Source organism: Nocardioides sp. YIM B13467 (genome assembly GCF_042788075.1).
Lineage (GTDB): Bacteria > Actinomycetota > Actinomycetes > Propionibacteriales > Nocardioidaceae > Nocardioides.
In genome coordinates, this window is sequence record NZ_JBHZPJ010000046.1 from 3,954,221 (window position 1) to 4,010,551 (window position 56,331).

Here is a 56,331-nt window from a genome sequence, read left to right on the forward strand (position 1 = left end):
TTCACGAACGGCACCAGCGCGTCTCGCCGGTCCGGGGTACGGATCGTCAGCAGGTCCTGGGCTCCCCCGTGGACCAGCGCCTTCACCGTGCCCAGCTCGCGGCCCTCCTCGTCGAAGGCGGTCAGGCCGACGAGCTGATGGTCGTAGTACTCGTCGGGGTCCTCGGGAGTCTCCTCGGCCGGGACGTCGGCGAACAGCAGCGTCCCGCGAGCGGCCTCGGCCTCGTTGCGGTCGGTGATCTCCTCGAAGGCGACCTGGAGCACCTGCCCGTGCCAACGGGCGCCCTCCACGGTCAACTGCTTGGCGGCGTACGCCGATCCCTTCGGCGGCTGCGCCCGCAGCACCGTGCCCTCGGCGAACCGCCGGTCCGGCTCATCGGTGCGCACCTCGACGGTCACGAACCCCCGGATGCCATGCGGCTTGCCGATCCGTCCGACCAGCACCTCGATCAACTCCACAGGAGTGAGATTAGGGGCTGCGGGGCGCGGGGCAGGAATCACCGGTTAACCGGTGATTCCTGCACTTCTCAGGCATTGCATTGCCAGAGAAGTGCAGGTTTACCCGGTTAACCGGGTAAACCAACGGGCGCCACCCCCGAAGGAGTGGCGCCCGTTGTGCGTTTGATGCAGCCGTGCTCAGCGACCGCCGTCGACATCGACGAAGTCGATCCGCGCGCCGCCCTTGCCGGCCAGCGCTGAGATGACCGTACGGAACGCGGTGGCGGTGCGGCCGCCGCGACCGATCACCTTGCCGAGGTCGTCGGGGTGGACCCGGACCTCGAGGACGGAGCCGCGACGAAGCTGCTTGTCGCGCACGCTCACCTCGTCCGGGTTGTCGACGACTCCTCGGACGAGGTGCTCGAGAGCTTCGGCGAGCATGCTGCTCAGGCCTCGGCCTCGGCGGCCGGGGTCTCCTCGGCCTTGGGCTCCTCGGCCTTCGGCTCCTCAGCCTTCGGCTCCTCGGCCTTGGGCTCCTCGGCCTTCTTGGCGGACTTCTTCGTCACGGCCTCGGCGCCGGCGGAGGCGTGAGCCTCGGCGAGGGCCTTGTTGAAGAGCTCGAGCTTGTCGGGCTTCGGCGGGGCGACCCGGAGGGTGCCCTCGGTGCCCGGGAGGCCCTTGAACTTCTGCCAGTCGCCGGTCACCTTGAGGATCGCCTCGAGAGCCGGGGTCGGCTGGGCGCCGACGCCGAGCCAGTACTGGGCGCGCTCGGAGTCGACCTGGATGAAGCTCGGCTCCTCCTTGGGACGGTAGAGACCGATCTCCTCGATGACAGCGCCGTCGCGCTTTTTGCGCGAGTCGACGATGACGATGCGGTACTGCGGAACCCGGATCTTGCCCAGGCGCTTCAAGCGGATCTTGACAGCCACTGTTGGTGGTATTCCTTTGGAATCGAATATGGGTGAAGAGGCCCGTGTCGGTGTGGGGACACCCGTCAGGCAACTTCGGCGGGCACTGTCGCGCTGGGTGAGAGGGTCCCTGCGCACAGGACACACAACTCAGTTTGCCAGAGGTGTCCGGAACCGGCGAAATCTCAGGCGTAGACCTTCCCCCGGAGTACGACGGCAGCCGGCCGGGCGAGGACGGTGAGGTCGTCGAGGGGGTTGGTGTCGTAGACGACGAAGTCGGCGGGGTCGCCCTCGGCGAGGCCGGGGTTGTGGCCGAGCCACTCCCGGGCACGCCAGGAGGCGGCGCCGAGGACGACGTCGGCCGGCAGACCGAGCCGGTGCATGGCGAGCACCTCGGTCGGGAGTACGCCGTGCAGCTGGTCCCCCGCGCCGTCGGAGCCCGCGTAGAGGGCGACGCCCGCCTCGTACGCGCTCATGATCGTCTCGCGGCGGCGCGCGTAGAGATCCTCCATGGTGGCGGCGTACGTCGGGAACTTGGGCGCCGCGGCGGCGGCCAGGTCGGGGAAGATCTCCAGCTGGGCGACGGTGGGGACCAGCGCGGTGCCCTGCTCGGCCATGGCCTCGACGAGGTCCGGGGTCAGTCCCGTGCCGTGCTCGATGCAGTCGATCCCGGCCTCGATCAGGCCGGGCAGGACCTCGTGGCCGAAGCAGTGCGCGGTGACCCGCGCGTCGTTGTCGTGGGCAACCTTGATCGCCTCGGCGAACGACTCGGCCGGGAAGGAGGGCTTCAGGTCTCCCTCGGCCCGGTCGATCCAGTCGCCGACGAGCTTGACCCAGCCGTCACCGGAGCGGGCCTGCCGCTCGACGGCCTCGGCCAGGCCGTCGGGCTCGACCTCGTCGGCGTAGTTGCGCATGTAGCGCTTCGTACGTCCGATGTGGCGCCCGGCGCGGATCAGCCGGGGCAGGTCCTCGCGGGACTGCACCCAGCGGGTGTCGGCGGCGGAGCCGGCGTCGCGAAGCAGCAGCGCGCCGGCGTCACGGTCGGCGATCGCCTGCGCCTCGGCGGTCTCCTGGTCGACAGCGCCGTCGGGGCCGAGCCCGATGTGGCAGTGGGCGTCGACGAGGCCGGGGACGATCCAGCCCGATGCGCCGGTCTCCGCCCCCGACGGCCGCTCATAGGTGATGCGGCCGTCGAGGACGTAGAGGTCCCGCACCTCTCCATCGGGAAGGACCGGGCCGGAGAAGCGCAGAGCAGTCATGTGACGCAGGTTACCTAGTTGCCCGGCACCTTCACGCCGGCGGCCTCGAGGATCGGGAAGTGCTGGGCGAGCGGGATGACCTGGCCGGTGACGACGTTGCTCTCGTCCCACCCGATGGAGGTCGGTACGCCGACGAGCTCACCGTCGTCGTTGACCGCGGCGCCACCGGAGTTGCCGCTTGAGATCCGGGCGGTGACGTCGAAGACGGCCCGCTCCTCGCCCTCGAAGGAGAGGATCGTCGCCACGTTGCCCTCGGCGACGGTCGGCGGCTGGAAGAGCACCCCCTCCTTGTCCGCGAAGCTCTCCTTCGGCAGCATCGGGAAGCCGATCGTGGCGATGAAGTCGCCGCGGTCGACGGCGTTGGAGTCGCCGAGCGAGATCGTCGGCAGGTCCAGCGAGGACGGGTTCACCGGGTTGCCCTCGCCGTCGGCGATGATCTGCACGACCGCGCTGTCGACCTCGCCGTCGGACTCGATGACCTTGGCGATGTAGTCGGGCTCGCCGACCTTGTAGCCCTCGGCCGGGTCGGTCAGGTGGATGTTGACGACCTCGGGCGAGACCTCGCCCTTGGCGGCGTACTCCGGGATCTTCGCCGGGTCGGCGACGTGGGCGTTGGTGAGGATCTTGCCGTCCTCGGTGACGATCGACCCGGATCCCATCGCGATGGTGTCCTCGGTCGGCGCGTAGGTGATCCAGACAACGGCCCGCTGCGCGCTGTTGAGCTCGTCCTTGGTCAGGCCGGTGTCCTGAGCGGCCGACTCGCCGCCGGGCACGACGAACATCGCGACCACCAGGCCGATGACCACGACCGCGGCCGCGGCGCCGATCCCGCCCCACAGCAGCAGCTTGTTGCGGCGCTTCGCGGCGGCACGGGCGACCTCGACCTCGGCGGCGTAGATCGGGATGACCTTGAGGATCTCGCCCGCGACCGGGTGGCCGAGGCGGATCTCGGTCTCCTCGTCGATCTCCTCCCTGACCAGCGGCTTCCCCTTGAGGAACGACCCGGTCTGGGAGCCGTTCTCGAAGGTCCAGCCGCCGGGGGTGGCGACCAGCCGGGCGTGCTGGCGCGAGACGCCCTGGTCCTCCAGCACGACCGAGTTGTCGGCCGCGCGGCCGATGGTCACCGTGACCGGATGGCGGAAGCGGTGCTCCTTGCCCTCGGCGACCAGCAGCAGGTCGGGTCCGGTCGGAGCGGTCGGCGGCTGGCCGGGAGCTGACGGTCGTGCCATCCCGGGGGCGATCGTCATCTCCGAGATGTCATCGGGCCCCGAGGGAGCCGGGGGCGCGGGCGGCTGATGGCTGAATGCCGCGGGAGCCGCTGCCGGCACTCCCGAGGGTGGGGCCGCCGTGGCACCCGGCATCGCCGGCGGAGGCGGCGGAGCCGGCGCCTGGGCACGCGGAGCACCCGCCGCGACCGGCGCGTCGTCGAGGGTAACCGTGATCGTCGAGCCCGGTCCCGCCGGGCCGAGCTGGATCTCGGTCGCCCCGGTCAACGGCACCTCGGTGACACGGCTGCCGGAGACGTACGTCCCTCCGGCGGAGCCGACGTCGACCAGCTTCCACCCGGACGGGTCCGGGCGCAGCTCCGCATGAGCGCGGGAGACCGAGGAGGACGAGAGCACCACGTCGGCGTCAATCGAACGCCCAATTCGGACGATCTTGTCGGGCGGGAAGCTGAGCGCACGTCCCGATACGTCTACGCGTAGCGTCTGCATGCACGAATCATGCACCGAAATGGCCCGATCCAAGCGTCGCGAATCGAAGATTCGCACAACTCGGACCGGGCCTTTTCCCTATCGGTGAGTCTTATCGGTGAGTCTTCAGGCCGTGTCCGTAGGCAAACAGCGGGTCATAGTCGGAATCGCCGATGTTGATCGGCTCCTGGTCGACCGAGCGGGGCCAGGTCACCGGGAGCTTCCCGGTGAACGGACGCTTGCCGAAGAGCACGTCGGCGACGCCCTTGCCCTCGCTGCCCGGGAGCCAGGAGGCGACCAGGGCGTCGATCTGCCCGAGCAGCTCGGGCGGGATGATCATCGGACGCCCGGAGACGACGAGCACCGTGCAGGTCGCCGCGGCCGCACAGACCGTCTCGATCGCCGCGGTGTCGGCGTCGCTGAGGTGCATCGTCAGCGCCGGCCGCTGCACGCCGCCCTCGCCGGGGTCGTAGCCCCAGCGGGGGCCGCCGACGTCACCGAAGCCCTCGGCGTACGGGTGCTCGCCGACGACCACGACACCATGCGAGCCGGCCGGGACCGGCGCGGAGGCGTCTGCGGAGTGGGTCACCTCGCCGCGGGCCGCGGACTCGATGCCGTCGAGGATCGTGTCGCCGGGGATCTGGTGGGTCGAGTTGCCCTGCCAGGTGATCGTCCAGCCACCGGCCTGGTCGCCGATGCTGTCGGCCTTGCTGCCCGCGACGTACACGTCGTCGCGGCCGGAGAGCGGGAGCGCGTGCCTGTTCCGGAGCAGGACCTGCGACTTCGCCACCGCCTCGCGCGCGACGCGACGGTGGGCGGCGCTGCCGATCTCGTCGATGTTGCGCCGGTCGGTGAACGGCTTCTCGAAGAGGCCGAGGTCGAACTTCGCGGTCAGGATCCGGGAGACCGCGTCGTCGACGCGGGCCATCGGGACGGAGCCGTCCTCGACCGCGGCGGTCAGTGTCTCGATGAACTGCGGGTAGCCGACGGTGTCACCGGAGAACGGCTCCATGAACATGTCGACGCCGGCGTTGACCGAGATGGCGACCTGCTCGGCGTACGTCCCCGGGATCTGGTGGATCGCCCGCCAGTCGGAGATCACCAGGCCGTCGAAGCCCTGCTTCTCCTTGAGCCAGCCCGTGACGAGCTCCTCGTGGGCGTGCATCTTGAGCGGGTTGCCGAGACCGTCCTTGGTCCAGTCGACGCTGGAGAAGGACGGCATCACCGAGCCGACGTCGTGCTTCTTGATGGCGGTGACGTACGGCGAGAGCGCCAGCTTCTCGAACTCGGCGCGCGAGGCCTGGGTGATGCCCTGGTCGATGGTGTAGTCGCCCTCGCCGGTGCCGAAGGTCGTGAAGCCGTCGCCGGCGAAGTGCTTCGCGGTGGCCAGGACGCGGTCGGGATCGTCGAGCTCACCCTTGTCGCCCTGGAAGCCCTCGATCATCTGCGACATCTTGGCGGCGAGCTTCGGGTCCTCCCCGAAGGACTCGTACGTCCTCCCCCATCGGTCGTCGCGGGCGACGCAGATGCATGGAGCGAAGTTCCACTGCGGCCCGGAGGCGCGGGTCTCCTCCGCGGTGATGTGGCCGATCCGCTCGGCGAGCTTCGGGTCACGGGTCGCGCCGAGGCCGATGTTGTGCGGGAACACGGTCGCGCCGTTGAGGTTGCCGTGACCGTGGACCGCGTCGACTCCGTAGAGCAGCGGGATCCCCAGCCGCGTCGAGAGCGCCTGCTCCTGGAAGGCGTCGACCGTGTCGGCCCAGGCCTCGGGGGTGTTCTCGGCGGGGGTCGAGCCGCCGCCGGAGAGTACGCTGCCGAGCCCGAGCTCGGCGATCTGGCCGGGGTTCGCGGCGACGTCCGCGCGCTCGGCCTGGGCCATCTGACCGACCTTCTCGGCCAGCGTCATCCGGGCCAACAGGTCGGCGACGCGGGTCTTGGTGGAGAGACGTGGGTTCTTGTAGGGCAGCGCGTGGCCCGAGCGTGTGAGCGCATCGGTGGCGTACGCACTGGTGGACGCGCTGGTGGGCGCCGCGTTGGACGCTGGGGCTACGAGGAGCGTGGCGCAGAGCAGGCCGGCGAGAGCCGAGGCTCCGCCGATCGCGCCGCGCTGTCTGTGTGATCGCACGGGACAGGCCTCCTGAGAGTGATCTGTCGGCACCTCGGCGTTGGGGTGCCGCGGCTCGTGAGAGCGCTCCCAGCGTGACCGTGATCACAATAGGGGTCAATGGCTACGCGTGCGTAACCCTTCGATTTCCTCAGATCTGGTCAAGTAACCAGGACGGTCCCAGGGCTGTGGCGCCGCCACAGCGAGCCTGGAGCAGCCGGTCGGCAGTCACCAGGGTCACCCGGTCACCCTTCTCCAGCGCCTCACGGACGACACCGACGATCGCGGCGTCACCGTCCTTGGGCGCGTGGACCGTGTGCACGTGGGCGTCCCTGCCTGGACGTACGCCGCCCTTGGCCTGTCCCTCCAGGACCAGGACGATCCGGTCCTGCGGGAGATCGGCGACCAGCAGCGCCTCGTGCAGCCGGCGTGCCGCGCCGGCACGGTCCTTCCACCAACCGTCGGGGCGGGCGCCGACGACGTTGGCGCCGTCGACGACAAGGACCGTCGACACCTACTTGAGGAACTTGGAGAAGTCGGAGGGGAGGTTGAGCTCGGCGGCGGCCTTCTCGTAGTCGATCTCCTCGCCACCCGGCATCCCGAACGGGTTGGCTGCGGCCGGCTTCTTCTCGGCGTCCGCCTTCGCCTGCTGGGCGGCCTTGGCCGGGTTGCCGGACTTGCGCGCTCCCTTGCCCTTCTTCTTCTGGGCCACCTGCTTGGCGCCGGCGCGCTTGCCGAAGCTCGCACCGGGCGCACCGGGCATCCCGGGCATGCCGCCACCGGAGGCGAGCTGCTTCATCATCTTCGACGCCTCGGTGAAGCGCTGGATGAGCTGGTTGACGTCGGAGACCTGGCGGCCCGAGCCCTTCGCGATGCGGGCGCGGCGGGAGCCGTCGAGGATCTTCGGGTTGGCACGCTCGGCCGGGGTCATCGACTGGATGATCGCCTGGATCCGGTCGATCTCGCGCTCGTCGAAGTTGTCGAGCTGCTCGCGGAACTGGCCCATGCCCGGCAGCATGCCCATCAGCTTCGACATCGAGCCGAGCTTGCGCAGCTGCTGCATCTGCTTGAGGAAGTCCTCGAGCGTGAACTCGCCGGTCGCGATCTTGGCCGCGTCCTTCTCGGCCTGCCCCTGGTCGAAGGTCTTCTCGGCCTGCTCGATCAGGGTGAGCATGTCGCCCATGTCGAGGATGCGGCCGGCCATCCGGTCGGGGTGGAACAGGTCGAAGTCGGTCATCTTCTCGCCGTTGGAGGCGAACATGACCGGCTTGCCGGTGATCTGGACGATGGAGAGCGCCGCACCACCGCGGGCGTCACCGTCGAGCTTGGTGAGGACCACGCCGTCGTAGCCGACGCCGTCGAGGAAGGCCTGCGCGGTGTTGACCGCGTCCTGACCGATCATCGCGTCGACGACGAAGAGGACCTCGTCGGGGTTGACCGCCGCCTTGATGTCGGCGGCCTGCTTCATCAGCTCCTCGTCGATGCCGAGGCGGCCGGCGGTGTCGACGATGACCACGTCGTGGAGCTTGCGCTTGGCCTCCTCGACGGCGTCACGAGCCACATCGACGGGGTTCCCGACACCGTTGCCGGGCTGAGGCGCGTAGACCGGGACGCCGACGCGCTCACCGTTGACCTGGAGCTGGTTGACCGCGTTGGGGCGCTGCAGGTCGGCGGCCACCAGCAGCGGCGCCTTGCCCTGCTCCTTCAGCCACAGCGCGAGCTTCGCGGCCAGGGTGGTCTTACCGGCACCCTGCAGACCCGCGAGCATGATGACGGTCGGGCCGGTCTTGGCGTAGCGGAGCCGGCGGGTCTCGCCACCCAGGATCGTGACCAGCTCGTCGTTGACGATCTTGACGATCTGCTGCGCGGGGTTCAGCGCCTGGCTGACTTCCTCGCCGCGTGCCCGCTCCTTGACCCGGGCGACGAACTCGCGCACCACCGGCAGCGCGACGTCGGCCTCGAGCAGCGCGATGCGGATCTCGCGAGCGGTGGCGTCGATGTCGGCATCGGTGAGGCGGCCCTTGCCCCGAATGTTCTTGAACGTCGTGGCGAGCCGGTCGGAGAGCGTGGCGAACAAAGCGGTCCTTCAGCAGAGTGGTTGTCCTGCCAAGACTAACGAACTGTTGTGTGTGGGGTGCTATTCGGCAGGCGCCATCGGGGGTCCGACGCGCACCGAGCTACCTCGGTCAGCACTCGAGGGCTGCACGGACCGCATGGGCCGCCTCGGCCGCCCGATGCTCGGCGAGGGCTCCGGCCGAGGCCTCCTGGAGGTAGAAGACGTCGACGGCCTGCGGGCCGAGGGTGGAGATGTGGGCGGAACGGACAGCGATCTCCATCCGCGCAAGGGCGACGGCGACGGTGTAGACGACCCCGGGACGGTCGATGGTGCGCACCTCGAGGACGGTGGCCTTGCTGGATGCCTCGGGACGTACGACGACCGAGGGCTCGCTCCCCCGCGCAGCCGCGCTCGGGGCCAGCCGGGTCGCCGGGTCGAGGCGGCCCTCGGTGATGGCGGAGAAGCGCGTGCGCAGCACCGCGGCGTCGACATAGGAGTCGTCGAGGTCCCACACGCTGACCCCGAAACCGCCCTGCTGCCAGGCACGACACGCCCTGACCGGCAGCCGCGCGACCGCGAAGGTCGCGGCCAGGTCGGCGAGCAGGCCGAGCCGGTCTGGCGCGATCACCCACACCCGGGCACCGTCGGCGAGCGGCTCGGCGCGGAAGGAGGTCGAGCCCGAACGTACGCTCTCGGGGATCTCCACCGCAGCCTGCGGCCGCTCCCCCGCGGCGACGCCGGTGTCGAGGACCTGGGCGGCCCGGCGGGCGAGGTCGAGGATGAGCCGGGCCCGCCAGGTGCTCCAGGCCTGGGCGCTGGTCGCCCGGGCGTCGGCCTCGGTGAGCGCGGTGAGCAGGGCGAGCGCCTCGGCGTCTCCCATCGTGTCCACCACCAGGTCGACGGTCGCCGGGTCGTCGGGGTCACGCGTGGTCGCGGTCGTGGAGAGCAGCAGGTGCCAGCGCACCAGCTGGGAGATCAGGTCGACCTCCTCCTCCGAGAACCCCATCCGGGAGGCGATCCGGCGGGCGATCGGCTCCCCCGCGACGCTGTGCTCGGTCAGCGACCCCTTGCCGATGTCGTGGAGCAGCGCCGCGACCAGCAGCACATCGGGTCTGGCAACGCGCGGCAGCAGCGCGACCGCCTCGATGCACGTCTCGATGGTGTGCCGGTCGACGGTGAAGCGGTGGATGATCGAGGCGTGCGGGAGGAGCCGGATCCGCTCCCACTCGGGCAGGATCCGGGAGACCGCGCCGGTCTCCTCCAGCGTCTCCCAGACCGCGAGCAGCCCGCGCCCGGCACCCAGGAGCCGTACGAAGAGATGACGCGCCTCCTCCGGCCACGGCTCGGCCAGCGCCGGGGTGTCCCGGGCCAGTCGCGCGGCGGTCGGCGGCGCCAGCGCGACCCCGTGCTCGGCGGCGAGCGCCGAGGCGCGCAGCAGCATCAGCGGATCCCGCGACGGTCGGGCGCCCGGCACCAGCACCACCTCGCCCGAGGCGAGCGCCAGACCGTTGCCCAGCGGCGCGAGCCGCGGGCGGCGCGGCGCTCCGGGGCGCGAGCGTTCCAGCACCCCGTCCACGCGTCGCCACGCCAGGCGGGAGAGATGGGTGAGACGGCGGCCGATGGTGCGTACGTGTGCCTGTGCCGTGCGGGCGTCGGCCAGCTCGAGCCGCTCGGCGAGCTGGTCCCACATCTCCGGCACGACCCGGTCGGTGGCCCGGCCGCCGATCTCCTGGACGAGATCACGGACGTCGAGCAGGGCGCGGCGGGACTTCTCCAGGTCGACCGCAGGCACGTCGACCAGCCAGGTCGCCACGATCGCCTTGATCACGACCGCATCCCGCAGCCCGCCGTACATGTCCTTCAGATCCGGCACCGAGGCGTGCGCGAGCTCACCGGCACGCCGGTGTCGCTCCACGCTCATCGTCCTCAGCTCGGGCAGCAGGGCCCGGGCGTGCTTGCGCCAGTGCGCCAGCATCGTCGTACGCAGCCGCAGCACCAGCCCGCGGTCGCCGGCCAGGTGCCGGATGTCGAGCAGCCCGAGGGCGACCCGGAGGTCTCCGGTCGAGGACGAGAGCATCTCGGAGAACGACCGCACCGAGTGGTCGAGCTTGGGCGCGGTGTCCCAGAGCGGATACCAGACCTGCTCGGCCACCGAACCCGGCGAGACGGCGTCGTCGTGCACCAGGACCACGTCCCAGTCGGAGAAGGGTGCGAGCTCCCCGCGCCCGTATCCCCCGACCGCGACCAGGGCGACCCCGACCTCGGGGCCGCCCGCCGCGGCGTACGCCTTGGCGCACTGCTCGTCTGCCTCGGCTGTGCGCGCCGCCCGGCCCTCAGCGGTCACGCGCCAGCCTCATTCACGATGTCAGATCGCGGCGTCGTCGCGGTCGCCGGTGCGGACCCGCACGATGGTCTCCAGCGGGGAGACCCAGACCTTGCCGTCACCGATGCGCTCGGTCTTCGCCGACGTCTCGATGGCGCTGACCACCGACTCGACCTCCTCGTCGGGCACGGCGATCTCGATGCGGATCTTCGGCACCAGAGCGACGTCGTACTCAGCGCCGCGGTAGACCTCGGTGTGGCCCTTCTGCCGGCCGTAGCCGGAGACCTCGGAGACGGTCATGCCGGTGACACCGACAGCTTCGAGGGCGACGCGGACGTCTTCCCACTTGTGGGGTTTGATCACTGCGGTGACGAGCTTCATTTCTCTCCTCCGGTGGGATTCGATGGACCGGCACTCGAACGAAGCCTAGTCAGAGCGCCTCGGCGTCGCGCGCACCGGTCCGTACGCGGACGACGGACTCGATCGGGCTGAGCCAGACCTTCCCGTCGCCGATCCGCCCGGTCTGTGCGGTCTTCACGACGATCCCGACGACGTCCGCGGCATCCTCGTCCTCCACCACGATCTCGATGCGGATCTTCGGCACCAGGGCGATGTCGTACTCGGCACCGCGGTAGACCTCGGTGTGGCCCTTCTGCCGGCCGTAGCCGGAGACCTCGGAGACGGTCATGCCGGTGACGCCGAAGGCCTCCAGGGCCTCGCGCACGTCCTCCCACTTATGGGGCTTGATCACTGCGGTCACGAGCTTCACGAGAGGGCGCCTCCAGAGGTCCTTGATCCTGTCATCTTCGCCGCCACCTTCACCCGGGGACGTTTCGACACCCCGAAGCGTCTGTTTCCACTGTGTAACAGACCATTTCCCTGTACGTCGCCGAAGCATCGAAACAGCCGGTAAATCGCCCGTGCCGCACCCGCGCGGCGCCACCAAAGGTCGCTACCCTCGTCGCATGTCGCACTACGCCGTCGAGATCGACCTCGATCACCGCAACACCAGCCATGTGCAGGTCATCGACCTGGCTGAGTCCGCCGTCTCGGCGGGCAGTGGGAAGCGGGTCCTCGACGTCGGCTGCTGGACCGGTGAGATCGGCCGGATCCTCACCGAGCGCGGCTGCACCGTCACCGGCATCGAGATCGACGGCGAGGCGGCGACCCTGGCCGACAAGGTCCTGGACAAGGTGGTCGTCGCCGACCTGGATGTGACCCCGCTGACCGAGGTCGTCGAGACCGGCTCCTTCGACGTGGTGATCTTCGCCGACGTCCTCGAGCACCTCGTCGACCCGCGGGCGGCGCTCGAGCAGGCCCGTGACCTGCTCGCCCCCGGCGGCCGGGTGGTCATCTCGATCCCCAACGTCACCCACGGCTCGGTCCGCCTCGCCCTGCTCCAGGGCCGCTGGCAGACCACCGACACCGGTCTCCTGGACCGCACCCACATCAAGTTCTACTCACGCGAGGGGCTGCTGCAGCTCTTCACCGAGGCGGGCTACGCGGTCGAGGACCTGCGCGGCACCACGGCCGACCCGCTCAACGTCGAGGTCTCGGTCGACCCCGGCCTGCTGCCCGAAGTGGCCGTGGAGTGGGTGCGCCAGCAGCCCGACGCGCTGGTCTACCAGTTCCAGCTGGCCGCCCGGCCGCTCGCCGACGGCGAGGTCCCGCCGGCCGCGCCCGAGCTCGTCCAGGCCGCTCCGGCAGACGAGGTCCGGCTCCGCGACGTACACACCCAGAAGTTCGAGGAGGTCACCCGCTCGCGGCTGGCCACCCGCGATCACATCCTCGGCGTCCAGGCCTCCGCCAACTCCGCCCAGGCACGGGTCGGCACCCTGTCCAAGCAGCTGCGCGAGGCCCGCGAGGTCAACCGGCGCCGCCGCGAGCGCATCGAGCGGCTGCGCGGCAAGGTCGCCGGCCTCGAGGCCGACCTGACCTACGCCACCCGCCACCCGGTGCGGAACTTCGGCCGACGAGTCGTACGCCGCCTCCGCCGCGCAGCCCAAGGCTGACCGCAGGGTCAGCGGACGCCGTTGGAGTACGCCTCGCGTACGTGCTCGTAGTTGCCCCAGCGGTTGTTGATGAAGTCCTTCTCCCAGTCGTGGACCGCGTTGTCGCGGCTGACGGACTCGAAGTGGAAGAGGGTGACGTCGTGGAGCCAGACCAGGCGCAGGCCGAGTGAGCGACGCACCTTGAGGCACAGGTCGACGTCGTTGTAGTTGACCGGCAACCGCTCGCTGAAGCCGCCGGCGTCGAAGAAGACCTCGCGCCGCATCGCGACGCAGGCGCCGGTCAACGCGGAGGTCTCCCGGTTGATGTGCAGCTCGCCGTGGTTGCCCCGCTCCTCGGGGCGCGCGCGGTAGTAGGCGTGGGTGATGGTGCCGCTGCCGTAGACCAGGCCGGCGTGCTGGATGCGGTAGTCCTCGAAGAGGAGCTTGGGACCGGTCATGCCGACGTCCGGCTCGCGCAGCGGCGCGATCAGGTTCTCGATGACGCCCTCGGAGTATGCCTCCATGTCGTCATTGAGGAAGATCAGGACGTCACCGGTGGCGTGGGCGGCGCCGACGTTGCACTTGGCGCTGAAGCTGAACTTCTCCTTGAACTCGACGAGCTTGATGTCGGCACCCTCGATCGCCCGCAGCGCCTCCAGCACCGGGGCCGGGGTCGGGGTGTCGTAGACGATCACGAACTCGACGTTGCGGTGCTTGGTGGAGGCGACCACCGAGCGTACGGTCTCGACGACCATCGCGCGCTTCTCGCCCCACACGATCGCGCTGGTGCCGATGGTCGGGATGATCACGCTGACCGGGGTGTCCAGGTCGGGCTCCCGCTCGACGCGGTAGAGCCCGGGCGAGACGCCGCGCGCGGCCGTGGCCCGGATCCCGAGCCGGTCGAGATGGGCCTGAACGGCGCGTACGCCGGCGTCCCAGGCGTACGGCTTGGCCTGGTTGTCCGCGGCGGCGGAGCCCGGCACCTGGCGCCAGTGGTAGAGCGCGCCGGGGACGTGGACGATGCGCCGGGCGCGCTCGCTGACCCGCAGCACGAGGTCGTGGTCCTGGGAGCCGTCGAAGCCCTCCTGGAAGCCGCCGACCTCCTCCACGACCGAGCGGCGGAACACCGAGAAGTGGGTGCAGTAGTTGTGGTGCCGCAGCCGTTCCGGGGACCAGTCGGGCTTGTAGTAGGCGTCGCGGAGCTCGCCCGCATCCGACATCAGGTCCTGGTCGCTGTAGGCGTAGTCGAGGTCCTCGAACCGGTCGTAGGCGCGGACCATCTTCTCCAGCGCGTTCGGCTCGAGCACGTCGTCGTGGTCGAGCAGGGCGATCAGCTCGCCGGTCGCCTCGGCCAGCGACGAGTTCGAGGCGGCCACGATCCCACCGTTCTCCGCACGCTCCACGATGCGCACCCGCGGCTCCGTCGCGGCCAGTTGCCGCAGCCGCGGCAGCACCCAGGGCGCGGGCGAGCAGTCGTCGCTGAGGACCCACTCCCAGTCCTCGTGGGTCTGACCGAGAACCGACGCGATCGTGTCCTCGAAGGCATCGGCGGGCGGGTTGTAGACAGCGGTGATCAGCGATACCCGGGGCGATGGCATGCTCTTCAGCCTATGACCCCCGCCGATGGTTGGCGGAACCCGACACGGGGCGCTCGACCGTTTGGGGGATGACCGTCATCTCAACTTCTCGGAGCGTTCACCGAGTGACGGCAGCCGCCCCGGAGGGAGGGACGGGGGCGGCTGCCGAGTCAGGTGTGGCGTACGTCAGTAGCGCAGGCCACGCAGGTAGGAGTAGCCCACCTCCGCGGTCTGGATCGGGGTGACGTCAGGGCTGTCGTTCTCCACGATGTAGTCCTCGACCTGGTGGGCGCGGAAGATCTTGGCGAAGTCGATGAACCCCGTGCCGAGGTCGACGTGGTCGCCGGTGGCCTCGTTGCGGTCCTTGACGTGGTACTGGCGGACCTGGAGCGGAGCCCGGTCGACCACATCGATCGCGAAGTCGATCGCCTCATCGCTGGACATGCCGAGGTTCACCCCGCCTGTGACGGCCCAGTAGAGGTCCACCTCGAGGTGGACATAGGCCGGGTCGAGCTCCCGCATGAACACGTCCCAGGGCGTGACCCCGCCGCCGAGATCAGTGGTGAACTCATGGGCGTGGTTGTGGTAGCCGTAGCGGAAGCCGCGCCGCTTCGCGGCCGCCGCCTCGTTGTTCATCTGGTCGGCCCAGGCCTGCCAGTCGGAGAGCGAGCTGGAGGCCAGGTAGGGCACGTTGAGGTAGCGGACCCCGAGCGTCTCGGAGTTGTCGAACTTGGTCTCGAGCGCCGCGAAGCTGCTGCTCAGGCCGTCGTGGCTGGAATTGGAGCGGATCCCGAGCCCGTCGAGGACGCCTCGGATGTCCTCTGCGGTGCGCCCGTAGAGACCGGCCAGCTCGACGCGGTCGTAGCCGATCTGCGCCAGCTTGGCCAGCGTCGCGTCGACACCTGCTCCGGTCATGACCGACCGCAGCGTGTAGAGCTGGATGCTGATCTTGTCGGCCGGGACCCGGCGACCGCCGTGCCCACGTCCGGAGCTGGCGGCGGCCGATGCCGGTGCGGCCAGAGCACCGCTGACCCCGAGCGCGGCAGCACCCGCGGCGGCGCCGCGGATGAGGGAGCGCCGGCTGAGCCCGCGCTGTTCGAGTGAGCGCTGCAGCGCACCGTCACCGTCGAATCCAAAACACATCTCGTAACTCCTTCTTCTTGGGTGTTGCGGGTCAGTCGGCGGTCGAGAACGCCGCGTCGAAGGCTGCCTCGGGGGCGTCGAAGGCGAGCCGACGGACGAACTCGAGCGCCTCGGGAGCCCCGACGAGGCGGTCCATGCCGGCGTCCTCCCACTCGACCGAGATGGGGCCGTCGTAGCCGATGGAGTTGAGCATCCGGAAGCACTGCTCCCACGGCACGTCGCCGTGGCCGGTGGAGACGAAGTCCCAGCCGCGGCGCGGGTCGGCCCAGGCGAGGTGGGAGCCGAGCCGGGCGTTGCGGCCGTTGCCCGTCTGCATCTTCGTGTCCTTGCAGTCCACGTGGTAGATCCGGTCGCGGAAGTCCCACAGGAACCCGACCGGGTCGACCTGCTGCCACACCATGTGGCTGGGGTCCCAGTTGAGCCCGAAAGCCTCGCGGTGGCCGATCGCCTCCAGCGTCGCGACGGTCGACCAGTAGTCGTAGGCGATCTCGGAGGGGTGGACCTCGTGGGCGAACCGCACCCCGCACTCGTCGAAGACGTCGAGGATCGGGTTCCACCGGTCGGCGAAGTCCTGGTAGCCGGCCTCGATCGCCTCCTGGGAGACGGGCGGGAACATCGCGACGTACTTCCAGATGGAGGAGCCGGTGAAGCCGACGACCGTCTTGACCCCGAGGTTCTTCGCCGCCCGGGCGGTCATCTTCATCTCCTCGGCCGCCCGCTGACGTACGCCCTCGGGGTCGCCGTCGCCCCAGATCTTCGCGGGCAGGATGTCCTTGTGGCGCTGGTCGATGGGATCGTCGCAGACCGCCTGGCCCTTGAGGTGGTTGGAGATCGTGAAGACCTTGAGGTTGTGCTTGGCCAGCAGGTCCAGCTTCGCCTGGACGTACGTCTCGTCCTCGGCGGCCTGCCAGACGTCGAGGTGGTCGCCCCAGCAGGCGATCTCGAGGCCGTCGTAGCCCCACTCGGAGGCGAGGCGGCAGACCTCCTCGAACGGCAGGTCGGCCCACTGGCCGGTGAAGAGCGTGATCGGTCGGGTCATGGTGTTGGTCCTTCCTCAGGGGAGCAGTTCAGGGGAGCAGGGATGCAAGCAGGTCGCGGACCTCGGTGGCCTCGAACCGGTCGCGCTTGACGGAGGCGTCGGAGCAGACGAGCACCGGGCCGTGCTCGGGGTCGTCCGGCAGCCGGCCGTGGCTGCCGGAGACCGGGGCGGGGTCGAGCGGCACCACGCTCATGGCGTAGCGCAGCCCGGCCATCTTGCGGGCCAGCGTGGTGGCGGCACGCAGCTTGACCCAGCGGTCCTCGGGGTCGAGGAACAGCTCGGCGGGGTCGTAGCCGGGCTTCTTGTGGATCTCGACGCCGCGGGCGAAGTCGGGCGCGTTCGCGTCGTCGAGCCAGTAGTAGTAGGTGAACCAGGCATCCGGCTCGGCCACCACGACGAGCTCGCCGGCGCGCTCGTGGTCGAGTCCGTACGCCGCCTGGCCGGCGCGATCGAGGACCTCGGCCACACCGTCGAGACCCTGCAGCAGGTCGCGGACCCGGTCCAGGTCGGCGGGGTCCTTGATGTAGACGTGGGCGATCTGGTGGTCGGCGACCGCGAAGGCCCGCGACGTCCACGGGTCGAGCAGCTCGCCGGTGGCGTTGTGGTGGACGTGCAGGAGGCCCTCGCGGCGCAGCAGCCGGTTGACGTCGACCGGGCGGGTGGCGCGGGTGATGCCGTACTCGCTCAGCAGCACGACGCGTACGCCCGCCGCCTCGGCGTCGTCGAGCAGCGGCGCCAGGGTGGCGTCGACGTCGCGGGCGGCCTGGACCGCCTGCGGGCTGTCGGGGCCGAACCTCTGCAGGTCGTAGTCGAGATGCGGGACGTAGACGAGGGTGAGGTCGTGGTCGGGCATGACCTTGCGGGCGGCCGCGACGATCCATGCCGAGCTCTTGATCGAGGCCGTGGGACCCCAGTAGGTGAACAGCGGAAATGGGCCCAGCTCCGAGGTGAGGGTGTCGTGGAGCTCGGGCGGCCACGTCCAGCAGTCCGGCGACTTCTTGCCGTCGGCGTGGTAGGCCGGGCGTGGGGTGATGGTGGTGTCGACGTCGGCGCCCATGGCGTACCACCAGCAGATGTTGGCGACCTTCGCGCCGGGTCGCCGGCGGCGGACGACGTCCCACAGCTTCTCGCCCTGCACCAGCGCGTTGTGCTGGCGCCACAGGAGCACCTCGCCGAGGTCGCGGAAGTACCAGCCGTTGCCGACGATGCCGTGGTCGCGCGGCAGCGCGCCGGTCAGGAAGGTCGACTGGACCGAGCAGGTGACCGCGGGCAGCACCGTGCCCAGCTCGGCGGTGAACCCCGACTCCCCCACCTGCCGCACCCGCGGCATGTGCTGAAGCAGCTCGGGGGTCATCCCGACCACGTCGATGACCAGCAGCTTCTCACCCAGGTTCTCGCTCATGCCGCCGCCCCCGTAGCGCAAGCGCCATGGTACGGACGCGGCGGCCTGAGGCCCATGGTCGCTCGCTGACGCTCGCTCATGCCGATGCCTCCTGCAGCTGTTCGAGACCGGCCTCGAGGAGCCGGTCGCGGGTCCAGGCCAGCTCGGCCGCGATGCCCGCGACCAGGCCGGCGTCCCCATCGGGGCGGACCTCCTCGGGCAGTACGCCCCAGGTGTAGGTCTCGACCTCGAGGTGGTCGGTGTGCGCCACCGGGCCGCCGAGGAGCGCGTCGAGCGTGCCCGCGAGGTGGTCGCGGGTGCTGCGCAGCGGCGGGGCCGGGTCGGCGTGAAGGGGTACGTGGAAGTGCACCCGCCAGGGATGCTCGGCCGGCAGCGGACGATGGCCGGCGAGCGCCTCGGGCAGGTCGTCGCGGCTGTCCACCCGTGCCCCGCGCGGCTCGCGGGTCTGGTGGAGGAAGCGGTCCTCGGCGTAGGAGGCCAGGGCCTCGCGGGTCGCCGGGTCGCTCGGGTCGTCGGCGTGCAGGGCCGCGGAGACCTGGACCTTGACCACCGGCAGCCCGGCCACGCGCAGCCGGTCGAGCGCCTCGGTGGCATCCTCGAACTGGGTGGCGAGGTGGCAGGTGTCGACACAGATCCCGAGGTGGTCGGGGGCCAGTCCGGCGAGCCGGGTGACCGCGTCCCGGGTCGTCTCCACGACGCAGCCGGGCTCGGGCTCGAACCCGACCCGCACCGGCCGGCCGTGCTCGGCCTCGATGCCGGCCAAGCCGTCGGCGAGCTCGCCGATCAGCTCGCGCGCCGCCCGGTCGCGGTCGGTGAACCAAGGGGTGCGCCAGCCCAGCGGGAGCGTCGAGATGCTGCCGCGTACGGCATCGTCGGGCAGCAGCGCCGACAGCACCCGGGCGCAGTCGAGGGTGTAGTCGAGGCGGCGCCGCGTCGACCAGTCCGGGGAGTAGACGTCGCGCTTCACGACCGGGGCATGGAACCCGGCGTACGGGAAGGCGTTGAGGGTGACGACCTCCAGGCCGTGACGGTCCAGGCCGGCACGCAACCGGTCGAGGGTGGCCGGGTCACCGGCCAGCTCGTGCGCGGTCGCGGCGGGCAGCCACAGACCGAGACCGAGCCGCTGGACGCCGAGCCGGGCGCGCACCTCGCCGGCGTAGCGGCGGAGCTGGTCGAGGATGCCGTCGACGTCCTCGGCGGGATGCACGTTGCTGCAGTAGCCGAGGTGGACGACCGTGCCGTCGCGGTGCCGGAACCTCATGCCCGCTCACCTCGCAGCAGCGAGTTGCCGGCGAAGGTCGCGCCCTGGTGGGCCGCAGGTACGTCGAGCAGCAGCCGTCCGCTCTGGCCGAAGAACTCCACCGGGTTGCGCCACAGCACCCGGTCGACGTCGTCCTCGGTGAAGCCGGCCGCCAGCATCGCCTCGCCGGTGGCCCGGGTGCGCAGCGGGTCGCTCTTGCCCCAGTCGGCGGCCGAGTTGACGAGCACCCGGTCCAGGCCGCGGCGCTGCAAGATCGCGACCATCCGGTCCGGGTCCATCTTCGTGTCTGGGTAGATGGAGAAGCCCATCCAGGCACCCGCCTCGTCGACGACGTCGACGGTCATCTCGTTGAGGTGGTCGACGACGACCATCCCTGGCTCCATCCCGGCCGCCTCGACGAGGTCGAGGGTGCGGCGGGTCCCGGCCAGCTTGTCGCGGTGGGGCGTGTGCACCATCGCGGGCAGCGCGAACTCGCGGGCCAGCTCCAGCTGGCGGCTGAACGCCTTCTCCTCGTCCTCCGTCATCGAGTCGAAGCCGATCTCGCCGACCGCGACGACCCCGTCCTTGGCGAGGTAGCGCGGCAGCAGGTCGAGCACCGGCGTGCAGCGCGGGTCGTTGGCCTCCTTCGGGTTGAGCGCGATCGTGCAGTGGTGGGCGATTCCGAACTGCGAGGCCCGGAACCGCTCCCAGCCGACCAGCGCGTCGAAGTAGTCGACGAACGAGTCGACGCTGGTCCGCGGCTGGCCGAGCCAGAAGGCCGGCTCCACCAGGGCACGGACGCCGGCGGCGTACATCGCCTCGTAGTCGTCGGTCGTACGCGAGGTCATGTGGATGTGCGGGTCGAAGATGCGCATCAGGACTCCCGAGCGGTCTGGGTGGGGGCGGGAAGGAAGGGCAGGGCGTCGGCGGGCACCTCGCGGCCGGCCGCGCGCCGCTCCGCGGCGTAGTCGGCGACCATCCGGCGCAGCTCGTCGTCGGATCCGTCGGGTCTGTCGAGGCCGGCCACCAGACGAAGAGGTACGCCGACGAAGAGGCACTTGAGGACGGCCTGGCGCCACGCGGCGGGATCGAGACGAGCGGCGTACGTCCCCAGCGCGGCCGCCACCAGGCGCGGGTCGTTGGTGCGCAGGGCGTCGTGGAGCAGGTCGACGGCGCGGTCGCCGATGGCATCCTCGAGGTGCCCGAGGCCGAGCAGGACCGCCCGCCGCTCGTCGGCGTCGCCGAAGCGGTAGAGGTCGTGCACCTCGGCGCTCAACGCGTCGGCGTCACCAGCCAGGCCACGGCCGAGCGCCAGCAGCAGCCGCATGCGTACGTCGTCCTCGACCCGCTCCGCGCCCGGTTCTGGCGAGGTGCCGGCCGTGCGGCCGATCTCCCTGGCCGCGGCCGGGAAGCGGGTCCTGATCCGGGTGGGGTCTGCCTCGATCTCGGCGCACCACTCGGCAAGCAGCTTCTCGTTCATGCGCCCACCTCCTCGGGTCGGGGCAGGTCCTCGAGGGTCTCGCGCAGGAACGCGAGGGAGCGCTCGGCGACGACCGGGGCGGCGTGGGACTGGCGGGGCAGCTCGAGCGCGGCGAGCCCGGCGTAGCCGATCTCGACGAGGGCGCCGAGCGCGGCGGTGAAGTCGACCTCGCCGGTGCCCAGCTCCAAGTGCTCGTGGACGCCCTCGACCATGTCGTCGACCTGCACGTTGGCCAGCAGCGGACCGGCAAGGCGGATGGTCTCGGCCATCCCCCGCGGCTCGTTGCACACCACATGGCCGAGGTCGAGGGTGACCCGCAGCAGCTCCGGGTCGTCGAGGCGCCGGCGCAGCTCGAACACGGAGTCGAGGGTGTCGACGAAGTGCCCGGGCTCGGGCTCGACGGCGCACACGACGCCGCGGCGGGTGGCGAGGTCGAGGACTCGCCACACCCCGTCGCACAGGCGTCCCCAGGCCCGCTCCTCGTCCACGCCGTCCGGCAGGGTGCCCGACCAGAACGAGACCGCCTCGGCGCCGAGGTCGGCGGCCACCTCGACCGCCCGGTGCAGGTAGTCGACCCGGCGGCTCGCGTCCGGGCCCGGGTGAAGCAGGGTCGGGTAGTGCTTACGGAGCGGATCGAGGATGTAGCGAGCGCCGGTCTCGATCACGACCGACAGGCCGAGCTCGTCCAGCCGGCGGCCGACCTGGGCGACCCTGCCCGCCAGGTTCGGCCGGAAGGGGTCCAGATGAAGGTGGTCGAGGGTCAGCGCGACCCCGTCGTAGCCCAGTGCGGCCAGGAGGCTCAGCGCGTCCTCGAGCCGGTGGCTGTGCATGCCGTTGGTGCCGTAGCCGAACCGCAACGTGCTCGTCGTACTCATGTCGGTGACACCACCTTCGAGGCGGCCTTGACGATCGGGCCGGCGGCCAGCAGCGCGACCGCGGCCAGCGGTGAGCGGCGGGCGATGAGCGCCGCCTGGAGCGGGATCATCCCGCGGATCCCGGCGCCGGTGGCCCGCCGGACCGTACCGGCATCCGGCGAGGAGACCGCGGCCAGCTGCGCGGAGCCGACGCTGTGTGCGTACGTCGCGGCGAGGGCGACGGGAAGCACCGCCCGTCCGTGGCCGGCCGCCGCGGCGGCGGTCGCGACCGTGACCGCGCCGGCGAGACTCGCGGTGACGGGCCGGGTGCCGTGGACCTCGCCCCGGCTGAGCAGGGTGACTCCGGCGGTGTGGGCGGCGAGCAGACCGGCCGGCACCAGCCCGGCCCGCGTACGTCCACTCGCACTCGCCCCGAGGAGCACGTCAAGACCTCGGGCCGCGGCCATCGCGACCGGCCCGGCCGAGGTGTCCTTCAAGACGGTGTCGTAGGCCCACACCGTCCCGGCCAGGGCGGCCGCCGTCACCGCGGCCGGTCGCCCGCCGGCGAGCCCGGCCAGCCCGACACCCGCCGCGGTGAGCCCGACGGCCACCCCCAGCGCCTGCCGCGGGCCGATCCGCCCCGACGGGATCGGCCGCTCGGGGCGCTCGACGGCGTCGAGGTCCCGGTCGGCCCAGTCGTTGAGCGCCATACCGGCCCAGTAGAGCGCCACCGAGGCGGCCGGCATCGCGACCGCGCGGGCCCGCAGCGGACCGGCCGCGGCGGCCCCGGCCAGGGTGTCACCCGGCACGGTGAGGGCCGCCGGCAGCCGGACGAGCTCGGCGAAGGCTCGGGCGCGAGACGTCATCCGCCCACCCGAGCGCACCACGCGACCAGCTCTTCCCACTGCGTGCCGAGCCGGTGCTCGGTGGAGCCGGCCGGGTCCTTGAAGAAGAACCCGAACGGAAGCGGTCCGCTCTCCCCCACCTCCTGCGCGCGCAGGACGAGCCGGGCGAGGTCGAGCACCAGTGGCGCGGCCAGCGCGGAGTCGCACCCGCTCCAGGTGAACTGCAGCGACATCCGCACCCCGAGGAACCCCTCGAAGGAGACGTGGTCGATGGCGGTCTTCCAGTCGCCGTGGTCGGGGACGTAGTCGATGTGCATCGGCCCCTCCACCGGGTGACCGAGCATCGCCTCCAGCCCCTGGGCCTTGGTGACGAGTTTGCTCTGCGCGTTGGCCGGGTCGGCGAGCGTGGCGCCGTCACCACCGCCGAGCATGTTGTACGAGGCCCAGGCGTTGACCTGCAGAGCCCGCGTCGAGAACATCGGCGCCAGCGCCGACTTCAGCAGCGTCTCCCCGGTCTTCCCGTCCGAGCCCGCCCACGGGAGCCCGGCGCGCTCGGCGAGGGTGACGAGCACCGGCAGCCGCGGCCCGGGACTGGGTGTGAACGAGACCACCGGGCAGCCGGCCTGGTAGGCGGCCAGGACATAGACGGAGCTGGCCGGCAGCGGTGACTCCCCCGCGGCCAGCGCCGCGTCGAGGGCGTCGGGGTCGGCGAGCGGTCCGCCGCCCACGACCTCGGCCGGCGGCTCGGTGCTCGCCACGTCCACCACGACCACCCGCTCGAGCCCGTGCTCCTCGCGGAAGGCGACGAGATCGGCGGTCAACCGCTCGACCGCGACACCTTGCGGCTCGGCGCCCGCCGGGTCGTAGCCCGTACGCAGCCGCCCCTCGACCTCCTCCAGCTCACCGGCGATCGCCGGCAGGATCCCGGCGGGGACGACCCCGCCCGCGGCGAGCCGCTCGGCCCGCTTCAGCAACGGGTCCGCCCGCAGGTCGTGCCCGCCGATCACGAGAGCGTCCAAGGAGGGCAGCCCGGCGGCGGCGATCTCCGGCTGCTCGGCGACCAGGCCGACCCGCCCGGCGAGCCCGGCCCGGACCGCCAGCGCGCCGACCGTGGTCGTGACGCCCACCGAGCCGCAGGCACCGACCAGCCACAGTCCGACCCGCCCGTTAGTCGGTCCGCTCATCGGTCCGCCTCGCAGCGGAAACGGGCAACCCCGGCGACCATCTCGATGCCGCCGAGCACGTGGGAGAGGAACCTCGGCTCGGTGAACGACTCCGAGGTGTGGCCCATGCCGGTGTAGAAGGCCCGGCCGCCGTCGTAGCGGTGGCACCATGCGATCGGATGCGGGTCGCCCATGGCGAACCGGCCCGGGTCGTAGCTGCGCTCGTCGAGGTCGGCGAGGACCCGGATCGAGTCGGCCGGACGGTCGCGGAAGCTGTACCACTCGTCCCAGCGCGTCCACCGCTTCGGCAGCTCGGCTGTCGCCGCGGTGTTGTGCCCGTGCACCTTCACCGTCGCGGTCTGCTGGGCGGGGTGACCGGCGAAGTAGGCACCGACGAGGCCGCCGTACCAGGGCCAGTCGTACTCGGTGTCGGAGGCGGCGTGCACGCCCACATAGCCGCCACCGTCCTGGATGTAGCGCTCGAAGGCAGCCTGCTGGCCAGCGTCGAGCACGTCTCCGGTGGTGGAGAGCCACAGCACCGCCTCGTACGCCGCCAGATCGGTGTCGTTGAACACCGCCGCGTCCTCGGTGGCGGTCACCGTGAAGCCGTTCTCGGCCCCCAGCCTCTCGATCGCCGCGATGCCGTCAGGGATGGAGCCGTGCCGGAAACCGGCGGTCTTGGAGAACACCAGGACGTCGTACGTCCCGGCCCCCTCGCTCACGTCGGAGCGGTCGGCACTCGCTGCCGGCGCCGGTGACAGGCCCGGGGCAAAGGCGGCCACTGCCACCAGCCCGACTCCCGCGATCAGCGTCCGGAACCTTCTCGATCCGTGCTTCATGTGCGTATCCCTTCTGTGCTCAACGGTCTGAACAGGCTGGAATCGGCCGAGCGGCCCCGGTGGATCAGGTGGGGATCTCCTGCCACGTCCTGGTGTCGGAGCTGGTCTCCACCGCGGCGAGAACGCGCTGCACCTGGAGTCCGTCGGCGAACGTCGGCGTCGGCTCGGTGCCCTCGCCGAGTGCCCGGACGAGGTCGACGACCTGGTGGGTGAAGCCGTGCTCGTAACCGAGGCCGTGGCCCGGCGGCCACCAGGCGGCCACCCACGGGTGCTCGGGCTCGGTGACCACGATCCGGCGGAAGCCGCCCTCGGCGGCCGGCAGGGTCGCGTCGTGGAAGTGCAGGACATTCATGTCCTCGAAGTCGAAGGCCAGGCTGCCCTTCGACCCGTTGATCTCGATCCGGATCGCGTTCTTGCGGCCGGTGGCGAAGCGGGTGGCCTCGAAGGAGCCGACCGCTCCCCCGGCGAACCGCGCCAGGAAGACCGCGGCGTCGTCGACGGTCACCGGACCGCGTTCGGCGCCCGCGGTGGCGGAGAGCCCGGACGAGGTCTCGGCGACCGGGCGCTCCTTGACGAACGTCTCCAGCATCCCGGAGACCTCCAGGATCCGGTCACCGGTGATGTGCTGGGTCAGGTCGATGATGTGAGCGCCGATGTCGCCGAGCGCGCCGGAGCCGGCCTTGGTCTTGTCGAGGCGCCAGCTCAGCGGGGTCTCGGGGTCGGCCAGCCAGTCCTGGAGATACTGCGCACGCACGTGGTGGAGCTCTCCGAGACGACCGTCGGCGACCAGCTTCCGGGCCAGGGCGATGGCGGGCACCCGGCGGTAGGTGAATCCCACCATCGCCCGCACTCCACGCTCGGCGGCCACCGCGGCGGCCGCGGCCATCCGCTCGGCCTCGGCCACGCTGTTGGCCAGCGGCTTCTCGCAGAGCACGTGCTTGCCGGCCTCGAGCGCGGCGATCGCGATCTCCGCGTGGGTGTCGCCGGGCGTGCACACGTCGACCAGGTCGACGTCGTCGCGGGCGATCACGTCACGCCAGTCGGTGACGCTCTCCTCCCAGCCGAACCGGGTGGCGGCCTCCGCCACGCGAGTCGCGTCACGGCCGCAGAGAACCTGCATCCGCGGGGTCAGGGGAAGGTCGAAGAAGCGGTGGGCACTTCGCCAGGCGTGGGAGTGGACGGCACCCATGAAGGCATAGCCGATCATCCCCACCCCGAGCGTGGCGTTCTGCTCGGTCATCGGAACTCGATCCTGTGTTTCGGTGGTGTCGCTCCGCGCCCGAGCGCGGAGCGATCTTGCGGTCTGACTGGGTCGGGCTCGATCAGGACTCGAAGGCCGTGGGCAGGAACTCGTCCACGTTCTCCTTGGTGACGACCGGCGCGTCCAGCTGGATGGTGCGCGGCACGGTCACCTCGACCAGGTCGGACATCGCCTTGTCCTGGGCCAGGAGCCGGGCGAGCTTGATGCCGTCGGCGGCCTGGGTGGAGGGGTAGATGACCGTCGCCTTGAGGACACCCTTGTCCGACTCGATCTCGCGCATCGCGTTGGCCGAGCCGGCGCCGCCGACCATGGTGAACTCGTCGCGGCCGGCGTTGTTGATCGCGGCGAGGACGCCGACGCCCTGGTCGTCGTCGTGGTTCCACAGGAAGTCGATCTTCGGCGCGGCCTGGAGCAGGTTGGAGGCCGCCTTCTCGCCGCCCTCGACGGTGAAGTCGGCGGCGACCCGGTTGTCGACGTCGAGGTCGCACTTGGCCAGCGCGTCCTTGAAGCCCTTGCTTCGGTCCTGGGTCAGCGGCAGCGAGTCGATGCCGGCGATCTCGGCGACGACGGCGTCCGTCTTGCCGCCGGCCTGCTCACAGACGTACTCACCGGCCGAGACACCCATGCCGTAGTTGTCACCGAGCACGGTGACCCGGGCGGCGTTGGGGTCGTTGAACTCACGGTCGACGTTGATGACCGGGATGCCGGCCTCCATCGCCTTGAGAGCCACCGGCGTCATCGCGGCGCCGTCGAAGGGCAGCAGCACGATGGCGTCGACCTTGTCGTTGATGAAGGTCTCGACCTGGCTGATCTGCAGGCTGACGTCGTTGGTGCCCTCCGCCAGGCGCAGGTCGACGTCCTCGTAGGCCTCGGCAGCGGTCTTGGCCTGCTCGCTGATCGCACCCATCCAGCCGTGGTCGGCGGCGGGGGCCGAGAAGCCGATGACGACCGTGTCGCCCTTCTCGTCGTTGGAGCCGGCCTTAGCGTTGGAGGTGCCACCGACGTTCTCGGACTTCTCGGGGGTGTTGCTGATGCACGCCGAGAGGGCGAGCACCGAGAGGCCGGCGACGACGATTCTTGCTGTGGACTTCAGTTTCATGGAAGTGCTCCTAGATCGTGCGAGGTGGAGAAGGGATTGGTCCGAGAGCCGTGGACGGCTGGCTGGATGTCTGGATGGCGTCGGGCGGTCATGACCCTGGCTGTCGTGAGAACCGCTTCTGCAGCAGCACGGCGGCGATGATGATCAGGCCCTTGGTGAAGGCCTGAGCGGAGATCGAGAGGTTGTTGATCACGAACACGTTGGTGAGGGTCGTGAAGATCAGCACCCCGAAGACGGTGCCGACGATGGTGCCGCGCCCGCCTGCGAGCAGGGTGCCGCCGATGACGACCGCGGCGATGGCGTCGAGCTCGTAGAGCTGGCCGTGGGTGGCGCTGCCGGTCGTGGTGCGGCTGACCAGCATGATCGCGGCGATGCCGCAGCAGAGGCCGACGAGCACGTAGAGGAGCACGGTGTGGCGGCGTACGTTGATGCCTGCCAGACGCGAGGCCTCCGGGTTGCCGCCGATGGCCAGGGTGCGCCGGCCGAAGGTGGTGCGGTTGAGCACGACCCAGCCGATCACGGCCACGATGACGAAGATCCAGACCAGGACCGAGATCCCGAAGATGTCGCGGGAGAACGCGTCGGTGAAGCCCGGCACGCTGACGATCTGGGTCTTGCGCGCCGAGATGATCTCGGCCAGACCGCGGGCACTGGCCATCATCGCGAGCGTGGCGATGAACGGCACCACGCCGCCGTACGCCACCAGCAGGCCGTTGATCAGACCGGCGCCCGCGCCGACCAGGAGCGCCGTGGTGACGATGAAGATCCAGTGGTAGTCGTTGGCCATCGCCTGCGTGGACAACGTCGTGCACCAGACCGAGGAGAGCGCGACGAGCGCACCCACCGAGAGGTCGATGCCACCGCCGGTGATGACGAACGTCATCCCGATGCTGACCACGCCGATCACCGCCGCGAGGCGGAGGATCGTCATCACGTTGTCGACCGAGGCGAACCGATCGCCGCCGGAGACGACGCCGACCAGGGCCAGCAGCGCCAGCGCCAGGACCAGGCCGAGGTTGTGGCCTGCGCCGCTGCGCATCAGCTGGCCGAGGCCACCGGGCTCCGCCCGGCGAGCCGCTTCCTTCTCGACCCGAGCCGTGTCCCCCTGGGCCACGGCAGCGTTCGTAGGCGTGTCGCTCATGCGACCTCTCCTTCCATCACGAGGTCCAGGACCTTCGACTCGTCGATCTCGGTGGCGGGTCCCTCGTGGACGACGGAGCCCTCGCTGATGACGAGGACCCGGTCGGCGAGACCGAGCACCTCCTCCACCTCGCTGGACACCACGACCACGGCGACACCTTCGTCGGCCAGGCGGCGGACGAGGTTGTAGATCTCGGTGCGTGCCCCGACGTCGACGCCACGGGTGGGCTCGTCGAGGAGCAGCACCTTGCAGTCGCGCAGCAGCCAACGGGCGAGCACGACCTTCTGCTGGTTGCCGCCCGAGAGGTTGCGGACCGGCCGTTCCACCCCGGCCGGACGTACGTCGAGCGAGCGGCTGAGCTCCTCGGCAGCGCGGCGCTCGGCGCCACTGTCGAGGAAGCTGCCCTTGGAGAACCGGTTCAGTGACGAGACGGTCACGTTGCGGTAGACCGCCTGGTCGAGCAGCAGCGCCTGGCTCTTGCGCTCCTCGGGAGCGAGGCCGATCCCGGCCGCCACCGCGGCGCGCACCGAGCCACGACGCAGCCGGCGGCCGTTGACGGTGACCGTGCCCGCGCTGGAGCGGCGGGCGCCGTAGACGGTCTCGAGGATCTCCGAGCGCCCGGAGCCGACCAGACCGGCCAGACCGACGATCTCGCCGGCGTGGACGCGGAGGTCGATGTCGCGGAATCTGTCGCCGGACAGGCCGGTGGCCTCGAGCACCGGCGTGCCATCCCGTCCGGGTGCGATCACGGGGCGCGCGGGGAAGACGTACTCGATCTGGCGGCCGGTCATCAGCGTGATCAGCTCCCGGGTCGGGGTCTCCTCGACCGAGAGCCCGGTGGCCACCGTGCGGCCGTCCTTGAGGACCGTGATCCGGTCGCCGATCTGGCGGATCTCCTCGAGGCGGTGGGAGATGTAGATGATCGCGACGCCCTCCGCGGTGAGGCCGCGCATCACCCGGAAGAGGTTGTCCACCTCCTCCTGGTCGAGGACCGCCGACGGCTCGTCGAGGATGAGCAGGCGGGTGTCGTGGGACAGCGCCCGCGCCATGCTGACGATCTGCTGCCCGGCGGGCGAGAGATCGCCGACCAGCTTGTTCGGGTCGACCTCGCTGTGGCCGAGCCGGGCCAGGAGCGTACGCACCCGCTGGGTCGCCTCGCTGCGGCGGCTGAACCCGGCCGTGGCGAGCTCGTGGCCGAGGAAGATGTTCTCGGTCACGGTGAGCCCGGGCACCAGGTCGAGCTCCTGGTAGATCGTCGAGATGCCGCGCTTCATGGCGGCGACCGGCGTGGTCAGCCGGACCGGCTCGCCCTCCCAGAGGATCTCCCCCTCGTCGGGCTGGTACGCCGCCGAGAGCACCTTGATGAGGGTCGACTTGCCGGCGCCGTTCTGTCCGAGAAGGCAGTGCACCTCCCCCGCGCGGACGTCGAGGTCGACTCCGCCGAGGGCGAGCACGCCAGGAAACCGCTTCACGATCCCGGTCATCTCGAGAAGTACGTCACCCCCGTCTGCGCTGGCGGCGGGGCCGTCCGGCGACGGCTTCGGGGTCTGGGTCATCGGGTTCCTCCGTGCAGTTCGGCGAGGGCGGTGGGGTCGGAGAGCACCGGCTCCAGGGAGACCAGTGCGCCGCCGCGTACCGCGGCGGTGGGGCCGAAGGCAGAGATCGCGACCTGGGTGCCACCGGCACGCGGTGCGAGGACGTCGGCGGCGAGCCGCGCCTCGACGGCCGGCCGCAGCCACTCGCCGAGCACGGCGTAGTAGCCGCTGAGCACGACGGTGCCGGGGTTGAGCGTGTTGACCAGGACGGCGGCGCCGGTGCCGAGCCAGGTCCCGACCTCCTCCAGCGCGGCCAGGGTGCGGCCGTCGGCGAGCCGGGCCCGCTCGACCAGGGTGGCGAGGCGCTCCTCCAGGGTCAGCACGGGGTCGCGAACCGGGTCGTCGGGGTCGGTGGCCGCCTCGAGCAGCGCCCGCAGACCGACCACGGTCTCCCAGCAGCCGGTGCGGCCGCAGCCGCACAGCCGCCCGCGAGGGTCGACCGGGAGGTGGCCGATCTCGCCGGCCCAGCCGTGCCGGCCCGGGGCCACCCGGCCGCCGCTGACGATCGCGCCGCCCAGGCCGACCTCGCCGTAGAGGACCACCATGTCGGCGCGGTCGGCGTCGGCCGGGTCGAGCTCGGCGGTGGCGGCGAGGGTGGCCTCGTTGGCCACGCGCACCGGCGGCACCGGCGCGGCGACGGCGGCCAGCCGGCGGCGTACGTCCTCGGCGGCGTCGATGTCGCGCCAGCCGAGGTTGGGGGCGAGGGTGACCCGCTGCGTGGCGGTGTCGACGAGGCCCGCGACGCCGACGGTGATGCCCGCGACGGTGGTGCCGGCGGTCCGTGCCTCGGCGAGGGCGTCGGCGACCAGGACGGCGAGCTCGGCCAGCACGCCCTCGGGCGGAAGCCTGCGTCCGTCGATGCCGCGACGGAACTCGGCGATCACGTCCCCGGCGAGGTCGACGGCGACGACGGCGAGATGGTCGACATTGATCTCGGCACCGATCCCGCACACCGAGCTGCCGACGAGCCGGACCTGGACACCGGGGCGGCCGGCGCCGCGGCGGTCGGCGTCCTCGCAGGAGACCAGCCCGAGCTCGGCGAGCTCCTCGATCAGTCCGGTCGCGACCGTGCGGGTCAGTCCGGTCTCCTCGGCCAGGCGCCCACGCGAGCGCGGGCCGCGGTCGCGGAGCGACCGCAGGAGCAGGCCCATCCGCGCGGTCCGCACTGCGGCCGGGTCGGCGGTGGCGGAGACCCGCACGGTGATGTCTGCGTCGCGCACGGCTGCCTCCTGTCCGGGGTGTCGGTGTTCATCACAGACACAGCCTGTGATAGCAGTCACAGAATTCGGTGACTGAGAGACAAACTAGTGACCGCGCTCACGTTGTACAACCCTTTCTTGGCGGTTTCTGCAAAGTTTCTGTCGAACTTTGAAAAGTAATTGGACAAAGTAGCCGAAAGGGGCACCCGGCCATGGCTGGCCGAATGCCCCTTTCAGGTCGATCGCGAGGGTCACTCGCTGGGTGCGATCACCACCTCGTCAGAGCCGGTGAGCGCCGGGATGTCGCCCTCGCCGGGGTCGGTGTACTCCGCCACGAAGACGGCGTTCAGGTCGTCCTGCCCGGGGTCGTGACCACCGGGCACGGTCGTCACGATCGAGCCGCTGCAGCCGTTCGCGGTGGACTGCGGGTGCCCGTGCTCGTCGTGGCCCAGGACGTACGTCACCGAGACCCGGTCGCAGTCGACGGCCTGGTCATCGGTCACCTCGACCTGGAACTGGACGGTGTCGCCGAAGTGGAACGCCTCGCCGGGCGCCGGGCTCGTCGTCAGTGTCACCACCGGAACATCGTTGCCGACGACGACATCGACGTCAGCCGAGGCGTGCTTGCCGCGGCCCGCCTTGCCCTTGTCCGTGACGGTCAGAGTCGCACGGTAGGCCCCCGGCTCCTCGTAGGTGTGAGTGGCGGTCTTCCCGGTGGCGTCGAACGTGCCGTCACCGTCGAAGTCCCACTGGTAGACGAGGCGGTCACCGTCGGGATCGGTCGTCCCGGCGCTGTCGAAGGCGACGGTCAGCGGCGGCTGACCCGCGGTCTTGTCGGCACTGATGACCGGCTTCGGGCTGTGGTTGCCGGTACGGGCGATGTAGTCGATCCGGGATACCTGGGCCTCCTCGTTCTCGCTGAAGAACCCGTCGCCGTACTCGAGCATGTAGAGCGAGCCGTCCTTGCCGAACTCCAGGTCCATCACGTTGTCCGTGGCGAACGTGGAGAGCACGGATTCGATGCCGGTGAGCTCGCCGTCGGCGTCGAGCCGCATGCCCTTGATGTAGTCCCGGCCCCACTCCGCGAACAGCGGAACGCCGTCGTAGTACGCCGGCCAGGCACCCGAGAGCGGGTTCTTGGTCGCGGACTTCCGGAAGTCGTACGCAGGGCCGGCCATCGGGGCGATGCCGCCCGTACCGAGCTCTGGGAACTCCGCGGACTGGCTGTAGGTGTACCAGACGGTCGGCTGGGTGACCGGCGGGAGCTGGGTCAGCCCGGTGTTGTGCCGAGAGTCGTTGACCGGGGCGTCACAGTCGAACGCCGGCCCCGAGGTCCCGGTCGCGAAGTCATAGTCGCGGTAGGGCATCTCGGCGGTCGCGCACAGCGGCCAGCCGTAGTTGGCCGGCTTGCTGACGACGGTCCACTTTCCCTGGCCCGCCGGGCCGCGGTCCGGGTTGGCCGAGGACGCGTCGGGCGAGTAGTCGGCCACGTAGATCCGATCGGTCTCCGGGTCGATCTCGATCCGGAACGGGTTGCGCAGACCCATCGCGTAGATCTCCGGCCGGGTCTTCGCCGTACCTGGTTTGAAGAGGTTGCCCTTCGGGACGGTGTAGCCGCCCGTACGCCCCGGCTTGATCCGGAGGAGCTTGCCGCGCAGGTCGTCGGTGTTGGCGGCCGTACGCCGCGCATCGAAGGCGGGGCTGCGGTTCTCGCGGTCGTCGAGCGGGGCGTACCCGTCGGACTGGAACGGGTCGGTGTCGTCGCCGGTGGCGAGGATCAGGTTGCCCGCGGAGTCGAAGACGATGTCGCCGCCGACGTGGCAGCAGCGCCCGCGGTCCACCGGTACGTCGATGATCTGCTGCTCGGTCGACAGGTCGATCTTGCCGCCGGCGTACTTGTAGCGCGAGAGCCGGATCGCGCCCTTGAAGGGCTCGAAGTCGGCGGGCGTGCCGAACTCCGGGGCGTCACCCTCGTTGACGTCCGGCGTGGCCGGGTCGTCGACAGGGGTGTCCATCGGGGGCGAGTAGTAGACGTAGACCCACTTGTTGGTCCGGCCGTTGTATCCGGGGTCCAGAGCGATGCTCTGCAGACCCTCCTCGTCGTGCTGGTAGACGTCGAACTCGGCTGCGACGCTGTTGACGCCGGTGTCGGCGTCGTTGAGCCACACCTTCCCGGCGCGGGTGGTGTGGAGGACATCCCCGTTGGGCAGGACCGCCAGGTCCATCGGCTCACCGGGGCGGTCGTTGAGGGTCACCTTCTCGAAGTCGGTGTCCGGCGGCGGGGCGGCCGTGGGGGCCGCGTCCGCGGACGTCGTGAGGGGCAGAACCAGGAGGCCGGATACCACGGTGGTGGCGACGCTCCAGAGGGTGAATCTGCGCACGGTCCATCTCCTTCTCTCGCTGTCATGGGAGGGGAGCGAGATCGTCCGCGAACGTACCGATGTGACGCCGGTCACGTCAAGTGACTTGCGTACTTTCGCAAGATGATTTCGAAAGATGGGACGACAGCGCGCCTCTGAGGCGGTCGAGAGTGGGGGTTTACACCTCTCCGCTGCTGGGCGCGTACACCGAGGCGCTGATCAGATGGGCGGCCCCGATGACGCCGCCCTCGTCGCCCAGCTCGCTGAGCACGATCGGGAGGTTGCCGGTCGCCAGCGGCAGCGAGCGGCGGTAGGTCACGCTGCGGATCTCGGCGAGCAGGCCATGGCCGAGCTTGCTGACCCGGCCGCCGATGACGATCAGGCCGGGGTTGAAGAACGAGACCAGGCTGGCCAGGACCTGGCCGATGCGGTGTCCGCTCTCCCGGATGAGCTGGACCGCCTGGGCGTCGCCGCGGGCCACCGCGATGGCGATGTCCTCGGCGCTCAGCTCGCCCTTCTCCGCGAGCAGCTCGGCCAGCACGGGCGAGCGTCCGGAACGGGCCGCGGCGAGCGCCTCGCGAGCGAGCGCCGCCCCTCCGGAGAACGCCTCCAGGCAGCCGGTGTTGCCGCAGGCGCAGGTGGGCCCGAAGTCCTCGACGCGGATGTGGCCGATGTCGCCGGCGCAGCCGTCGACGCCGCGGTAGAGCTCCCCGTCGACGACGATCCCGCAGCCGATGCCGGTGCCGATCTTGACGTAGAGGAAGTCACGAGCGGTCCGGGCGACGCCGGCGTGCTGCTCCCCCGCCGCGAGGACGTTGACGTCGTTGTCGAGCACGACCGGGCAGCCCAGCTCCCGGGCGACCGCGTCGCGCACGGGGTAGCCATCCCAGCCCGGCATGATCGGCGGGGACACCGAGACGCCGCGGTGGAAGTCGACCGGTCCGGGTACGCCGACGCCCGCGCCCATCGGCTCGCTGACGTCGTGCTCGTCCAGGAGCGCGCGTACCTCGTCGAGCGCGGTCGCGAGCACCTTCTCCGGGCCGCTGCGGATGTCGCACGCCCGGGTGCGGGTGCCGATCACCGACAGCCGGCCGTCGGTGAGGCCCACCGACATGCTGGTGGCGCCGATCGAGATGCCGACGAACCGGATGTCCGGCGCGAGGTCGACCAGGGTCGAGCGCCGGCCGCCCCGGGAGGCCGCCGGCCCCACCTCGTGGGCCATGCCCAGCTCGGTGAGCCTGCCGACCTCGGCCGCGATCGTGGTGCGGGAGACGTTCAGCCGGTCAGCGAGCTGAACCCGCGAGAGCGGGCCTTCGTCACGGAGCTGGGCGAGCAGTCGTGCCTGCATGGAAGTCTCGGCCCGGCCGGCGAGTGAATGGCGCATACCGGCGATCCTGCCATGTGGCACGCCTTACTAGCCCAGAAGCGCGTCGACGAAGGCCTCAGGGGTGAACGGAGCCAGGTCGTCGGGGCCCTCACCGAGGCCGACGAGCTTGACCGGAACACCGAGCTCACGCTGCACGGCGACGACGATGCCACCCTTGGCGGAGCCGTCGAGCTTGGTCAGGACGATGCCGCTGACCGCGACGGCCTCGCTGAAGACGCGGGCCTGGATGAGGCCGTTCTGGCCGGTGGTGGCGTCGAGGACGAGCAGCACCTCGGTGACCGGGGTCTGCTTCTCGATGACGCGCTTGACCTTGCCGAGCTCGTCCATCAGGCCGGCCTTGTTCTGCAGCCGTCCGGCGGTGTCGACGATGACGGTGTCGACGCCGGTGTCGAGGCCCTCCTTGACCGAGTCGAAGGCGACGCTGGCCGGGTCGGTGCCCTCCGGGCCGCGTACGACCTCGACGCCGACGCGCTCGCCCCAGGTGGTCAGCTGCTCGGCGGCAGCGGCGCGGAAGGTGTCGGCGGCACCGAGTACGACCTTGCGGTCCTCGGAGACCAGGATCCGGGCGAGCTTGCCGGTGGTGGTGGTCTTGCCGGTGCCGTTGACGCCGACCATCAGCACCACACCGGGGGCGCCGTCGGCACCGCTGACCTGGAGCCGGCGGTCCATGCCCGGGTCGACCAGCTTGATCAGCTCGTCACGCAGCGCCGCCTTGGCGTCGACCTTGCCGCCCTCGACGCGCAGCCGGGTGCGCAGGCCCTCGACCAGCTCCTGGGTCGGGGCGACGCCGATGTCGGCGGTGAGCAGCAGATCCTCGATGGACTCCCAGGTGTCCTCGTCGAGCTTGTCGGTCGAGAGCAGGTTGAGCAGTCCGCGGCCCAGCGCGTTGGAGCCGGCCAGGCGCTGGCGCAGCCGCACCAGGCGGGAGGCGGTGCTCTCCGGCTTCTCGATGACCGGAGCGGCGGGCTCGGCCGGCACCGTCTCCGGCTCGGCCTCCGCGACCGTCGGCTCTTCAGGACGGGTGATGACATCGGTCCCCGCCTCGGTCGGCAGCGAACGGTCCTTGCGGCGCCGGGTGCTGGCGACCAGGCCGACGATGCCGCCGCCGATGATCGCGACAGCGGCGACCGCGATGATGACGATGAGGGTGACCATTTCCATGGGCCTCATCCAATCAAACTAGCGGCCCAAACCGAGAGTCCGTGTCGTAGGCCGTGCGATGCGTGCGTGCATCGCACGGCGGCGTCGCGACGGCATACCGGGTGTCTTCCGAGCGGCGCCAACGCCGCGAGGTGCGTGCGCAGCGTGCGGCCTGCGGCACGGAATCGAGGTGCGGGACGCTACCGGTTCTTTTCCGTAGTCCCTGGCTTGCGCTCACCGAGCAGCTCGGTGAGATGGTCCTCGCGGCGGGTCTGCAGGCGGGTGGCCGGACTGAGCGTGGGGGCCGTGTCGACGGCCCGCTCCATCGCCTCACCGAGCTTGGTGGCGTACGGCATCTTCTGTCCGCGGTGGGGGAAGACCGTGTAGACGATCACGAGTCCGGCCAGCGCGACGATGAGCAGCATCGCCACGAAGATGACAAGGATGGTCGTCACTGGCTCGGCCAGCCCCCTTCTGGATACGCACGGACGGCGTCCACCCTCGCACACCTCGCCCCCCCGAGCACACAACGGCACGCGCCTGCACGCGCGCCCGCGCCCGGGGCGTCCCGTCTTTCGGCGCGGGATCTCGACAACGTCCACCGGGCCGGTAGTGTTTCACGGCATGAGGATCATCGGGACAATGATGGTCCGGGACGAGGTCGACATCGTCGCAGCGATGATCGAGCACCACCTGGACCAGGGTGTCGACACGTTGATCGTCACGGACAACGCGTCGGTCGACGGCACCACCGAGGTGCTCGAGCGGTACGCCGCCACGGGACGGGTCGAGCTCCACCACGACCCCGTCCACGAGAAGCAGCAGGGCAAGGTCGTCACCTCGATGGCCCGACGTGCCCGCACCCACTTCCGCGCCGACTGGGTCCTCAACCTCGACGCCGACGAGTTCCTGGTGCCCAAGGACAAGGGCCTGACCGTACGCCAGGCGCTCGAGGCCACTCCCCTGTCGCTGAACGCGTTCACCGTCGAGGTCGAAAACCTCGTCGGCCCGCCCGCCTGGACCGGCGGCGGCGTCAATCGGCTCCAGTGGCGCGACCGGCGCTCCGACGAGCGCCTCGAGGCGGTCGGGCTCCACGCGCATCCGACGCCCAACGCCATCCACCGCGGCGAGTCGGACATCAAGGTCGTCCAGGGCAACCACTTCGTCTCGCTGATGAGCAACGGCCAACCGCCCGACGAGGTCGCTCTCGAGGTGCTCCACCTCCCCTGGCGCTCCTGGGCCCAGCTCGAGCGCAAGGTGATCAACGCCGGCAAGGGCTACGAGGCCAACCCCGACCTGAAGCCGAGCCCGCGTCACCACGGGATGCGCGACTACCAGCGCTACCTCAACGGCACCCTGCAGGATGCCTACCTCGCGCGCACGCCCACCCGGGCCGAGCTCGCCGCCGGCGCCTTCTCGGGGGACTACTCGTTCGACGACTGGCTGACCTACCACCTGCACATCGTGCTGGGCCGCTCGCTCGTCCCCGACCTCATGCGTGACGTGCTCGACCCCGAGAACGACAAGGCCGTGCCCGACGACGAGCACGCCCTCGGCGCCGAGCGCGGCCGGGCCGCACTGGCCGCCGAGCCCTACATCCCACCCCGCAAAAGCTGAATCTCTCTTCTCAGGAGGACCTGTCTTGCCCACCTTCAGGGGCGCCGTACGCCGCGGCCTCGCCGCCGCAGGTCTGCAGACCGTCCGTGCCGCCGATGCCGAGGCCGCGCGCCTGCACGGCCGGATCGACGAGCTCAAGCAGCGCAACCAGAAGCTGCGTACGAAGGTGGAGGGGCTGCAGGGCGACCGAAACCGCACCACCGCGGTGCCGGCCATCCCCGGCCTGGACCGGCTCGAGCTGCGGCGCGAGCAGGTGCTCGCCGGGGTCAAGCCCGACGCCCTGATCCTGGAGATCGGCCCCGCGCACAACGCGATCCTGCCCAAGCGGGACGGCTATGACGTACGCATCGTCGACTATCTCGACCGTGAGGGTCTGGTTCAGCGCTATGCCGGTTTCTCCCAGTACGACCCCGATGACATCGAGGAGGTCGACTACGTCTTCCGGCCGGGAACTCCCTGGTCAGACGTGATCCCGGAGCGCTTCGACCTCGTCGTCGCGTCCCACGTCATCGAGCACACGACCTCGATGATCGACTTCATCAACGAGTGCGAGAAGCTGCTCAACCCCGACGGCGTACTCGCCCTGGTCATCCCCGACCACCGCTACTGCTTCGACCGCTTCCGTGAGCGCGCCTCGCTCTCGCGCGTCATCGACGCCTCGCTCTACCCGTCGTCGGTGCACACCATGGGCGCGGTCATCGAGGAGCGGCTCAACGCGGCCAAGCACGGCGGCATCACCGCCTGGGGTCCGCGCCACAAGGGCGACTACACCTTCGCCCACGGTCTGGACGCCGTGAAGGCAAGTGGCGAGGAGGCCCAGCGCGGGGAGCGCTACATCGACACCCACAACTGGGTCTGCACCCCGAACCACCTCCGCCTGCTGCTCCAGGACCTCGCCGACCTCGACTTCATCTCGATGCGGGAGACCTCCTTCCACGACACCGTCAAGCACGAGTTCTTCATCAACCTCTCCCCCACTGGCGAAGGCACTGGCCTCACCCGCGAGGAGCTGGTCGTCCTGGCCGACGACGAGCGCCGCGTCCTCGACCAGGCAGTCTTCGAGAAGTAGCCGAGCCTGGTGTAGCCGAGTCGGCGCAACNAGGCGATGTATCGAGCTTGTCGAGAGGTCGACGGCATCGATGAGGCGGGCGCCGATCTCCCGCGGCGGCAGGCCGAGCGGACCGGCCAGCCGCAGCGGCAGGTTGGACTGGAGGTGGCCGAACTCGGGCCGGGTGGCCGGCCGCAGCTCGGGATCGATGCCGGCGTAGGCCTCGCCGAAGCAGGTGACGACGGCGTCCTGCAGGTGTGCGGACAGGGCAAGAGTGTGCTCGTGCACGAGAGTGGTCCTAGGAGGTGAAGAGGGCAGGCTGACGCGAGGGCGGGGTCAGAGACCCATGCCTCGTCGTCGCAGCGCGCTCTTCGTGACCATGTCCGCAAGGGTGCCGGAGGCGTCGGCGCAGGTCAAGCCGGTTCGCCCGCCCCTGTCCCGGCCGAGGCGATCAGGTCCCAGGCGCAGCCGCAGTAGGGATGCCGCAGCCAGGACCGGACGGTGGGCACGTCGTCGCGGGTGAGGACCACCGACGCCGACCACGAAGCGGGGGTGCGTCCGGCGAGGTAGGTGCGGGCGTCGCGTACGGCCCAGGAGAGCGCGAGCGACTGCAGCAGCGCGTCGCTCGGGACCTCGTTGCCGACGAGCTGGCTCACGACCACGGCCCGCCGCTCGTCCTCCTCGGCGAGGGCCGCGTCGACGCAGCGTAGGCATGCGGTCACCCCGGGTACGACCAGTGGGCCCACCGTCCAGGTGTCGGGTCCGCTCTCGACGACCAGGTGCGCCCGGCCCTCGCGCACCAGCTCGTCCGCTCGTTCGCGGTCGAGCGGACCCTCGGAGAGGAGTACGACGATGTCCGGGATGCTCGGCGTCGAGGCCGCCGGTCCGATCAGTGCCCGTGCCGCCGACAGCAGGGCCGGCGGACCGTCGAAGCCCAGCCGTGGTGGCGGCTCGCCGCCGTCCGCGTCCATCAGCAGGCCGGCGTTGCCCAATTGCTGCATCGCGTGGCGCCCGGGCAAGTGGTCGGGCTCGACCGCCCGGCCGGCGGCGAGGTCGGTCAGCAGGCGGCGTACCTCCACGCCGTCCTGCACGATCGCCCGCCGTGGCGGGTCGATGCCGATCTGGAGTCGGGTCTCATCACGTCGTACGGCCACATACCCCGGCCGAATCCGGTAGCGCGTGCTCATGCCGGGGAGTCTCACACCGCGCTGGATTTCCTGCAGCAACAATCCACAGAGCCTGTGGATAACCTGCCGAGACGTCACGCGCGTCGGCCGAGTTGGTACTCGGGTGACGCTTCGGCCGACGGGGCTGACGCTTCGGCAAAACGTGGCAGCGGCGCCGCCGGACATGCCGGGGACGCCGCCGCGTGAGCTCAGGATGAACTGAGTGGTCAGGCCTTACCGAGGATGCGGTTGAGGTTGGTGCTGCAGACGGGGCAGACGGCCTTGGCCATCTTGGTGCCCTTGTCGTTCACCCGGATCTCACCGGTCGCCTCGCGCTTCTCCTTGCACTTCACGCAGTAGAACTCGCCGCTCCAGGTCTCCGCCATGACGGCCTCCTTGCCTATATGTAACTGGTCGTCGCGACGGGGTTGTCAGGGAAGCCCGTCGGAAGCTCGTCATGACGAGCCAACTCGACCCTACGACACGCGGCGCTTCCTGCGGCAACACGGGCTATCAAGCGAGTGTCGGCGTGTTGGCGTCATACCGGGGGATTCGGGGCTTTCGACGACGCATCGAAGGTCTGCCGAAGGCGCTCGCGAAGGTCTCGGGGTGGGGACAAAACTGGAGGGACCCCCGGTGCCTGGATCGTCCTTCGCCTTCCCCTTGCGAAGGCCGTCCGGCGGCGCCGGGGGTCCCACTGACATCGAACTTAAAGAGGATGTGGGAGCGCGTCAACGTCCCACTCCGCGTTGCTTGTGGACAAGATGTGGACAACCCCGCTTTGCTTGGGGACAGCCGGTGGAAGACACGCGCTTTCCTGTGAGTAACCAAGGTGACCGAGTGGCGAATATTCGGTTGAATTCAGACCTTGACCTGGGAAAAGCATTCTCCACCGCCTGTGGAGGCAAAAATAGTTGGAGGAAGATTTGGTAGGCGAGCCGTTGTCCCCCGTCGCAGCCCTGCGTCGGATCGCATTCCTGCTCGAGCGCGGGCGCGAGGACACCTACAAGGTGAAGGCGTTCCGCGCCGCGGCGGCAGCGATCCTGCCCCTCTCCGAGGAGGACGTACGCCGCCGGGCGGCCGAGGGCACCCTGACCGAGCTGAGCGGGGTCGGGGCGAGCACGGCCAAGGTCATCACCGAGGCCGCGCGCGGCGAGGTTCCGCAGCGGCTGCAGGAGACCGAGCGCGTCCACGGCGGTCCGCTGACCGCCGCCGGAGCGGGGGAGAGGCTGCGGAGCAGGCTCCGCGGCGACCTGCACAGCCACTCCGACTGGTCCGACGGCGGGTCGCCGATCGAGGAGATGGCCTTCACCGCCATCGAGCTGGGCCATGAGTACCTCGTGCTCACCGACCACAGCCCGCGGCTGACGATCGCCAATGGTCTCAGCGCCGCCCGCCTGGAGCGCCAGCTCGGCGTCGTCGACGCGGTCAACGACCACCTCGCCGGACACGGGTTCACCCTGCTGAAGGGGATCGAGGTCGACATCCTCGACGACGGCAGCCTCGACCAGAGCGACGAGATGCTCGCCAAGCTCCAGCTGCGGGTCGCCAGCGTCCACTCCAAGCTCAAGATGGAGAAGGAGCAGATGACGAAGCGGATGGTCACGGCGGTCTCCACGACCCGGATGAACGTGCTCGGTCACTGCACCGGTCGATTGGTCACCGGGAACCGCGGCACCCGGCCCGGCAGCCAGTTCGACGCCCGCAAGGTCTTCGAGGCGTGCGCCGAGCACGAGGTCGCGGTCGAGATCAACTCCCGGCCCGAGCGGAGAGACCCGCCGACCAAGCTCCTCGAGCTCGCCCGCGACGCCGGTTGCCTCTTCTCGATCGACTCGGACGCACACGCTCCGGGGCAGCTCGACTTCCTCGTCCTAGGGTGCGAACGAGCCGAAACGGCGGGTATCGAAGAGGAACGGATCATCAACACCTGGCCTCGGGATCGCCTGCTGGCCTGGGCGAACAGGTAGTTTCTTGACCTATGGACGGCCCGGAGATCGAGGTGCGACGCAGCAAGCGGCGTCGGCGTACGGTCTCCGCCTACCGTGACGGCGACCGCATCATCGTGATGATCCCGGCCGCGATGTCCCAGCGGGAGGAGGCCGAATGGGTCGAGCAGATGGTCGCCCGCCTGGAGAAGGCCGAACGGCGTCGCAAGCCCAGCGACGATGATCTGATGCGGCGATCGACCGCGTTGAGCGACCAGTACTTCGGCGGCCTGGCCAAGCCCGACTCCGTGCGCTGGGTCGACAACCAGAACAGCCGCTGGGGCTCGTGCACCCCCGGCGACCGTTCGATCCGGCTCAGCGACCGGCTCCGTGGCATGCCGAGCTGGGTCGTCGACTACGTCCTCGTCCACGAGCTCGCCCACCTCTTCGAGGCCAAGCACAACGAGGCGTTCTGGGCGTGGGTCGACCGCTATCCCCAGGCCGAGCGTGCCAAGGGCTACCTGGCCGGCTGGTCCGCCGCCGCCAAGCTCCCCGCCCCTCCTGGCGAAGAGGACGATGTCGAAGGGGTCGAAGAGATCGACTGACCCACGGCATAGGTGAGCGCGACCGTGCCGAGACTCGTCGAGACGATGTCCTCGAGCCGCAGCGAGCACGGCAACGGCAGATCGCCGAAGAGACGCTTGCCGGTGCCGAGCAGCAACGGATGCACGAACAGCCGCAGCTCGTCGACGAGTCCGGCGCTCATCAGCTGACGGACGAGATCACCGCTGCCGAGCGCGACGATGGTTCCCTGCCCCTCGGTCTTGAGGGCGGCGACCGCCTCGACAACGTCTCCCTCGAGCACGCTCGCACCGCTCCAGGCCAGGTCGTCGAGCGTGCGGGTCGCGACGTGCTTCGGGGCGGAGTTGAGGCTCGCCGCCATGGGGTTGGTGTCGGGCTGGGTCGGCCAGAACTCCGCCATCTTCTGGTATGTCCGCCGTCCCATGACGTACGCCGAGGTCTGCGCGCCGATATCGGGGGAGAGGACCTCCCCGAGCGCCGCGCCGTACGGCGCGCCCCACCCGCCGTGCTCGAAGCCACCATCCCGGTCCTCATCGGGGGAGCCCAGTCCCTGCATGACTCCGTCGACGCTCAAGAACTCCACGATCGCCAGTTTTCGCATGACGACAGCCTGCGCCTGCTCGAATCGGCTGGCTTGAACGAAATCGACCGGCGATCATCGATACATGACGGGCGTGACCCGCGAGATCGTACGACTGCCCACCCACCCTGGTCTGCAGGGTCTGGTGGCGGGCATCGTGGGCTTCCGCGAGCAGTCGGCCGTGCCGCTCGAGCGGCGCCAGCCCGCAGGGACCCTGCTGCCGCTGGTCCTCTCCTTCGGGGACCCGTTCGAGATCGTCGACGTCGCCGCGGGGGAGGGCTCCGGGACGTACGGCTCGTTCCTCTCCGGCTTCATGCCCGGGCCGGTCTCGACCCGGTCCGGGCGTAGCCATGCGTGCGTGCAGGTCTATCTGACGCCGCTCGGTGTCTCCCGGCTGGTCGGCATCCCGGGCCGCGAGGTGGCCGGCAGGGTGATCGCGGTCGAGGACCTGATCCCCGAGCTCGGACCGTCCTTCTCGGAGCAGCTCGCGGAGGCCGGTACCTGGCGGCCGAGGTTCGACCTGGTCCAGTCCGCGCTGCTGGCGCTGGCCGACGGCCCGGCCGGTGGTCCGGCGGACCCGCTGGTGTCCCGGCTGTGGAACCGGATCACCGAGTCCGGAGGGCAGGTGCGCATCCGGGACCTGGTGGCCGAGACCGGATGGAGCCACCGGTACGTCACGACCTGCTTCCAGCGCGCTGTCGGGCTCACCCCGAAGGCAGCTGCCGGTGTCGTACGTTTCGAGCGCGCCGCCGCCGACATCTCGACAAGCTCGATACATCGCCTCGGCACGCTGACCGTCGCCGAGGTCGCCGCCCGTCACGGCTATGCCGACCAGAGCCATCTGACCCGGGACGTCGTCAGGTACGCCGGTGAACCGCCCTCCGCGCTCGCCGTCAGCCGCCGTCCGACCGCCCACACAGCGCTCGGCACGACCCCGGGAGGCCGGCGCTAGAGGCGAGCTTGGGCGAGCTTGATGAGCTCGAGCAGGTTGTCCTCGGGCTCGGGGATCGCGTCTATCGGCCACCAACGTACGTCCAGCGACTCCTCGCTCACCGCCGGAACTGCACCGGAGGGAGCGACGGCCATGAAGCGTACGTCGAGGTGGTGGACGTCCCCGGACGGAGCGCAGAAGGGGACCGGGTGCTCGGAGAGCTGCACCAGGCCGGGCAGAGGCACCAGGTCGGGCACCCCGGACTCCTCACGCAGCTCGCGGGCGGCGGCCGCCCACAGGGTCGGGTCGTCCTGCTCGAGATGACCGCCGAACTGGAACCAGCGCCGCGCCTTGCGGTGGTGGGTCAGCAGCACCGCGGAACCGTCGTCGGAGAGCACCACGCACGAGGCCGTCAGGTGGTCGGGGACGCACGACTTGAAGACCCCGGTGGGCTCGGCCTCGAGATGGGAGACGTAGCGCTGCCGCAAGGTCTCCTGGGGAGCCGACGGAGCCTCCCACGCCCGCAGGGTCGCGAGCGCGTCAGCGTGCAGACTCACTCGTCGCCGGGGCCGTCGGAGTCGGTTCCGCCGAGCAGCTTCTTGAGCTCCGCGTCGAAGTCGATCGAGTCGACATCGGGAGCCTCGGCGCCCTCACGGAAGCCGAGCGGGTCGTCGAGGTCGGCCGAGGTGGGCAGCAGCGCCGGGGACATCCAGACGCCGTCGCGCGCCTCGATGCCCTGCCGGGTGCGCAGCGAGCCCCACAGCGCGGCCGCGTCGCGCAGCCGTCGTGGCCGCAGGTCCAGACCGACCAGGGTCGCGAATGTCTGCTCGGCCGGACCGCCGGCAGCCCGGCGGCGGCGCACGGCCTCCTGCAGCTGCGCCGCGACCGGCATCCTCTCGGCGGTGGCGAGGGCGACGACCTCGTCGACCCAGCCCTCCACGAGCGCCAGCACGATCTCGAGCCGCTCCAGCGCTGCCTTCTGCGCGGGAGAGTCGGGCACCTCGAACATGCCTTCCTCGAACATGTTCTGCAGCTGGGACGGGTCCTGCATGGCCGAGAGGTCCAGGCCGCGCATCTGCTCCTCGATGCGCTGCTGCATGGCCTCCATGTTGAGCTCGACGCCACGCGCGTAGTCGGTCACGGCCGAGACCACGTGGTCACGCAGCCACGGCACGCCGGCGAAGAGCCGCTGGTGGGCGGCTTCGCGCAGGGCCAGGAAGAGCAGCACGTCGTCGGTGCTGACGCCCAGGCCCTCGGCGAAGGGCTCGACGTTGACCGGCAGCAGCGCGGCCTGACCGGGCTCGGTCAGCGGGATGCCGATGTCGGAGACGGAGATGACCTCGCCGGCGAGGTGACCGAGGCCGGTGCCGGCCTGGTTCGCGTACAACGCGCCCATCGCCTTGCCGACGAACCCGATCATCGGGCCCATCTGCGCCTTCATGTCCTCGGGGAGCTGGCCGCTCATCGCGGCCGCGGTGGAGGCCGCGACCGGCTCGATCAGCGGCTTCCACGCGTCCAGGGTGTTGACCAACCACTCGGCCTTCGACCAGGCCGTGGCGGACTTCACGCCGGAGGGGAACGACGTGGTCTCCTCCAACCAGTGGTCGGCCAGCTGGATCGCGTCGGCGACCGCGTCCTTCTGCTTCTGCGAAGGCGTCGGGTCGGGCGTGGACGCGGCGACCTTGCGGGCGAGGTCCATCGCGACGTCCCAGTTCAGCGGGCCGTCATAGGGCTGTAGCAGCGACTGGATCTGACCGAAGATCTGGCTCAGGTCAGGCATGCCGCCGGGGCCTCCGCCGACGCCGCCGATGGGAAAACCACCGAAGAACGCTTCAAAGGGCGTGCCCTTGAAGGGGTTCTCCGGCTCCTCCGGCTCGTCGGGGCCACCTGGGGTCTGACTCATACGTCCAGCCTACGCGGTTACGGAAGCCCGCTGTCAGCAACCACTACGCTGTTCTCATGGCTGAACCGAAGAATGGCGCCGTCAAGCTTCTCGACATCCGAGAGACCCCTCTCGATGTCACCGAGGTGCTGGCCGCACTCGACGACGACGCTTCCGGCGGGGTGACGCTCTTCGTCGGCCGCGTACGTGACCACGACGGGGGCAAGGGTGTGACCGGCCTCGACTACCAGGCCCATCCGACCGCCCTCGCGCGCCTGGCGGATGTCGCCGAGAAGGTGGCCGCCGACCACGGCGTCGCGGGTGTCGCCGCCGTCCACCGCACCGGTCACCTCGACATCGGCGACATCGCCGTCATCGTGGCCACCGCCTCCGGCCACCGTGGCGAGGCCTTCGCCGCCTCCCGCGATCTCATCGACACCCTCAAGGCCGAGGTGCCGATCTGGAAGCACCAGGTCTTCACCGACGGCACCGACGAGTGGGTCGGCGCGCCCTGATGCGTGGCGTTGGCCGCACCAAATAGGCTTAAGAGCATGCCCATGAACTCGGATCGCCGGCCGGGCGCCGCCCATCACGCGCCCTGGCGGCGTTGTCGTCGGTCGACGGCCAACCCCGGGCCGCCTCTCTCCTCCGCCTTGCCAGGCCACGCGCTGGACAGCGCCTGGCTCGACGCCGAGTTCACGGGCATGCTCTGACGTGGACATCCTGCTCTGGCTCGTACCGTCTGCGGTCATCACCGTGCTGGCGATGGCCTGGGTCGCGTTCCTCGGACGTGAGGGGCGCGAGCAGGACCGCGAAGAAGTCGTACGCCGCCTCGGGATCGCGCTCGAGAAGGAGAAGACGCGCGAGCGCTCGAGAAGGTACGCAGCGCCTCAGCCGCCGCCCGACAGGTCGACCGGAGTCGCGGTCCGTGTCAACCGCGATGCCTCTTAGGGGCCGGCCGAGAATTGCGTGGATGGACTGCGTCGTCAGGGTGCGTGTTGGCCAAGGCGCCGCTCCGAAGGCATACCGGGGTCTTTCGAGGGGCGGCAACGCCGGCCAGTGCGTGCCCTGGCGGCGCAGGCCGCCAGGCAATTCTTGGGCGGGCCCTTAGGGTGCACTTGGTCTTGAATGAGAAGGTGACGCTATGACACAGCGCACCCTGGCCGGTCTTGTCGCCCTGCCGCTCGTGGTTGCCCTGATCGTGATCGCCTGGGTCGTTCCGCTGCCTTTCACGATCTACAGCCCCGGGCCGACGGTGAACGTCCTGGGCGAGTTCGACGGCAAGGACATCGTCCAGGTCGAGGGCCACAAGAGCTACCGCGACAAGGGACAGCTGCGGATGACCACGGTCTCCGAGACCACCCGCGAGGCAAGGCTCGGACTCTGGACCCTGCTCGGCGCATGGATGAGCGACACCGAGGCGGTCTACCCGCGCGAGGTCGCCTACCCCGACCAGGGCACCGTCGAGGACGACCGCGAGGCCGGGCAGGTGCAGATGGCCAGCGCCCAGGACGCGGCGATCGCCGCGGCGTTCACCAGGCTCGGTGAGGACGTCGACGAGGTCTCGGTCGCCGAGGTGACCAAGGACGCGCCGGCCGCCGGCAAGCTGAAGGCCGACGACGTGGTCACCAAGGTCGGCGACAAGGCGGTCGACACCCCCGAAGAGGTCGTCGCCGAGGTGCAGAAGGTCGAGCCCGGTGACCCGGTCGAGCTGACCATCGAGCGCAAGGGCAAGACGCTCACCGAGACCATCAAGACCGGCGAGAAGGATGGCAAGGCCTTCATCGGTGTCTCGCTGGGAGCGACCTACGAGTTCCCCTACGACGTCAAGATCACCCTCGATCCGGCCATCGGCGGACCGAGCGCCGGGCTGATGATGGCGCTCTCGGTCTACGACACCCTCACCGAGGGGCCGCTGACCGGCGAGAAGAAGATCGCCGGCACCGGCACCATCGACGGTGACGGCAACGTCGGCCCGATCGGCGGGATCCAGCAGAAGATCCCGGGTGCGGCCTCGGACGGGGCCGAGCTCTTCCTGGTGCCCGCCGGCAACTGCCAAGACGTCGAGGGTGCCGAGAACGGTGACATGCGCCTGACCCGTGTGGAGACTCTCGACGACGCCATCAAGGCGATCGAAACCTGGACCGAGGACCCGAATGCCAAGCTGCCGACCTGTGGGAGCACGAAGTGAACGACACCCCTGAGCCCACGCCTGAGCTCAGCCGCGGTCTCGACCTGGAGACCGACCCCGCCCTGGCCGCGGCGGTCCTCGAGATCGAGGCCCACGTCGCCGGCGAGGGCTGGGACGGACCGGCGAGGCTCTTCGCGCTGGTCGACACCGCCGCGCTCGTCGAGGCCGAGCCCGCGCTCGCCACGATGATGGGCCTGGACGCTCCCGATCAGGACGGGTCGCTGACCCCGATCGAGCAGGACCAGGTGCCGGTGACGACCCAGCTGGAGGAGGTCCTCCAGACGACCGCCTGGCCCGCCGGGGTCACCGGCTGCGCGGCGGTCGTCGAGCGTCTCGTGCTGCCGCCCGACGCCGACGGCAAGATCCCCGATGACGCCGAGGCGGCCGCGGAGTTCGCCAAGGCGCACCCCGACCGGCAAGAGGTACGCATCGTGGCCGGCGCGACACGTGCTGGTGCTACGTACTGTGCTCTCCGGTTGAAGGCGCACGACGACGATCAGTCGGTCATCGGCGGCGTCGACCTGGTCCCTGAGCTCCTCGAACTGCTGCGTGTCACTCTTGAGGAGACCCCCGACAGCGAGAGTGACGCATGAGCTTGTTCGACGACGACGACCCGGCACAGGCGCCGGCGCGCACACAGAGCACCGGCCGCAACCGATGGCTGGCGATCTCGGCAGTCTCGGTCATCGTGCTCTTCTTCGGCATCAGCGCCTTCGCGGCCATCTACACCGACGCACTGTGGTACGACGCGATCGACTTCAGCAGCGTCTTCGGCACGGTCTTCTGGACGCGTACGGCACTCTTCGTCATCTTCTTCGTGCTGATGGCGATCATGATCGGGCTGCCCGCGGCCCTCGCCTACCGCACGCGTCCCTACTTCCACCCGGCAGACGACATCGGTGGCCTGGACCGCTACCGCGACGCGATCGCTCCGATCCGCACCTGGCTGCTGATCGGCGTCGCTGGTGTATCGGGGATCTTCGCCGGCTTCTCGGGCGCCGGCCAGTGGCGTACGTATCTGATGTGGCGCCACGGGCGCGACTTCGACAAGACCGATGAGTTCTTCGGCAAGGACATCGGCTTCTACGTCTTCGACCTGCCGTGGTGGCACTACCTGGTCAACTTCGCGCTGACCGGGCTGATCCTCGGCACCATCGGCGCGATGATCGTGCACTACGTCTACGGCGGCATCCGGCTCACCGCGCAGCGCGACCGGTTCACCCGCTCCGCACAGATCCAGCTCAGCGCCATGCTCGGGCTGATCCTGCTGGTCAAGGGGCTCGACTACTGGGTCGACCGCTACGACCTGGTCAACGGCTCCGGGCCCCGCCTGGACGGGATGACCTACACCGACGAGCACGCGGTGCTCCCGGCCAACCAGATCCTGCTCGGGATCGCGGTGATCTGCGGCGTGCTGTTCATCCTCAACATGTGGCGGCGCAGCTGGCAGCTGCCCTCGATCGCGATCTCGCTGTTCGCGATCTCGGTGCTGCTGATCGGGATGATCTGGCCCGCGGTCGTGCAGGGCTTCCAGGTCCGGCCGAGCGAGCAGGACAAGGAGAAGCCCTACCTGGCCGCCAACATCAAGGCCACTCAGGACGCCTACGGCATCGCCAAGGACGACCTCGAGGTGACCGAGTACACCTCGCAGGCGGAGGCCGACGGCGCCTCGCCCGAGCAGCTCGACGAGACCGCGTCCTCGCTGCCGATCGTCGACCCCGCGGTGGTCCACCGCGAGTTCGAGCAGGTCCAGCAGGGCCGCTCCTACTACTCGGTGCACGAGCCGCTGGACATCTCCACCTACGAGGTCGGCGGCAAGGAGCGGGCGGTCGTGCTCGGCGTACGCGAGCTCAACCAGGCCGGCATCTCCGACTCCGACCGCACCTGGACCAACCTGCACACGGTCTACACCCACTCCAACGGAGTGATCGCCTCCTACGCCAACATGCGCGGCGCCGACGACAAGACCGAGTCGAACCAGATGCAGTGGGCCGAGGGCGACCGCACCGGCCAGCACGACCTGACCTCGGGCCAGGGCAAGTTCCAGGACAAGGTCTACTTCGGCGAGGACTCGCCGGAGTACTCGATCGTCGGCAAGGCCGGCAAGGGCAACCCGGTCGAGCTCGACTACAACTCCGAGGACGGCGAGACCAGGACGACGTACGAGGGTGCCGGTGGTGTCCCGATCGGCTCCAACTTCCGGCAGCTGATGTACGCCATCCAGTTCGGCTCCACGAACTTCCTGCTCTCCTCGCGCGTGAACGAGAACTCCGAGATCCTCTACGACCGCTCTCCGAAGGAGCGGGTGCAGAAGGTGGCGCCGTGGCTGACCCTCGACGACGACGTCTACCCGGTCGTCGTCGGCGGACGGATCCAGTGGGTGGTCGACGGCTACACGACCACCGACCGCTACCCGCAGGCCGCGCGTGACTCGTTCGCCTCGATGACCGACGACGCCACCCAGACCTCGACCGGGGTGCAGACGCTGCCGACCGACGAGATCAACTACATGCGCAACGCGGTGAAGGCGACCGTGGATGCGTACGACGGCACGGTCACCCTCTACGAGTGGGACGAGGCGGACCCGATCCTGCAGACGTGGGAGGCGGCCTTCCCCGGCACCGTGATGCCGAAGTCGTCGATCCCGAAGGAGCTGATGGAGCACCTTCGCTACCCCGAGGACCTCTACAAGGTGCAGCGCTACCAGCTGGCGCGCTACCACGTCTCCGACCCGGACGTCTTCTTCTCCGGCAACGAGCGCTGGGCCGTGCCCGAGGACCCGAACGACGACAACCACCAGCAGACGCCCTACCGGATGTTCCTCGACACCGGCTCCGGCACCGCACGCTGGTCGCTGACGTCCGCCTTCGTGCCCTACAACCGTCCCAACCTGGCGGCGATGATGTCGGTCGACTCGGACGCCACCTCGGAGGACTACGGGAAGATCCGGATCACCACCGGCTTCCCCGACGACACCCAGGGTCCGGGCATGGTCTCCAACGAGTTCCGTACGGACAAGGCGATCGCCGATGAGGTCGCCTCGTTCAACCGCTCCGGCTCGGCGCCGGTGTGGGGCCAGGTCGTCACGTATCCGACGGCGAAGAACGGCATCCTGTACGTCGAGCCGATCTACGCCCGCCGAGCGACCGCCTCGACCTCGGGCTATGCCCAGCTGGCCTTCGTGCTGGTCTCCTACGACGGACGGGTCGGCTACGGCTCGACGCTGAGCGAGGCCCTCGAGGTCGCGCTGACCGGCGCCGCGCCGACGCCTCCGACGGCTTCCGATCCCGACGAGGAACCAGCCGAGACCACACCACCCTCTTCCGGCGGTGAATCGCCCGGCGAGGTGGGCCAGCTCCTCGAGGACGCGCGTGCCCTGTTCGCCCAGGCCGACGAGGCCGGCAAGTCCGGCGACTACGCCGAGCGCGAGCGTCTCATCGCGGAGGCTCAGGACAAGGTCGACCAGGCTGCCGAGCTCATCTCCGGAGGCTGAGGGACACCTCCGATTAGGGGTTCGTTTCCCCTCGCGTGTAATGTTCTTCTTGCGACGCGGGGTGGAGCAGCTCGGTAGCTCGCTGGGCTCATAACCCAGAGGTCACAGGTTCAAATCCTGTCCCCGCTACTCCAAGACGAAGGCCCGGACCGAAAGGTCCGGGCCTTCGTGATTTCAGCTCCGACCTGCGCCCCGCTCATCCGTAGCGCCGGCGTCGGGCTTGACGAGACCCCGGCGCCCCAGATTGGGGTTCGGGTCAGTTCACGGGTAGTGTTGTTCTTGCGACGCGGGGTGGAGCAGCTCGGTAGCTCGCTGGGCTCATAACCCAGAGGTCACAGGTTCAAATCCTGTCCCCGCTACTCCAAGACAAGACCCGGACCAGATGGTCCGGGTCTTGTTGTATTTCTCGATCCACCTGCGGTTTCGTGTCGGTGGTTGGCGTCCGGGGCGGGGCAAACGCGGGGCGCTTCAGCTAGACCGTCCTCACCGGGTCGGGGAGAACCCTCCCCGGACTGCGAAGGATCCGTCTGCGGTCTGGGCGTCGACGTGGTAGCTGTCGCGCTCGACACTGCGGACGCCGGTCTCGTGGTTGTACTGGCTGGCGAACTCGTGCCGTCCGGCCGGCACGGTGCGGCCCGGCTTGAGGGCCCAACGGTAGATCAGCGCACGGCCGGACTCCCGAACGGTGACGGTGAAGTCCTCGCTCGGCAGGGTCTGCCAGCTGCCGGTGCTCCATATGCCGCCGGTCTGGGCGATGCGCAGTTCCACGGTGACTGAGGTGAGCGGCTTGGTGGTCTCGAGGGTCAGGTTGCTCTGGGCCCAATAGATGGTGCTGTGGGGGTCCAGCGAGCCTTCGGACCACAGCGGCCCGTCCTCGACCCGGCTCTCGTCCGGAGTTGGACGCGCGCTGCCCCAGGTGGGGGAAGGGGACGGGACCGGAGCCGGACCGGTCGTGGTGGTGGTGCGGGAGGATGGCGTCGGACTGGGCGTGACGGTCGGGGACGTGACGGTCGGGGACGGGACCGTGGGAGCGGGTGCGGTGGCCGGCAGCAACGGAGCTCCGCCGATGGCGGCAGCGACGGCGAGACCACCGGTCGCCAGGGTGGCGGCGGAGACGACACCGACGATCGCCGCCCGGGGCCATGACCTCGCGATCGAAGGTGTGCGGCGCCGGACATCGGGGTCGGCCGCGCCGCGCTCCACGCGTGCCAGGATCCTTGCGCGGTTGGGCTCGTGAGCCGCGGCGGCCTCTCGCAGCCGTCGGCTGATCTCGTCGTTCATCGGTTCCTCCCTCCTGTGGCCAGTTCGCCGACCGTATCCGCGCCGAGCAACCGTTCCAGCTCGGCCATCCCCTTCGAGGTCTGGCTTTTCACCGTACCGACCGAGATGCCCAGCGCAGCGGCGGTGTCCCTCTCCGACAGGTCGAGGGCGTGGCGCATGACCACGCACGCCCGCTTGCGGAACGGCAGCCGCGTGAGCGCGGCTCGGACGTCCTGCACGGCCGCAACGTCCGGTCCGTCCACGTGCTCGGTGTCGAAGGACCAGAACAGCGCCACTCGCCGTCGCTCGCGTACCCTCTTCCGGATCCATTCCCGCGCCAGATTGGCCACCACGCCGCGGGCGTAGGCGACCGGGTGCTGCGCGGCCCGCAGCCGGTCCCAGCGCTGCCACAGGGCGACCAGCGCATCGGCGGCGAGGTCGTCCGCCGCGTCCTTCTCGCCGGTCAGGAGGTGGGCGAGACGAGCCAGTTCGGCGTAGTGGCGCTCGAAGAAGTCGTGGAACTCTGCGGACGCGTCGTCGGCGACCATCTCCCGCGGTTGCCGTCTCCCTGCGATGTGCGCGTTAACAGTCGGCGTGAGCGTAGCAGCGCCCCTCGCCTCCGGCCGGACCGCGATCAGCCGTGAGCGGTAGTCCTGACCATGGGCGAGCGACACGATCAGTGCCTGGCGAACTGGACCCGGGTCGGCTGCGCGACGTCCGGTTCGAGGGCGATCCCGTCGATGGTCAGCCGTTCGCCGTAGATGTCGGTGATCCTGATCGCTCTGCCGCATCCGTTGCCGTCCTCGGCGAGGAAGTAGTTGTAGTCGGTGCGCTGCAGCTTGCGCCATCCATTGGCGGTCCGGACCTCGAGCGCGGCCACCGGGTTGCGATGGCCGATCACCTGGACGCCGCACCAGTATTGGCTGGACCCGGTCTTGTACCGGATCGAGATGGTGCCGGCCGCGGCGGGGCTCAGCAGCTTCCAGGTGATCGGGAGCCGGCCGACGGAGAGGTCGGCGAGTTTGGCGAACGCCTGTTGGCTGAGGTCGAGCTGCCCGGGTTCGCAGGGCAAGGGGCACTCGTTGACGATCCGCACCGTGATGGAAGCACCGTTGGCGGCGCGGACCAGCACGTACGCCCCGCATGCCTTGGCCGACTCGTAGTCGGTGTGGTTCATCGCCGCGACCATGAGGTCGTCGGACGGGCCGTAGAGGCAGGCGCCGTTCCCGTCGCCCGCCTCGTAGGCGGTCGCGACGCCCCGGTAACGGATGCCCGGTTTGATCCGTCCGGTTAACGGCTCGGTGGACTCCGCGGAGTCCGTGCGTGGGGTGCTCGAAGGTGTGCGCTGCCTGCTGGCGGGCGATGGCTTTCGGGTACGGCGGGGCGACGGGGACGGGCTCGTGACCGGCGGCTGACTCGATGCGATCGTGGCGTCGGGCGTCGCGGTCGGAGAGTCGGAATCGGCGGCGCCGCTCGCCTGTGCAGCCGTGGCGGACTCGTCGGTGGCACGCCAGGCGTCCGTGCTGCCCCCGATGAGGAGCACGGCTGCCAGGCAGACCACAACACTGACAGCCAGCAGCGTCAGCGGACTGCCGATGGCCAGCCGGTGCTTGCGAAGCGGCTGCTCCGGGCCGTGATTCGTTGTCCTCATGTCCATCCGTTCGGTAGATCGAGTCGATGTTCCACAGCGCAGTTGCCGCCGGAGCCGAAAAGGTTGCCGCCCCTTGCGCAGCCCGGGTCAACCTGCTGGCAGGCTGACCCGGAGCTCGATGGGTTGTGGGGTCAGGACGGGTCGCCGTACTGCAGACCGCGTCCGTTTGTGCCGATGTAGACGCGGCCGTAGATGTCGGGGTCGCCGGTGATGACGCCGACGCTGCCGATGGCGCCCCACTGGTGGGCGTTGTCGTTGACGCGGAGCCAGGTCGCGCCCTTGTCGGTGGAGCGGAAGACGCCGGTGACGTCCTTGACCGTGCCGATCAGGTACAGGGCCTGGTAGCCGGTGCCCGGCTTGGCCCTGCCGAAGCCGAGGGTGGAGGCGGACTGCACGGACTCGAGCGTGGCGAAGCTCCGGCCGCCGTCGGTGGAGTGCAGCAGTCCCCTGTCACTGCCGGCGATCCACAGATCCCCGGCGATGCCGGGCACGGCCGTGAGCCGGCCGGAGGGCAGGTTGCCGGCGCGGGCGGTGAAGGTCGCGCCGCCGTCGGTGCTGGCGTAGAGCGTCCCGCCGGACAGTGAGTAGAAGGTCTTGGCCGAGGAGCGGTCGGCGACGACCACGGCGTCAGCGCCCAGGCCGCTGACCCTCGACCAGCTCGACCCCTTGTCGGTCGAGCGGTACGGGGCCTGGCCGACTTGGGTCCAGACGATGGTGGAGCCGTCCGCAGCGAGCGCGACACGGCCATCGTTGGCGGCGGCGACCGGCTCCGCCTTGAAGCCGCTCCAGGTGGTGCCGCCGTCGGTGGAGTAGGCGCCGTCCTGATCGCCGCCATGGCCGACCCGGACCATTGTCGAGGGCTTGGACTGGGCGAAGTCGATGTCGGTGCTGTTGGTCATCATCGGGTTCGCCAGCCGCCCGGAGGGCACCTTGGTCAGGGAGTCGTGCCGGAAGCCGCCCTGGTCGCCCATGGAGGTGATGACGGTGGCGCCGCCGGGAGGGGCGATCGCGTCCAGCAGCGAGGTCTCCTCCAGCCCGCGGGCCCCGGAGACCCAGTGGCTGGTGCCGCCGCTGTCGGAGGCGTTCGCGTCCTTGCTGCGCCAGATGGCGTTGCCGGTGCCGTACAGCACGTGCCCGGAGTTGAAGGGATCGATGGCCAGGGCGGTCATCCAGTGCCCGGTGTGGGTGCCGACATAAGGGGCGCCGGCGGCGCTGCGCTTCGACCTCTCGGCCAGTGCCTTCCAGTGCGCGCCGCCATCGGTGCTGCGGTAGATCTCGTCCTCCGGCCACCAGCGGTCGAGGGTGGTGACCATCACCGTGGACGGCTTGCGCGGGTCGACGGCCAGACCGGAGAACCCGTAGCTGCCCTGGGACGGGGAGATGTTCTTCCACGCCCCGCGGTTCGGCGTGTACTTCCACACCGAGCCCGCCGTCACGCCGTTGGGGCCGAGGGCGTTGGTGTAGGTCAGGTACAGCGAGCCGTCACCGGAGACCACGCCGTGCTGCGGCAGTTGGCCGGTGGGCTGCCCGGAGACGGCCCGCCAGGTGCGGCCGCTGTCGGTGGAGCGGTACAGGGAGGTCGACGAGTCGCCGACACCGACGTAGATCGTCTTGCTGCCGGCCTTGCCGTACGTCACGAAGGAGATGCCCGCGCCGCTGCTCGCGCCGTTCTTGACTGGGAAGGAGGAGACCTGGCGCCATGTCGCGCCGTAGTCGGTGCTGCGCCACAGGCCGTTCTTGCGGCTGCCCAGCAGCAGGGTGCCGTGGTTGGCCGGGTCGACCACGAGCCGTTCGCCAGTCCCGCGGCCGTGCTCGTTCGCCCCCACCTTGAACGGCAGATCGGTACGCTTGAAGGTGCGGCCCCGGTCCGTGGAGCGCAGGATCGCGCCATTGCCTGCCCAGTCGTTGGTGTAGGTGCCGGCCATGAGGTAGAGCCGCTTGGGGGCGACGGGGTCGGTGGCCACCGAATCGATGCCCAGCAGGTTCCAGTCCTTCTCGCCGAGCCAGTCGGTCAGCGGGATCCACCGCTCGGCCGCGGCGTTCCAGCGGTAGGCGCCGCCCATGTCGGTGCGCGCGTACAGCAGGCCCTTCTCGCGCGGGTTGAACACCAGACCGGTGACGTAACCGCCGCCCACCACCTGGGCGTTCTTCCACCTGTACGGTCCGGACCCGGTCGTCTGGGTCTGGGCCGTCTGGGACTGGGCCGACTCCACCTGCTCCTGCTGGATAGCGGTGCCGTCGGCTGTGGAGGAGCCGTTGTCGTCGAGCACCTGGCCACTGCGCACGGAAGTCTGCTGGTTGTGGGCGCTGCCGTCGACGGTCGCGGTCCGCGACTCCTCCTGCGCGAACACGAGGGAGGGCACGACGATGGCGGGCACGCCGACCAGCAGACCGATCGCGGTCCAGCGGCGGCGGTGACGTCCGCGGCGCGCACGGTACGTGGGGTTGTCCATGGGGGATGTGCTCCTT

At 70.1% G+C, this 56,331-nt stretch carries 52 protein-coding genes, 2 tRNA genes and 1 pseudogene (1 of these 55 running past the window's edge); 14 read left to right on the forward strand and 41 right to left on the reverse strand.

Annotation, left to right across the window (positions count from 1 at the left end):
- The 11 genes from rimM to ACFX43_RS26200 form a co-directional block, all read right to left on the reverse strand.
- On the reverse strand, positions 1-458 hold the 5' portion of the coding sequence (gene rimM, locus ACFX43_RS26150) for a ribosome maturation factor RimM (protein WP_378838170.1). 103 nt of this gene lie to the left of the window's left edge; 458 of the gene's 561 nt are visible here — the first part of the coding sequence; its start codon is at positions 456-458; its stop codon lies off the left edge, out of view.
- A 177-nt stretch (positions 459-635) separates the two neighbouring features.
- Positions 636-878, reverse strand: a complete 243-nt coding sequence (locus ACFX43_RS26155) for an RNA-binding protein (RefSeq protein ID WP_008363327.1) — start codon at positions 876-878, stop codon at positions 636-638.
- 5 nt (positions 879-883) lie between these two features.
- Entirely contained in the window at positions 884-1,366 is a 483-nt protein-coding gene (rpsP, locus tag ACFX43_RS26160) for a 30S ribosomal protein S16 (protein ID WP_378838180.1), read from the reverse strand.
- Between the two features lie 164 nt (positions 1,367-1,530).
- A complete protein-coding gene (locus ACFX43_RS26165) occupies positions 1,531-2,604 on the reverse strand; it encodes an amidohydrolase family protein (RefSeq protein ID WP_378838188.1) in 1,074 nt (357 codons plus the stop codon).
- A gap of 14 nt (positions 2,605-2,618) precedes the next feature.
- Positions 2,619-4,319, reverse strand: coding sequence for an FHA domain-containing protein (locus ACFX43_RS26170; protein ID WP_378838191.1), 1,701 nt, complete (start codon positions 4,317-4,319; stop codon positions 2,619-2,621).
- A gap of 91 nt (positions 4,320-4,410) precedes the next feature.
- Positions 4,411-6,423 carry a glycoside hydrolase family 3 protein gene (locus tag ACFX43_RS26175; RefSeq protein ID WP_378838196.1) on the reverse strand — a complete coding sequence of 671 codons (2,013 nt, stop codon included), beginning with the start codon at positions 6,421-6,423 and terminating at the stop codon, positions 4,411-4,413.
- Between the two features lie 130 nt (positions 6,424-6,553).
- The gene (locus ACFX43_RS26180; RefSeq protein ID WP_350719060.1) at positions 6,554-6,916 is read right to left on the reverse strand and encodes a hypothetical protein; all 363 of its coding nucleotides are present in this window, start codon (positions 6,914-6,916) and stop codon (positions 6,554-6,556) included.
- Positions 6,917-8,479 carry a signal recognition particle protein gene (gene ffh, locus ACFX43_RS26185; RefSeq protein WP_378838200.1) on the reverse strand — a complete coding sequence of 521 codons (1,563 nt, stop codon included), beginning with the start codon at positions 8,477-8,479 and terminating at the stop codon, positions 6,917-6,919.
- A 109-nt stretch (positions 8,480-8,588) separates the two neighbouring features.
- Complete coding sequence (locus ACFX43_RS26190) at positions 8,589-10,802, reverse strand: [protein-PII] uridylyltransferase (protein WP_378838206.1); 2,214 nt, start codon at positions 10,800-10,802, stop codon at positions 8,589-8,591.
- Positions 10,803-10,823: 21 nt separating this feature from the next.
- On the reverse strand, positions 10,824-11,162 hold the full coding sequence (locus tag ACFX43_RS26195; RefSeq protein WP_008363338.1) for a P-II family nitrogen regulator: 339 nt from the start codon (positions 11,160-11,162) through the stop codon (positions 10,824-10,826).
- A gap of 49 nt (positions 11,163-11,211) precedes the next feature.
- Complete coding sequence (locus tag ACFX43_RS26200) at positions 11,212-11,550, reverse strand: P-II family nitrogen regulator (protein WP_141803747.1); 339 nt, start codon at positions 11,548-11,550, stop codon at positions 11,212-11,214.
- 196 nt (positions 11,551-11,746) lie between these two features.
- Between ACFX43_RS26200 and ACFX43_RS26205 the strand changes: the two genes are divergently transcribed.
- Positions 11,747-12,793 (forward strand): class I SAM-dependent methyltransferase, encoded by a 1,047-nt coding sequence (locus ACFX43_RS26205; RefSeq protein WP_378838213.1) that lies wholly within the window; start codon positions 11,747-11,749, stop codon positions 12,791-12,793.
- A gap of 8 nt (positions 12,794-12,801) precedes the next feature.
- Here the strand turns inward: ACFX43_RS26205 and ACFX43_RS26210 are convergent, their stop codons facing one another.
- The 20 genes from ACFX43_RS26210 to ACFX43_RS26305 all read right to left on the reverse strand — a co-directional run bounded on the left by ACFX43_RS26210 (position 12,802) and on the right by ACFX43_RS26305 (position 35,991).
- The gene (locus ACFX43_RS26210) at positions 12,802-14,370 is read right to left on the reverse strand and encodes a glycosyltransferase (RefSeq protein WP_378838218.1); all 1,569 of its coding nucleotides are present in this window, start codon (positions 14,368-14,370) and stop codon (positions 12,802-12,804) included.
- 165 nt (positions 14,371-14,535) lie between these two features.
- Positions 14,536-15,492, reverse strand: a complete 957-nt coding sequence (locus tag ACFX43_RS26215) for a sugar phosphate isomerase/epimerase family protein (protein ID WP_378838226.1) — start codon at positions 15,490-15,492, stop codon at positions 14,536-14,538.
- Between the two features lie 31 nt (positions 15,493-15,523).
- Entirely contained in the window at positions 15,524-16,531 is a 1,008-nt protein-coding gene (locus ACFX43_RS26220; RefSeq protein ID WP_378838230.1) for a sugar phosphate isomerase/epimerase family protein, read from the reverse strand.
- Between the two features lie 28 nt (positions 16,532-16,559).
- Positions 16,560-17,933 (reverse strand): alkaline phosphatase family protein, encoded by a 1,374-nt coding sequence (locus tag ACFX43_RS26225; RefSeq protein ID WP_378838233.1) that lies wholly within the window; start codon positions 17,931-17,933, stop codon positions 16,560-16,562.
- A 76-nt stretch (positions 17,934-18,009) separates the two neighbouring features.
- Positions 18,010-19,194, reverse strand: coding sequence for a metabolite traffic protein EboE (gene eboE, locus ACFX43_RS26230; RefSeq protein ID WP_378838237.1), 1,185 nt, complete (start codon positions 19,192-19,194; stop codon positions 18,010-18,012).
- On the reverse strand, positions 19,191-20,048 hold the full coding sequence (locus tag ACFX43_RS26235; protein WP_378838240.1) for a TatD family hydrolase: 858 nt from the start codon (positions 20,046-20,048) through the stop codon (positions 19,191-19,193). Before ACFX43_RS26235 ends, eboE begins: the two co-directional genes overlap by 4 nt.
- Positions 20,048-20,653 (reverse strand): EboA domain-containing protein, encoded by a 606-nt coding sequence (locus tag ACFX43_RS26240; RefSeq protein ID WP_378838247.1) that lies wholly within the window; start codon positions 20,651-20,653, stop codon positions 20,048-20,050. Before ACFX43_RS26240 ends, ACFX43_RS26235 begins: the two co-directional genes overlap by 1 nt.
- Complete coding sequence (locus tag ACFX43_RS26245; protein WP_378838251.1) at positions 20,650-21,528, reverse strand: sugar phosphate isomerase/epimerase family protein; 879 nt, start codon at positions 21,526-21,528, stop codon at positions 20,650-20,652. The genes ACFX43_RS26240 and ACFX43_RS26245 overlap by 4 nt, the downstream gene beginning before the upstream one ends.
- Positions 21,525-22,373 carry an SCO3242 family prenyltransferase gene (locus ACFX43_RS26250; protein ID WP_378838255.1) on the reverse strand — a complete coding sequence of 283 codons (849 nt, stop codon included), beginning with the start codon at positions 22,371-22,373 and terminating at the stop codon, positions 21,525-21,527. Before ACFX43_RS26250 ends, ACFX43_RS26245 begins: the two co-directional genes overlap by 4 nt.
- Positions 22,370-23,536, reverse strand: coding sequence for an inositol-3-phosphate synthase (locus ACFX43_RS26255; protein ID WP_378838260.1), 1,167 nt, complete (start codon positions 23,534-23,536; stop codon positions 22,370-22,372). The genes ACFX43_RS26250 and ACFX43_RS26255 overlap by 4 nt, the downstream gene beginning before the upstream one ends.
- On the reverse strand, positions 23,533-24,354 hold the full coding sequence (locus ACFX43_RS26260) for a ThuA domain-containing protein (RefSeq protein ID WP_378838264.1): 822 nt from the start codon (positions 24,352-24,354) through the stop codon (positions 23,533-23,535). Before ACFX43_RS26260 ends, ACFX43_RS26255 begins: the two co-directional genes overlap by 4 nt.
- Positions 24,355-24,418: 64 nt before the next feature.
- Positions 24,419-25,594: a Gfo/Idh/MocA family protein gene (locus tag ACFX43_RS26265; RefSeq protein WP_378838268.1), complete on the reverse strand. Its 1,176-nt coding sequence runs from the start codon at positions 25,592-25,594 to the stop codon at positions 24,419-24,421.
- Between the two features lie 82 nt (positions 25,595-25,676).
- Positions 25,677-26,714, reverse strand: coding sequence for a substrate-binding domain-containing protein (locus tag ACFX43_RS26270; protein ID WP_160024501.1), 1,038 nt, complete (start codon positions 26,712-26,714; stop codon positions 25,677-25,679).
- An 88-nt stretch (positions 26,715-26,802) separates the two neighbouring features.
- Positions 26,803-27,855: an ABC transporter permease gene (locus tag ACFX43_RS26275; RefSeq protein WP_378838283.1), complete on the reverse strand. Its 1,053-nt coding sequence runs from the start codon at positions 27,853-27,855 to the stop codon at positions 26,803-26,805.
- A complete protein-coding gene (locus ACFX43_RS26280; protein WP_378838287.1) occupies positions 27,852-29,411 on the reverse strand; it encodes a sugar ABC transporter ATP-binding protein in 1,560 nt (519 codons plus the stop codon). Before ACFX43_RS26280 ends, ACFX43_RS26275 begins: the two co-directional genes overlap by 4 nt.
- Complete coding sequence (locus ACFX43_RS26285; protein WP_378838294.1) at positions 29,408-30,670, reverse strand: ROK family protein; 1,263 nt, start codon at positions 30,668-30,670, stop codon at positions 29,408-29,410. The genes ACFX43_RS26280 and ACFX43_RS26285 overlap by 4 nt, the downstream gene beginning before the upstream one ends.
- A 230-nt stretch (positions 30,671-30,900) precedes the next feature.
- Positions 30,901-33,030, reverse strand: coding sequence for a PQQ-dependent sugar dehydrogenase (locus tag ACFX43_RS26290; protein ID WP_378838300.1), 2,130 nt, complete (start codon positions 33,028-33,030; stop codon positions 30,901-30,903).
- A gap of 157 nt (positions 33,031-33,187) precedes the next feature.
- The gene (locus ACFX43_RS26295; RefSeq protein WP_378838306.1) at positions 33,188-34,393 is read right to left on the reverse strand and encodes an ROK family transcriptional regulator; all 1,206 of its coding nucleotides are present in this window, start codon (positions 34,391-34,393) and stop codon (positions 33,188-33,190) included.
- Positions 34,394-34,423: 30 nt separating this feature from the next.
- Entirely contained in the window at positions 34,424-35,557 is a 1,134-nt protein-coding gene (ftsY, locus tag ACFX43_RS26300; protein WP_378841166.1) for a signal recognition particle-docking protein FtsY, read from the reverse strand.
- Between the two features lie 179 nt (positions 35,558-35,736).
- Entirely contained in the window at positions 35,737-35,991 is a 255-nt protein-coding gene (locus ACFX43_RS26305; protein WP_378838309.1) for a hypothetical protein, read from the reverse strand.
- Positions 35,992-36,160: 169 nt separating this feature from the next.
- Here ACFX43_RS26305 and ACFX43_RS26310 point away from each other — a divergent pair, with 169 nt between their 5' ends.
- Both ACFX43_RS26310 and ACFX43_RS26315 read left to right on the forward strand, forming a co-directional pair.
- The gene (locus ACFX43_RS26310) at positions 36,161-37,153 is read left to right on the forward strand and encodes a glycosyltransferase family 2 protein (protein WP_378838313.1); all 993 of its coding nucleotides are present in this window, start codon (positions 36,161-36,163) and stop codon (positions 37,151-37,153) included.
- 25 nt (positions 37,154-37,178) lie between these two features.
- Entirely contained in the window at positions 37,179-38,222 is a 1,044-nt protein-coding gene (locus ACFX43_RS26315; protein WP_378838316.1) for a methyltransferase domain-containing protein, read from the forward strand.
- Positions 38,223-38,327: 105 nt separating this feature from the next.
- Here ACFX43_RS26315 and ACFX43_RS26320 read toward each other — a convergent pair.
- The 3 genes and pseudogenes from ACFX43_RS26320 to ACFX43_RS26330 all read right to left on the reverse strand — a co-directional run.
- Positions 38,328-38,489 (reverse strand): annotated as a pseudogene (locus ACFX43_RS26320) (hypothetical protein); the annotation flags it as partial.
- 125 nt (positions 38,490-38,614) lie between these two features.
- Positions 38,615-39,388: a hypothetical protein gene (locus ACFX43_RS26325; protein ID WP_378838320.1), complete on the reverse strand. Its 774-nt coding sequence runs from the start codon at positions 39,386-39,388 to the stop codon at positions 38,615-38,617.
- A 206-nt stretch (positions 39,389-39,594) separates the two neighbouring features.
- Entirely contained in the window at positions 39,595-39,753 is a 159-nt protein-coding gene (locus ACFX43_RS26330) for a DUF5679 domain-containing protein (RefSeq protein WP_091051197.1), read from the reverse strand.
- Between the two features lie 555 nt (positions 39,754-40,308).
- Between ACFX43_RS26330 and ACFX43_RS26335 the strand changes: the two genes are divergently transcribed.
- On the forward strand, positions 40,309-41,334 hold the full coding sequence (locus tag ACFX43_RS26335) for a PHP domain-containing protein (protein ID WP_378838325.1): 1,026 nt from the start codon (positions 40,309-40,311) through the stop codon (positions 41,332-41,334).
- An 11-nt stretch (positions 41,335-41,345) separates the two neighbouring features.
- A complete protein-coding gene (locus tag ACFX43_RS26340) occupies positions 41,346-41,897 on the forward strand; it encodes a M48 family metallopeptidase (RefSeq protein WP_378838332.1) in 552 nt (183 codons plus the stop codon).
- Here the strand turns inward: ACFX43_RS26340 and ACFX43_RS26345 are convergent.
- Positions 41,810-42,475, reverse strand: a complete 666-nt coding sequence (locus ACFX43_RS26345) for a dihydrofolate reductase family protein (protein ID WP_378838335.1) — start codon at positions 42,473-42,475, stop codon at positions 41,810-41,812. The genes ACFX43_RS26340 and ACFX43_RS26345 overlap by 88 nt on opposite strands.
- A 64-nt stretch (positions 42,476-42,539) precedes the next feature.
- On the opposite strand from ACFX43_RS26345, the gene ACFX43_RS26350 reads away from it, so the two are divergent.
- The gene (locus ACFX43_RS26350) at positions 42,540-43,406 is read left to right on the forward strand and encodes a helix-turn-helix domain-containing protein (protein WP_378838339.1); all 867 of its coding nucleotides are present in this window, start codon (positions 42,540-42,542) and stop codon (positions 43,404-43,406) included.
- Here the strand turns inward: ACFX43_RS26350 and ACFX43_RS26355 are convergent.
- Entirely contained in the window at positions 43,403-43,942 is a 540-nt protein-coding gene (locus ACFX43_RS26355; protein ID WP_378838342.1) for an NUDIX hydrolase, read from the reverse strand. The two genes, ACFX43_RS26350 and ACFX43_RS26355, sit on opposite strands and share 4 nt — an antisense overlap.
- Complete coding sequence (locus tag ACFX43_RS26360; protein WP_378838345.1) at positions 43,939-45,288, reverse strand: zinc-dependent metalloprotease; 1,350 nt, start codon at positions 45,286-45,288, stop codon at positions 43,939-43,941. Before ACFX43_RS26360 ends, ACFX43_RS26355 begins: the two co-directional genes overlap by 4 nt.
- A gap of 56 nt (positions 45,289-45,344) precedes the next feature.
- Between ACFX43_RS26360 and ACFX43_RS26365 the strand changes: the two genes are divergently transcribed.
- The 8 genes from ACFX43_RS26365 to ACFX43_RS26400 all read left to right on the forward strand — a co-directional run bounded on the left by ACFX43_RS26365 (position 45,345) and on the right by ACFX43_RS26400 (position 51,310).
- A complete protein-coding gene (locus ACFX43_RS26365; RefSeq protein ID WP_378838351.1) occupies positions 45,345-45,782 on the forward strand; it encodes a molybdenum cofactor biosynthesis protein MoaE in 438 nt (145 codons plus the stop codon).
- Positions 45,783-45,818: 36 nt separating this feature from the next.
- On the forward strand, positions 45,819-45,980 hold the full coding sequence (locus ACFX43_RS26370) for a hypothetical protein (RefSeq protein ID WP_378838354.1): 162 nt from the start codon (positions 45,819-45,821) through the stop codon (positions 45,978-45,980).
- Position 45,981: 1 nt separating this feature from the next.
- Positions 45,982-46,218 carry a hypothetical protein gene (locus tag ACFX43_RS26375; protein ID WP_160027430.1) on the forward strand — a complete coding sequence of 79 codons (237 nt, stop codon included), beginning with the start codon at positions 45,982-45,984 and terminating at the stop codon, positions 46,216-46,218.
- Between the two features lie 193 nt (positions 46,219-46,411).
- The gene (locus ACFX43_RS26380) at positions 46,412-47,458 is read left to right on the forward strand and encodes a PDZ domain-containing protein (RefSeq protein WP_378838359.1); all 1,047 of its coding nucleotides are present in this window, start codon (positions 46,412-46,414) and stop codon (positions 47,456-47,458) included.
- Positions 47,455-48,051 (forward strand): PPA1309 family protein, encoded by a 597-nt coding sequence (locus ACFX43_RS26385; RefSeq protein WP_378838365.1) that lies wholly within the window; start codon positions 47,455-47,457, stop codon positions 48,049-48,051. The genes ACFX43_RS26380 and ACFX43_RS26385 overlap by 4 nt, the downstream gene beginning before the upstream one ends.
- Positions 48,048-50,951 (forward strand): UPF0182 family protein, encoded by a 2,904-nt coding sequence (locus tag ACFX43_RS26390; protein WP_378838370.1) that lies wholly within the window; start codon positions 48,048-48,050, stop codon positions 50,949-50,951. The genes ACFX43_RS26385 and ACFX43_RS26390 overlap by 4 nt, the downstream gene beginning before the upstream one ends.
- Positions 50,952-51,006: 55 nt before the next feature.
- Positions 51,007-51,080 (forward strand) — tRNA-Met (locus tag ACFX43_RS26395).
- A 156-nt stretch (positions 51,081-51,236) separates the two neighbouring features.
- Positions 51,237-51,310 (forward strand) — tRNA-Met (locus ACFX43_RS26400).
- A gap of 124 nt (positions 51,311-51,434) precedes the next feature.
- On the opposite strand, the gene ACFX43_RS26405 is transcribed toward ACFX43_RS26400, so the two are convergent.
- The 4 genes from ACFX43_RS26405 to ACFX43_RS26420 form a co-directional block, all read right to left on the reverse strand.
- Positions 51,435-52,232 carry a hypothetical protein gene (locus ACFX43_RS26405; RefSeq protein WP_378838383.1) on the reverse strand — a complete coding sequence of 266 codons (798 nt, stop codon included), beginning with the start codon at positions 52,230-52,232 and terminating at the stop codon, positions 51,435-51,437.
- On the reverse strand, positions 52,229-52,759 hold the full coding sequence (locus tag ACFX43_RS26410; RefSeq protein ID WP_378838388.1) for a SigE family RNA polymerase sigma factor: 531 nt from the start codon (positions 52,757-52,759) through the stop codon (positions 52,229-52,231). Before ACFX43_RS26410 ends, ACFX43_RS26405 begins: the two co-directional genes overlap by 4 nt.
- Before the next feature lie 128 nt (positions 52,760-52,887).
- A complete protein-coding gene (locus ACFX43_RS26415; protein WP_378838394.1) occupies positions 52,888-53,862 on the reverse strand; it encodes an expansin EXLX1 family cellulose-binding protein in 975 nt (324 codons plus the stop codon).
- A gap of 131 nt (positions 53,863-53,993) precedes the next feature.
- Positions 53,994-56,315, reverse strand: a complete 2,322-nt coding sequence (locus tag ACFX43_RS26420) for a carbohydrate-binding protein (protein WP_378838399.1) — start codon at positions 56,313-56,315, stop codon at positions 53,994-53,996.
- Positions 56,316-56,331 lie beyond the last annotated feature (16 nt).

Bases quoted from the DNA above. Each gene is read 5' to 3' on its own strand.
- ACFX43_RS26380 (WP_378838359.1), top strand. From the start codon at position 46,412: ATGACACAGCGCACCCTGGCCGGTCTTGTCGCCCTGCCGCTCGTGGTT.
- ACFX43_RS26225 (WP_378838233.1), bottom strand. From the start codon at position 17,933: ATGAGCGAGAACCTGGGTGAGAAGCTGCTGGTCATCGACGTGGTCGGG.
- ACFX43_RS26260 (WP_378838264.1), bottom strand. From the start codon at position 24,354: ATGAAGCACGGATCGAGAAGGTTCCGGACGCTGATCGCGGGAGTCGGG.
- ACFX43_RS26405 (WP_378838383.1), bottom strand. From the start codon at position 52,232: ATGAACGACGAGATCAGCCGACGGCTGCGAGAGGCCGCCGCGGCTCAC.
- ACFX43_RS26390 (WP_378838370.1), top strand. From the start codon at position 48,048: ATGAGCTTGTTCGACGACGACGACCCGGCACAGGCGCCGGCGCGCACA.
- ACFX43_RS26195 (WP_008363338.1), bottom strand. From the start codon at position 11,162: ATGAAGCTCGTCACCGCAGTGATCAAACCCCACAAGTGGGAAGACGTC.
- ACFX43_RS26310 (WP_378838313.1), top strand. From the start codon at position 36,161: ATGAGGATCATCGGGACAATGATGGTCCGGGACGAGGTCGACATCGTC.
- ACFX43_RS26235 (WP_378838240.1), bottom strand. From the start codon at position 20,048: ATGCGCATCTTCGACCCGCACATCCACATGACCTCGCGTACGACCGAC.
- ACFX43_RS26275 (WP_378838283.1), bottom strand. From the start codon at position 27,855: ATGAGCGACACGCCTACGAACGCTGCCGTGGCCCAGGGGGACACGGCT.
- ftsY (WP_378841166.1), bottom strand. From the start codon at position 35,557: ATGGAAATGGTCACCCTCATCGTCATCATCGCGGTCGCCGCTGTCGCG.
- ACFX43_RS26245 (WP_378838251.1), bottom strand. From the start codon at position 21,528: ATGAGTACGACGAGCACGTTGCGGTTCGGCTACGGCACCAACGGCATG.
- ACFX43_RS26360 (WP_378838345.1), bottom strand. From the start codon at position 45,288: ATGAGTCAGACCCCAGGTGGCCCCGACGAGCCGGAGGAGCCGGAGAAC.
- ACFX43_RS26325 (WP_378838320.1), bottom strand. From the start codon at position 39,388: ATGAGCACGCGCTACCGGATTCGGCCGGGGTATGTGGCCGTACGACGT.
- ACFX43_RS26250 (WP_378838255.1), bottom strand. From the start codon at position 22,373: ATGACGTCTCGCGCCCGAGCCTTCGCCGAGCTCGTCCGGCTGCCGGCG.
- ACFX43_RS26205 (WP_378838213.1), top strand. From the start codon at position 11,747: ATGTCGCACTACGCCGTCGAGATCGACCTCGATCACCGCAACACCAGC.
- ACFX43_RS26170 (WP_378838191.1), bottom strand. From the start codon at position 4,319: ATGCAGACGCTACGCGTAGACGTATCGGGACGTGCGCTCAGCTTCCCG.
- ACFX43_RS26370 (WP_378838354.1), top strand. From the start codon at position 45,819: ATGCCCATGAACTCGGATCGCCGGCCGGGCGCCGCCCATCACGCGCCC.
- ACFX43_RS26265 (WP_378838268.1), bottom strand. From the start codon at position 25,594: ATGACCGAGCAGAACGCCACGCTCGGGGTGGGGATGATCGGCTATGCC.
- ACFX43_RS26165 (WP_378838188.1), bottom strand. From the start codon at position 2,604: ATGACTGCTCTGCGCTTCTCCGGCCCGGTCCTTCCCGATGGAGAGGTG.
- ACFX43_RS26240 (WP_378838247.1), bottom strand. From the start codon at position 20,653: ATGAACGAGAAGCTGCTTGCCGAGTGGTGCGCCGAGATCGAGGCAGAC.
- ACFX43_RS26345 (WP_378838335.1), bottom strand. From the start codon at position 42,475: ATGCGAAAACTGGCGATCGTGGAGTTCTTGAGCGTCGACGGAGTCATG.
- ACFX43_RS26155 (WP_008363327.1), bottom strand. From the start codon at position 878: ATGCTCGCCGAAGCTCTCGAGCACCTCGTCCGAGGAGTCGTCGACAAC.
- ACFX43_RS26365 (WP_378838351.1), top strand. From the start codon at position 45,345: ATGGCTGAACCGAAGAATGGCGCCGTCAAGCTTCTCGACATCCGAGAG.
- ACFX43_RS26415 (WP_378838394.1), bottom strand. From the start codon at position 53,862: ATGAGGACAACGAATCACGGCCCGGAGCAGCCGCTTCGCAAGCACCGG.
- ACFX43_RS26340 (WP_378838332.1), top strand. From the start codon at position 41,346: ATGGACGGCCCGGAGATCGAGGTGCGACGCAGCAAGCGGCGTCGGCGT.
- ACFX43_RS26295 (WP_378838306.1), bottom strand. From the start codon at position 34,393: ATGCGCCATTCACTCGCCGGCCGGGCCGAGACTTCCATGCAGGCACGA.
- ACFX43_RS26220 (WP_378838230.1), bottom strand. From the start codon at position 16,531: ATGACCCGACCGATCACGCTCTTCACCGGCCAGTGGGCCGACCTGCCG.
- ACFX43_RS26255 (WP_378838260.1), bottom strand. From the start codon at position 23,536: ATGAGCGGACCGACTAACGGGCGGGTCGGACTGTGGCTGGTCGGTGCC.
- ACFX43_RS26210 (WP_378838218.1), bottom strand. From the start codon at position 14,370: ATGCCATCGCCCCGGGTATCGCTGATCACCGCTGTCTACAACCCGCCC.
- ACFX43_RS26330 (WP_091051197.1), bottom strand. From the start codon at position 39,753: ATGGCGGAGACCTGGAGCGGCGAGTTCTACTGCGTGAAGTGCAAGGAG.
- ACFX43_RS26350 (WP_378838339.1), top strand. From the start codon at position 42,540: ATGACGGGCGTGACCCGCGAGATCGTACGACTGCCCACCCACCCTGGT.
- ACFX43_RS26215 (WP_378838226.1), bottom strand. From the start codon at position 15,492: ATGTGTTTTGGATTCGACGGTGACGGTGCGCTGCAGCGCTCACTCGAA.
- ACFX43_RS26410 (WP_378838388.1), bottom strand. From the start codon at position 52,759: ATGGTCGCCGACGACGCGTCCGCAGAGTTCCACGACTTCTTCGAGCGC.
- ACFX43_RS26270 (WP_160024501.1), bottom strand. From the start codon at position 26,714: ATGAAACTGAAGTCCACAGCAAGAATCGTCGTCGCCGGCCTCTCGGTG.
- ACFX43_RS26280 (WP_378838287.1), bottom strand. From the start codon at position 29,411: ATGACCCAGACCCCGAAGCCGTCGCCGGACGGCCCCGCCGCCAGCGCA.
- ACFX43_RS26420 (WP_378838399.1), bottom strand. From the start codon at position 56,315: ATGGACAACCCCACGTACCGTGCGCGCCGCGGACGTCACCGCCGCCGC.
- eboE (WP_378838237.1), bottom strand. From the start codon at position 19,194: ATGAGGTTCCGGCACCGCGACGGCACGGTCGTCCACCTCGGCTACTGC.